This window comes from Vibrio sp. M260121, assembly GCF_036533715.1.
Taxonomy (GTDB): Bacteria; Pseudomonadota; Gammaproteobacteria; order Enterobacterales; family Vibrionaceae; genus Vibrio.
In genome coordinates, this window is sequence record NZ_JATABF010000008.1 from 1 (window position 1) to 57,671 (window position 57,671).

At 46.0% G+C, this 57,671-nt stretch carries 50 protein-coding genes (1 of these 50 running past the window's edge); 21 read left to right on the top strand and 29 right to left on the bottom strand.

Annotated elements, in window-relative coordinates:
- The first annotated feature begins 260 nt into the window (after window positions 1-260).
- Entirely contained in the window at window positions 261-938 is a 678-nt protein-coding gene (locus QTO06_RS06660; RefSeq protein WP_331407260.1) for a GntR family transcriptional regulator, read from the top strand.
- A 92-nt stretch (window positions 939-1,030) separates the two neighbouring features.
- Here the strand turns inward: QTO06_RS06660 and QTO06_RS06665 are convergent, their stop codons facing one another.
- The 9 genes from QTO06_RS06665 to QTO06_RS06705 form a co-directional block, all read right to left on the bottom strand.
- Window positions 1,031-2,911: a sensor domain-containing diguanylate cyclase gene (locus QTO06_RS06665; protein ID WP_331407261.1), complete on the bottom strand. Its 1,881-nt coding sequence runs from the start codon at window positions 2,909-2,911 to the stop codon at window positions 1,031-1,033.
- 112 nt (window positions 2,912-3,023) lie between these two features.
- On the bottom strand, window positions 3,024-3,518 hold the full coding sequence (gene ilvN / locus QTO06_RS06670; protein ID WP_282065055.1) for an acetolactate synthase small subunit: 495 nt from the start codon (window positions 3,516-3,518) through the stop codon (window positions 3,024-3,026).
- 1 nt (window position 3,519) lies between these two features.
- Window positions 3,520-5,244 (bottom strand): acetolactate synthase 3 large subunit, encoded by a 1,725-nt coding sequence (locus QTO06_RS06675; protein ID WP_331407262.1) that lies wholly within the window; start codon window positions 5,242-5,244, stop codon window positions 3,520-3,522.
- Window positions 5,245-5,692: 448 nt separating this feature from the next.
- The gene (locus QTO06_RS06680; protein ID WP_331407263.1) at window positions 5,693-7,501 is read right to left on the bottom strand and encodes an AMP-dependent synthetase/ligase; all 1,809 of its coding nucleotides are present in this window, start codon (window positions 7,499-7,501) and stop codon (window positions 5,693-5,695) included.
- Between the two features lie 299 nt (window positions 7,502-7,800).
- The gene (gene calR / locus QTO06_RS06685) at window positions 7,801-8,760 is read right to left on the bottom strand and encodes a LysR family transcriptional regulator CalR (RefSeq protein ID WP_005437396.1); all 960 of its coding nucleotides are present in this window, start codon (window positions 8,758-8,760) and stop codon (window positions 7,801-7,803) included.
- Between the two features lie 532 nt (window positions 8,761-9,292).
- The gene (locus QTO06_RS06690; protein WP_331407264.1) at window positions 9,293-10,339 is read right to left on the bottom strand and encodes an MJ1255/VC2487 family glycosyltransferase; all 1,047 of its coding nucleotides are present in this window, start codon (window positions 10,337-10,339) and stop codon (window positions 9,293-9,295) included.
- Window positions 10,340-10,342: 3 nt separating this feature from the next.
- A complete protein-coding gene (locus tag QTO06_RS06695) occupies window positions 10,343-10,891 on the bottom strand; it encodes a phosphatase PAP2 family protein (protein WP_005528618.1) in 549 nt (182 codons plus the stop codon).
- A 210-nt stretch (window positions 10,892-11,101) separates the two neighbouring features.
- Window positions 11,102-11,893 (bottom strand): SH3 domain-containing protein, encoded by a 792-nt coding sequence (locus QTO06_RS06700; protein ID WP_045370086.1) that lies wholly within the window; start codon window positions 11,891-11,893, stop codon window positions 11,102-11,104.
- A 241-nt stretch (window positions 11,894-12,134) separates the two neighbouring features.
- Window positions 12,135-15,257 (bottom strand): thrombospondin type 3 repeat-containing protein, encoded by a 3,123-nt coding sequence (locus QTO06_RS06705; RefSeq protein ID WP_331407265.1) that lies wholly within the window; start codon window positions 15,255-15,257, stop codon window positions 12,135-12,137.
- Between the two features lie 581 nt (window positions 15,258-15,838).
- Between QTO06_RS06705 and leuA the strand changes: the two genes are divergently transcribed.
- The 5 genes from leuA (at window position 15,839) to QTO06_RS06730 (ending at window position 21,679) form a co-directional block, all read left to right on the top strand.
- Window positions 15,839-17,386, top strand: coding sequence for a 2-isopropylmalate synthase (gene leuA, locus QTO06_RS06710; RefSeq protein WP_010445640.1), 1,548 nt, complete (start codon window positions 15,839-15,841; stop codon window positions 17,384-17,386).
- A gap of 85 nt (window positions 17,387-17,471) precedes the next feature.
- A complete protein-coding gene (leuB, locus tag QTO06_RS06715; RefSeq protein ID WP_208444328.1) occupies window positions 17,472-18,563 on the top strand; it encodes a 3-isopropylmalate dehydrogenase in 1,092 nt (363 codons plus the stop codon).
- A gap of 185 nt (window positions 18,564-18,748) precedes the next feature.
- Window positions 18,749-20,149, top strand: a complete 1,401-nt coding sequence (gene leuC, locus QTO06_RS06720) for a 3-isopropylmalate dehydratase large subunit (RefSeq protein WP_331407266.1) — start codon at window positions 18,749-18,751, stop codon at window positions 20,147-20,149.
- An 11-nt stretch (window positions 20,150-20,160) separates the two neighbouring features.
- A complete protein-coding gene (gene leuD / locus QTO06_RS06725; RefSeq protein ID WP_009707791.1) occupies window positions 20,161-20,763 on the top strand; it encodes a 3-isopropylmalate dehydratase small subunit in 603 nt (200 codons plus the stop codon).
- Window positions 20,764-20,896: 133 nt separating this feature from the next.
- The gene (locus tag QTO06_RS06730) at window positions 20,897-21,679 is read left to right on the top strand and encodes a DUF547 domain-containing protein (protein WP_331407267.1); all 783 of its coding nucleotides are present in this window, start codon (window positions 20,897-20,899) and stop codon (window positions 21,677-21,679) included.
- A 137-nt stretch (window positions 21,680-21,816) separates the two neighbouring features.
- Here the strand turns inward: QTO06_RS06730 and djlA are convergent, their stop codons facing one another.
- The gene (gene djlA / locus QTO06_RS06735; protein WP_331407268.1) at window positions 21,817-22,677 is read right to left on the bottom strand and encodes a co-chaperone DjlA; all 861 of its coding nucleotides are present in this window, start codon (window positions 22,675-22,677) and stop codon (window positions 21,817-21,819) included.
- A gap of 269 nt (window positions 22,678-22,946) precedes the next feature.
- On the opposite strand from djlA, the gene lptD reads away from it, so the two are divergent.
- From lptD to apaH, 6 genes are all read left to right on the top strand, one after another.
- Window positions 22,947-25,292 (top strand): LPS assembly protein LptD, encoded by a 2,346-nt coding sequence (gene lptD, locus QTO06_RS06740; RefSeq protein WP_331407269.1) that lies wholly within the window; start codon window positions 22,947-22,949, stop codon window positions 25,290-25,292.
- Between the two features lie 60 nt (window positions 25,293-25,352).
- Window positions 25,353-26,636 carry a peptidylprolyl isomerase SurA gene (gene surA / locus QTO06_RS06745; protein ID WP_005528603.1) on the top strand — a complete coding sequence of 428 codons (1,284 nt, stop codon included), beginning with the start codon at window positions 25,353-25,355 and terminating at the stop codon, window positions 26,634-26,636.
- Window positions 26,626-27,624: a 4-hydroxythreonine-4-phosphate dehydrogenase PdxA gene (gene pdxA, locus QTO06_RS06750; protein ID WP_050909122.1), complete on the top strand. Its 999-nt coding sequence runs from the start codon at window positions 26,626-26,628 to the stop codon at window positions 27,622-27,624. Before surA ends, pdxA begins: the two co-directional genes overlap by 11 nt.
- A complete protein-coding gene (gene rsmA, locus QTO06_RS06755; protein ID WP_005528601.1) occupies window positions 27,621-28,430 on the top strand; it encodes a 16S rRNA (adenine(1518)-N(6)/adenine(1519)-N(6))-dimethyltransferase RsmA in 810 nt (269 codons plus the stop codon). Before pdxA ends, rsmA begins: the two co-directional genes overlap by 4 nt.
- A 76-nt stretch (window positions 28,431-28,506) precedes the next feature.
- Window positions 28,507-28,887 (top strand): Co2+/Mg2+ efflux protein ApaG, encoded by a 381-nt coding sequence (gene apaG, locus QTO06_RS06760; RefSeq protein ID WP_331407270.1) that lies wholly within the window; start codon window positions 28,507-28,509, stop codon window positions 28,885-28,887.
- Between the two features lie 12 nt (window positions 28,888-28,899).
- Window positions 28,900-29,706: a bis(5'-nucleosyl)-tetraphosphatase (symmetrical) ApaH gene (gene apaH, locus QTO06_RS06765; protein WP_331407271.1), complete on the top strand. Its 807-nt coding sequence runs from the start codon at window positions 28,900-28,902 to the stop codon at window positions 29,704-29,706.
- Between the two features lie 72 nt (window positions 29,707-29,778).
- Here the strand turns inward: apaH and folA are convergent, their stop codons facing one another.
- The 6 genes from folA to rplU all read right to left on the bottom strand — a co-directional run bounded on the left by folA (window position 29,779) and on the right by rplU (window position 33,634).
- Entirely contained in the window at window positions 29,779-30,258 is a 480-nt protein-coding gene (gene folA, locus QTO06_RS06770; protein ID WP_331407272.1) for a type 3 dihydrofolate reductase, read from the bottom strand.
- A 9-nt stretch (window positions 30,259-30,267) separates the two neighbouring features.
- Window positions 30,268-30,741 (bottom strand): threonine/serine exporter family protein, encoded by a 474-nt coding sequence (locus tag QTO06_RS06775; protein WP_331407273.1) that lies wholly within the window; start codon window positions 30,739-30,741, stop codon window positions 30,268-30,270.
- Window positions 30,741-31,541, bottom strand: a complete 801-nt coding sequence (locus QTO06_RS06780; RefSeq protein ID WP_005437378.1) for a threonine/serine exporter family protein — start codon at window positions 31,539-31,541, stop codon at window positions 30,741-30,743. Before QTO06_RS06780 ends, QTO06_RS06775 begins: the two co-directional genes overlap by 1 nt.
- A 116-nt stretch (window positions 31,542-31,657) precedes the next feature.
- Window positions 31,658-32,833, bottom strand: coding sequence for an Obg family GTPase CgtA (cgtA, locus tag QTO06_RS06785; protein ID WP_005437377.1), 1,176 nt, complete (start codon window positions 32,831-32,833; stop codon window positions 31,658-31,660).
- 211 nt (window positions 32,834-33,044) lie between these two features.
- Complete coding sequence (gene rpmA / locus QTO06_RS06790) at window positions 33,045-33,302, bottom strand: 50S ribosomal protein L27 (protein WP_005383095.1); 258 nt, start codon at window positions 33,300-33,302, stop codon at window positions 33,045-33,047.
- A gap of 20 nt (window positions 33,303-33,322) precedes the next feature.
- Window positions 33,323-33,634: a 50S ribosomal protein L21 gene (rplU, locus tag QTO06_RS06795; protein ID WP_005437376.1), complete on the bottom strand. Its 312-nt coding sequence runs from the start codon at window positions 33,632-33,634 to the stop codon at window positions 33,323-33,325.
- Between the two features lie 257 nt (window positions 33,635-33,891).
- Here rplU and ispB point away from each other — a divergent pair, with 257 nt between their 5' ends.
- A complete protein-coding gene (ispB, locus tag QTO06_RS06800) occupies window positions 33,892-34,863 on the top strand; it encodes an octaprenyl diphosphate synthase (RefSeq protein WP_045482144.1) in 972 nt (323 codons plus the stop codon).
- 85 nt (window positions 34,864-34,948) lie between these two features.
- Here the strand turns inward: ispB and QTO06_RS06805 are convergent, their stop codons facing one another.
- A complete protein-coding gene (locus tag QTO06_RS06805) occupies window positions 34,949-35,140 on the bottom strand; it encodes a hypothetical protein (RefSeq protein WP_331407274.1) in 192 nt (63 codons plus the stop codon).
- Between the two features lie 133 nt (window positions 35,141-35,273).
- Window positions 35,274-36,209, bottom strand: coding sequence for a malate dehydrogenase (mdh, locus tag QTO06_RS06810; RefSeq protein ID WP_020196545.1), 936 nt, complete (start codon window positions 36,207-36,209; stop codon window positions 35,274-35,276).
- Between the two features lie 358 nt (window positions 36,210-36,567).
- On the opposite strand from mdh, the gene argR reads away from it, so the two are divergent.
- From argR to QTO06_RS06830, 4 genes are all read left to right on the top strand, one after another.
- Complete coding sequence (gene argR, locus QTO06_RS06815; protein ID WP_005430583.1) at window positions 36,568-37,038, top strand: transcriptional regulator ArgR; 471 nt, start codon at window positions 36,568-36,570, stop codon at window positions 37,036-37,038.
- A gap of 383 nt (window positions 37,039-37,421) precedes the next feature.
- Window positions 37,422-38,390 carry a TAXI family TRAP transporter solute-binding subunit gene (locus tag QTO06_RS06820; protein WP_005437372.1) on the top strand — a complete coding sequence of 323 codons (969 nt, stop codon included), beginning with the start codon at window positions 37,422-37,424 and terminating at the stop codon, window positions 38,388-38,390.
- 295 nt (window positions 38,391-38,685) lie between these two features.
- Entirely contained in the window at window positions 38,686-41,265 is a 2,580-nt protein-coding gene (locus QTO06_RS06825; RefSeq protein ID WP_331407275.1) for a TRAP transporter permease, read from the top strand.
- Between the two features lie 44 nt (window positions 41,266-41,309).
- Window positions 41,310-41,747, top strand: coding sequence for a universal stress protein (locus QTO06_RS06830; RefSeq protein WP_005430588.1), 438 nt, complete (start codon window positions 41,310-41,312; stop codon window positions 41,745-41,747).
- Window positions 41,748-41,822: 75 nt separating this feature from the next.
- Here the strand turns inward: QTO06_RS06830 and thiQ are convergent, their stop codons facing one another.
- From thiQ to mpl, 5 genes are all read right to left on the bottom strand, one after another.
- Complete coding sequence (gene thiQ, locus QTO06_RS06835) at window positions 41,823-42,527, bottom strand: thiamine ABC transporter ATP-binding protein (protein WP_331407276.1); 705 nt, start codon at window positions 42,525-42,527, stop codon at window positions 41,823-41,825.
- A complete protein-coding gene (gene thiP / locus QTO06_RS06840) occupies window positions 42,527-44,113 on the bottom strand; it encodes a thiamine/thiamine pyrophosphate ABC transporter permease ThiP (RefSeq protein ID WP_331407277.1) in 1,587 nt (528 codons plus the stop codon). Before thiP ends, thiQ begins: the two co-directional genes overlap by 1 nt.
- Before the next feature lie 14 nt (window positions 44,114-44,127).
- A complete protein-coding gene (thiB, locus tag QTO06_RS06845) occupies window positions 44,128-45,120 on the bottom strand; it encodes a thiamine ABC transporter substrate binding subunit (RefSeq protein WP_331407278.1) in 993 nt (330 codons plus the stop codon).
- Window positions 45,121-45,370: 250 nt separating this feature from the next.
- Window positions 45,371-46,009 carry a flavin prenyltransferase UbiX gene (locus tag QTO06_RS06850; RefSeq protein WP_012126903.1) on the bottom strand — a complete coding sequence of 213 codons (639 nt, stop codon included), beginning with the start codon at window positions 46,007-46,009 and terminating at the stop codon, window positions 45,371-45,373.
- Complete coding sequence (gene mpl, locus QTO06_RS06855) at window positions 46,009-47,367, bottom strand: UDP-N-acetylmuramate:L-alanyl-gamma-D-glutamyl-meso-diaminopimelate ligase (protein WP_331407279.1); 1,359 nt, start codon at window positions 47,365-47,367, stop codon at window positions 46,009-46,011. The genes QTO06_RS06850 and mpl overlap by 1 nt, the downstream gene beginning before the upstream one ends.
- Before the next feature lie 314 nt (window positions 47,368-47,681).
- Here mpl and fbp point away from each other — a divergent pair, with 314 nt between their 5' ends.
- Both fbp and ppa read left to right on the top strand, forming a co-directional pair.
- Window positions 47,682-48,698, top strand: coding sequence for a class 1 fructose-bisphosphatase (gene fbp / locus QTO06_RS06860; protein ID WP_005430527.1), 1,017 nt, complete (start codon window positions 47,682-47,684; stop codon window positions 48,696-48,698).
- 125 nt (window positions 48,699-48,823) lie between these two features.
- A complete protein-coding gene (gene ppa, locus QTO06_RS06865; RefSeq protein ID WP_045402442.1) occupies window positions 48,824-49,354 on the top strand; it encodes an inorganic diphosphatase in 531 nt (176 codons plus the stop codon).
- 80 nt (window positions 49,355-49,434) lie between these two features.
- Here the strand turns inward: ppa and QTO06_RS06870 are convergent, their stop codons facing one another.
- The 5 genes from QTO06_RS06870 to tamA all read right to left on the bottom strand — a co-directional run bounded on the left by QTO06_RS06870 (window position 49,435) and on the right by tamA (window position 56,176).
- The gene (locus QTO06_RS06870) at window positions 49,435-49,794 is read right to left on the bottom strand and encodes a DUF2799 domain-containing protein (protein ID WP_103413624.1); all 360 of its coding nucleotides are present in this window, start codon (window positions 49,792-49,794) and stop codon (window positions 49,435-49,437) included.
- A 16-nt stretch (window positions 49,795-49,810) separates the two neighbouring features.
- Window positions 49,811-50,149, bottom strand: coding sequence for a DUF2799 domain-containing protein (locus QTO06_RS06875; protein ID WP_038890882.1), 339 nt, complete (start codon window positions 50,147-50,149; stop codon window positions 49,811-49,813).
- Window positions 50,150-50,213: 64 nt separating this feature from the next.
- A complete protein-coding gene (locus QTO06_RS06880; RefSeq protein ID WP_005430563.1) occupies window positions 50,214-50,561 on the bottom strand; it encodes a gamma-glutamylcyclotransferase family protein in 348 nt (115 codons plus the stop codon).
- Between the two features lie 33 nt (window positions 50,562-50,594).
- The gene (tamB, locus tag QTO06_RS06885) at window positions 50,595-54,467 is read right to left on the bottom strand and encodes an autotransporter assembly complex protein TamB (protein WP_331407280.1); all 3,873 of its coding nucleotides are present in this window, start codon (window positions 54,465-54,467) and stop codon (window positions 50,595-50,597) included.
- Complete coding sequence (gene tamA, locus QTO06_RS06890; RefSeq protein ID WP_005430575.1) at window positions 54,464-56,176, bottom strand: autotransporter assembly complex protein TamA; 1,713 nt, start codon at window positions 56,174-56,176, stop codon at window positions 54,464-54,466. Before tamA ends, tamB begins: the two co-directional genes overlap by 4 nt.
- A gap of 161 nt (window positions 56,177-56,337) precedes the next feature.
- On the opposite strand from tamA, the gene msrA reads away from it, so the two are divergent.
- On the top strand, window positions 56,338-56,976 hold the full coding sequence (gene msrA, locus QTO06_RS06895; RefSeq protein WP_331407281.1) for a peptide-methionine (S)-S-oxide reductase MsrA: 639 nt from the start codon (window positions 56,338-56,340) through the stop codon (window positions 56,974-56,976).
- 49 nt (window positions 56,977-57,025) lie between these two features.
- Here msrA and QTO06_RS06900 read toward each other — a convergent pair whose 3' ends face one another.
- Window positions 57,026-57,226: a DUF1107 domain-containing protein gene (locus tag QTO06_RS06900; protein ID WP_005528565.1), complete on the bottom strand. Its 201-nt coding sequence runs from the start codon at window positions 57,224-57,226 to the stop codon at window positions 57,026-57,028.
- Between the two features lie 216 nt (window positions 57,227-57,442).
- On the opposite strand from QTO06_RS06900, the gene QTO06_RS06905 reads away from it, so the two are divergent.
- Window positions 57,443-57,671, top strand: the 5' end (the start) of a protein-coding gene (locus tag QTO06_RS06905) for a YtfJ family protein (RefSeq protein WP_005430577.1). Its footprint extends 323 nt past the window's final position; the window shows 229 of its 552 coding nt (coding positions 1-229); the start codon lies at window positions 57,443-57,445; its stop codon lies off the right edge, out of view.

The window sequence follows — 57,671 nt, forward strand, 5'->3', positions numbered from 1 at the left end:
CTTGATTGGGTTTATAACTGTTGATGATGTCGAGGGCTTGAGAAACGTGCATAAAAAATCCGATAAACAGGGTCTATCGGATTTTTACATACAGGTAGGATCATTCAACTGATCTGCCGATTAAAGTCTTAACTGATCGGCATTAGGGCTTCGGCCCTCTTTTTTTATATATTTAATCTTGCCCTCATAATCAGTACGCTGTATTATCAATCACAACCGAATTACGTACTGTTTAGTTGTCGTCACGATAATAAAATTTCATGAGGTTGCTTGTGTCTAGTCCTACCCTAACCGATAAAGTTGCAAAAATGATCTGCCAGGACATCCTGACAGGTGCTCTAAAACCAGGCCAAAAGCTTGTCGTTGCTGACCTGAAAGAGAAATACAACGTTGGTGCATCACCTATCCGCGAAGCCCTTGTGCAACTGTCTTGGAGCAAGTATGTCAAACTTGAGCCACAAAAAGGCTGTTGGGTGGCACCCGTGTGCAAAAAAGAATTGAACGATCTATACGAAAGCCTTCGTGTGGTTTCTTCTGTATTGCTTAAGAAGGCAATCTTGGCGGGTGATGAAAGCTGGGAGTTGGATGTACTGACTTCTTACCACAAGCTATCTCGTCTGAGCTTTGATGAAACTTTCTGCTGGCAAGAGTGGGAAGAGCGCCATCACCAGTTCCATGTTTCTCTGCTTGAAGGTTCGGATTCAAAGAACATGTTTGAGTTCTTTAGTGACCTGATTAACCAGATCAAGCGTTACCGTTACTTTGCAATGCAAACGTTAAACTCAGAAAAAGACGCACTGTTCAACATTGATGAACACGAGATGATCATGAAGCTTGTTCTTGCGAAGAACAGCGAAGAAGCAATGGACTTACTTGATAAGCACTTGTTGAGCTCAATGCAACGCATCGAAACAGCGCTAGAACTAGAAACCGCTTAATTCGGTTCTGCAGCGAATAGAAAAAAATCGGGGTTATCCCGATTTTTTGTTTTGTAGAAAAGCTTCAGCCTATCTGCTTATCGCAACAACCTCTAAGCAATGTCATCGAAACTGTGACAGATCGACACTCGGTTACGCCCTGCACTCTTTGATTCGTACAGGGCGATATCCGCACACTTATAGCTGCGAGTTCGGTCAGCGGTGAGATCGCTATAACCTACACTCACTGTCACTGCTTTTTCACTGTTTAACTCTACGGCAACACGCAAGCGATTCAAAACCACTTCCGCCTCTTGCGTAGTAGTGTGCGGCATGATCACCGCGAACTCCTCTCCACCAACTCGAGCCACGAAGTCGGTGCTTCTCACCCCACGAAGTAAAGTTTCAGCCACCGTACAAATGACTTTGTCGCCTTCATCATGCCCCAGTTCATCGTTGATACGCTTAAAATGGTCAATATCAAACAGCGCTAAACAAGTGGTTGGCGTATTCGGATAACGCTCTAGCATATTGGCATGCTGAGCCAACTGCTCTTCAAACTTGCGTCGGTTCCAAAGATTGGTTAATCCGTCACGTTCACTTAAGTTACGCAACTTTTCTTCCAGTTCTTTACGCTCTGAGATATCCACTAACGAGGTTATGTAATAACTGACTTTACCCGACTTCGCCATGATGGCCTGAATGCGCATGATAGCGGTAAATACGTGGTTGAGCTTAGTGCGACAACGCACTTCCCCTTCCCATACTTGCTCGATACCAAGCTTATTCCAAATCGCCAGAATCTCTTCGATGTCTTCAGGAGTGAAGATTAGGTTATGTGCATTCCAACCACGCAATCGCGAAGACGTATAGCCCATCATGTTTTCAAACTCTTGGTTCACCATCATGATTCGATGTGACGTGTCTGAAATCATCACCGCCGTCATGCCATCCAATGCGGCGCGGGCAAGTTTAGATTCAATGCTATGACGACGATAATGCAGTGCCAGCGAAGTGATAGGCAGAGCAAACACCAACATTAAACTCAGCACAAAGAAGGCTTCTTGGACTAAGTCATCAATATCTCGGTCAGCTCGCTCCAACAATTGTTCTTGAGAGAGGTCAATGAGTAAGTGAAGAGGCTCACCCGGCACAAATTCAATCGTGTTGAAAGCAATCAGGTGTTTACCATCATACTTATAGCCCATCTTCTGTGTGCCTATGTTTTGCCAGATATCAGGATGGAGCAAACCAAAGTTAAATCGAGCGCGATCAGGGATAATATCGCCGTAAAGCTTATCGCTGTGAGAGCTTGCTGCGTAATAACCCGATTGGTTAATCAGCTCGATGTTGAAATCTCTGACTGGGGAGTAATTCAAACGAGAGGAAAGGTATTTTACGTCGATATTGAGTATCAAATAGCCTTCACGAATATCATCCATAGCTACTGGCATCATAATGCGAACAGAAGGGCTGTACGGATAAACGAGATTGCCGTTCTCTTGCTCGAGTTCAATTCCCCAAGAACCGATTTGGTCATTTTTTAAATTCTGAGCATATTGGAAATACTCGCGATCGGACTTGTCTTGCAGAGTACGAGCGGCAGCAGCAGTGCCAGTTTTGAAGTCGTAGTTGATTCTGACATTCTCTTGCCCATTGACGTTAAGAAATCGAATCTGTCGATACCATTTCTGGTTAACCGCAACAGAACTCCACATCTCTTCTAAAATGGCGAGATTCTTGGGATTTGGGTGGCGCAGGTAGTCGTAAAGGCTTTGGCTATGGCCGAGCAGGTCACTGATGGAAGAGATTTGGTCTTGAACGTTGTTGTATTCACGCTCTGAGTAAGCCAGTTGGTGAAGGGCTTCTTTCGCTGTGTTTTCTACATTAGCCGCTAACAGAGTCTGGTATTTCTGGTAGTAGTAGATAGAGATGAGCGCGCTAAAAAATAGCGTGGTTGCCAGCAAAGCGCTGACTAACTTCCTTACTTTCACGCGTTCTACTACCCAATTTGTTTACGAAAGCAGCAATTATATCATTAATTGTTATTTTCTAAACAAAAAGCCATCGAACAACAATGGCTTTTCTTAAATGCATTCAGTGTAACTACGGTTTGAGACAACGCTCTCCACGAGCAATACCAACCACACCACTACGAGCTACTTCCACGACTTCGGTAACTTCAGAGATAGCTTGGATAAACGCATCCAGCTTTTCACTCGTACCTGCAAGTTGAACCGTATACTGAGCAGCCGTGACATCAACAATCTGGCCACGAAAGATATCCGCCGTGCGTTTTACTTCTGCACGCGCAAAACCGCTCGCTTTAACTTTCACCATCATCAACTCACGTTCGATGTGATCAAACTCCGTCACTTCTTGCACTTTCAGTACATCAATCAGTTTGTGTAGTTGCTTTTGGATCTGCTCAAGCTGCATTTCATCCGAGTTCGTCGTGATGTTTAAGCGCGATAGCGTCTCATCATCGGTTGGTGAAACGTTCAGAGACTCGATGTTGTAACCACGCTGAGAAAACAGACCAACAACTCGAGACAACGCACCAGGTTGGTTTTCCATTAACAAAGAAATAATGTGTCTCATATTAAGTACGCTCCGTTTTGCTTAGCCACATCTTGTCCATACCCTCGCCTTTGATCTGCATTGGGTATACGTGTTCGGTTTCGTCTACGTTGATGTCAACAAACACCAGACGATCTTTCATGTCTAACGCTTTTTGTAGACCCGCTTCAAGCTGATCTGGCGTTTCAATACGAATACCGACGTGACCATAAGCTTCTGCAATCGCTGCAAAATCAGGAACAGAACTCATGTATGAGTTAGAGTGACGGCCTTGGTAAATAATGTCTTGCCACTGTTTTACCATGCCTAGGAATCGGTTGTTCAAGTTGATGATCTTCACTGGAATGTCGTATTGCATTGCTGTCGACAGTTCTTGGATGTTCATCTGAATACTGCCGTCACCAGTCACCACCACCACTTCTTCTTCTGGCATCGCAAACTTCACGCCCATACCAGCAGGCAGACCAAAGCCCATCGTGCCTAGACCACCAGAGTTAATCCAACGGCGTGGCTTATTAAATGGGTAGTAAAGCGCAGCGAACATTTGGTGCTGACCTACATCCGACGCCACATAAGCATCACCGTTGGTCAGTTTATGCAGTGTTTCAATAACCTGTTGAGGCTTGATACGTTCAGGCGACGTTTCGTATGCAAGGCAGTGACGTTCACGCCAAACTTGAATGTCGTCCCACCATTGACCAATTGCTTCTTGGTCATTGCTACTGCTTTGCTCATTCAGCAAGCCAACCATGGTCGCTAGCACTTTATCGGCTGAGCCTACAATAGGCAGATCCACTTTCACGTTTTTAGAGATTGAAGATGGATCGATGTCGATGTGCATGACTTTCGCGTTAGGACAGTACTTCTCGAGGTTGTTGGTTGTACGGTCATCAAAACGAACACCAATACCGAAGATAAGGTCGGCTTCATGCATCGCCATATTGGCTTCGTATGTGCCGTGCATACCGAGCATACCTAGAGAGTTTTTGTGTGTGCCCGGGAATGCCCCTAGGCCCATCAAAGTACTCACTACTGGTAGATTCAATTCGTCTGATAGCGCTTGAATATGCTCGTGGGCACCAGAAATAACGGCACCGCCACCGATATACAAAACTGGCTTCTTCGCCTCAAGCAAGGCTTTAAGTGCTTTCTTGATTTGGCCTTTGTGGCCAGACGTGGTTGGCTTGTAGGAACGCATTGAGATGCTTTCCGGATATTCGTAAGGGAGCTTAATTTGCGGGTTAAGGATATCCTTTGGCAAATCAATCACAACCGGACCTGGTCGGCCAGTCGTTGAGATATAAAACGCTTTTTTGATCGTCTCTGGAATGTCTTCCGCTTTCTTAACTAAGAAGCTGTGTTTCACCACTGGGCGAGATACCCCCACGATGTCACACTCTTGGAATGCATCATTACCGATGAGATTGTTTGGTACGTTACCAGAGATAACGATCATTGGGATTGAGTCCATGTACGCCGTAGCAATACCTGTGATGGTGTTGGTTGCACCAGGACCCGAACATACTAGTACCACACCCGGCTTACCCGTTGCTCGAGCATAACCATCTGCCATATGCGTAGCAGCTTGCTCGTGTCTTACTAATACGTGTTTGATTTGGTCTGTTTTGGCATGCAAGGCATCGTAGATATCTAAAACGGAACCACCTGGGTAACCAAAGATTTGTTCTACGCTCTCTTCGATCAGAGATTGCACAACCATCTCTGCGCCTGACAACATTGCTGTCATAATTGCTCTCCTTACCAGTTTTCCTCACCGTAAGGCCAACGGTTTGGTCTGGTTTTACATAGTCTAGGTCTTATTCGTAGCCTAATAGAAATACTTCCACTTTTTCAGCTATGTCTTGCGTCTGTCATAACAAAACGCAAGGTAACACAACAAATGTAACGTTTTATTATCAACGGGTCTAATGAGAGTTGAATCAAATTTTAAACAAGATGCTGTAAATCAGAACAAAGGTAGGGTTTGACGCTATCAAGAGCGTTCAATTTGGAATCAATAAAAGAAAGAGGAGTAAAATAAAGTGAATAATTTCACTCAAAACAGCCACTTTGAGTGATTATTTCTCTTTATCAAGGGGAAAGAAGTGTGAAAGACAGTCATAAAAAATCCCCAGCAGCACAATATTAGGCAACTGGGGATAATTTCACCAATCTGAAATCTAAGTCAGCTTACGTTACTTTTTATCTGACTTTTCGTTGTACATTTCTTCGATTTCATCTTGGTATTTGTCATTAATGACTTTACGACGAAGTTTTTGCGTTGGGGTCAACTCGCCATCATCCATCGAGAACGCTTTTGGTAACAGTTTGAATTTCTTAACTTGTTCAAACTTAGCCAGTTCTTTTTGCAGGTCATTAACGCGCTTTTCAAGCATCTCAACGATTTGGTGGTGTTTGATCAATTCCACACGATCGTGATACTTGATGTTCAGCTCTTTCGCGTACTCTTCTAGCGAGTCATAACACGGAACAATAAGCGCTGATACAAACTTACGTGTATCGGCAATAACCGCAATTTGCTCGATGAAGTGGTCCTTCCCGATCGCACCTTCGACAACTTGAGGCGCAATGTACTTACCGTTTGAGGTCTTCATCAGCTCTTTAATACGGTCAGTAATGAACAGGTTACCATTTTCATCAATGTAACCAGCATCACCCGTCTTCAAGAAGCCGTGCTCGTCGAATGTCTTCTCGGTTTCTTCTGGCATTTTGTAGTAGCCACGCATCACCATTGGGCCACGCACCAAGATCTCGTTGTTTTCACCGATCTTAACTTGTGCACCAGGCATCGCCATACCGATGGAGCTTGGGTCAAAACACTGGTCATCCCAACACGAAACCGTTGCCGTGGTTTCTGTCATACCGTAACCAAGCTTCACGTTGATGCCAATCGCATGGAAGAAACGACCGATGGTCTCATCCAACTTCGCACCACCACATGGCATGAAGTTAATGCGACCACCGAGCAGTGCACGTAGCTTGCTCAGAACCAGTTTATCCGCCAGAGCGTATGACTTACGCAGCATCAACGAAGGTTTACGACCTTCTTGGTGACAAGCCGCCATCTTCGCGCCCATGTTAACGGCCCAAGTGAACATGATCTTACGGTGAACAGGTGCTCGTGATACTTTCTCATGAATTGCTGAGAAGATTTTTTCGTAGAAGCGAGGTACCGCACTCATTACTGTAGGGCGTACTTCACTCAGAGCATCACGTACTTGCATGGTGTCTTGTAGGTAGCAGTTCGTCGCGCCTTTGTAGAGCACGTAGAACGTCCAAGCACGCTCAAATACATGTGATAACGGAAGGAAACACAAAGACACGTCATCTTCAGTCAAACTTAAACGCTCATCGTGGCCTTCAAGCTGAGCCGAAATGTTCGCGTAATCCAACATAACGCCTTTTGGCTGCCCAGTTGTACCAGAGGTATAAATCAACGTGAGAAGGTCTTCTTCTTGCGCCTGCTCTAAACGAGAAGTGAACTCAAGCTGCTGACTATCATCACCTTTGGCAATGAAATCATCCCACGTCATTGCAAACGCGTGTTCGCCAAGTTCAATGTCATCCGACATCGCAACGATCAGTTCTAGCTGCTGGCATTCGTCAAAGATGCTAACGGCTGCGTCAAATTGAGGTTGCTCACCGACAAACAGCACTTTTACGTCTGCGTTATCGATGATGTAAGCAGACTGTGCTGCTGTGTTGGTTGGGTAGATCGGAACGGTTACGCCACGCAATTGCAACGCTGCAAAATCAGCGATAGTCCATTGTGGCATGTTGTTCGAGAAGATACCGATCTTATCTTGAACGCCCAATCCTTGAGCCAAAAGTGCAAGCGACAAAGCATCCACTTGCTGACCAAATTGCTCCCAAGTAATACCTTGCCATGCGTCGCCTACTTTATGTTTAAGCGCAACACGAGTACCACCCTTCGCAATTTGTTCACGAATACGTTTAACGATATGAAAATCTAACTTGGCCATTCTTTACATTACCTTTTGGCTTACAGGCGTAAGCTATTTGAGCGCACAAGTGTAACCTCGACGCTTAAAAACGCAACTGACCATTATCAAACTTATCATTATTAAGAGAGCACTATCACTAATGAGAGCATAGCTCATGTTTAACTGATGAAGGTTTAATCAACTTAAGTCGCTGTTTCAGCTGTTATTTAGCCGATATAAAAAGACCCCGAGAGACGGCAATCTCTCGGGGCCAAGGAATTGTAAAAATTGATGATTACAAATCCAGTCTGACCAGTTAGTCAGGCTAAAATTTAGGCTTATTTAAGCGCTACAACTTCACCACAAGTGATCATTAGTTGATCACGTAGCCAGATGTGGCCTTTGTCTTTCTCACTTGATTCGTGCCAGCTTAGGTAGCCGCTGATTTCTTTGTTTTCAAATGGGAAATCTAGGATTTGTAGCTGATCGCTGTTTACTGCGTTTTCAGCCATCCAACGTGGTGCGATAGTCACAAGCTCAGACTGGCTTACTACGTATAGTAGGTTGCTTAGGCTTGAACCTTCGTATGCCGCTTGGCAATCAAGTTCACGGTAAGCTTGCTCAGAGAAGCTACGTTGACCATGTACACGTGATAGTTTCGCGTGTTTCTCGTTGATCAGTTGCTCTGCAGATACACCACCTTGAATACGAGGGTGTGTCTTAGATGCAATCACAACTAGCTCATCTTTGAAGATTTCAGTGCTTGAGAAACCTTGGTCATCGAAACGAGCGTAGTCGATTACGAAGTCGATTTCTTGGTAGCGCATGCGCTCAGAAAGAAGACGATCAAATTCCGCATCTAGGTGAAGCTGTACGCTTGGCGCTTGCTCATTGACGTTAGCCATGATGCGAGGTGCAAAACGCATGTCACATGGGCTACAAATCGCTAGCTTAAATAGACGAGTTGAAGACTCAGGTTGGAACACTGAACTTGGTAGTTCGTTGCGAATAAGCTGTAGTGCTTGGCGGATTGGGCCAAACAGTTGACGAGCGCGTTGAGTTGGCTGAATACCACGACCCTGACGCATGAATAGCTCATCATTAAACATTACTTTTAGACGAGCAACCGCGTTACTTACCGCTGGTTGAGACATGCCTAGGTTGTGTGCTGCACGAGTGATGTTTTGCTCTTGCATCACAGCATCAAATACAGTCAATAGGTTTAAATCTACACCACGCAATGTGCTTTCCATACGGTAGCTAGCAATTGCGCTCATCGCGTCTTTTTTATCTAACATGGAGTGCGCCTCTTATGTAATCATCAACTTGGTTCAATGAATTCTTAACGAATAGAATCCCTTTGCGCACAAACGACCGTGGCTGGATTCAAATCATTTTTGAAGGAATAGAAAACCGAATTTGTATTATATTTATCGCCCGGATGTTTCCGGCTTGAACTGTACTATCAACTAATCAATCAAGATTTCGCAACTAGATTGATATTTAATCATTAAATTTTAGCCAATTAGGTATTTAATCGATATTTATCATAACGTTAAGAAAAACATAAAAAAGTATAAAACAATTAAATCAGAGATTTCTGACAACCTATTTAGCAGGTTAATGACAATCTACAGGGGTTACACAATCCATTTGCGGAAATTATTGTTTCCATTTCACTTCAAAAACCAGCATCAATAGTTCGGTTCGCAAAATGCACAAATCAGTTAAAGAGGCAGCGAAATTACCGTGAATAGAAATGATCATAGGGGCATAAAAATGCAGCCAATCAGGTCATGAATGACTGCGAGTGTTCAGTACCAAAAGCGGCTAAAGACTGGATACATAGCTAGGAAAATCGACCTGCTCCCAGAGCTGCTCAGAGAGCTTTTCAGATGTATCCCAAGCCCCTTGCAGTACCCAACTGGCAATCGCTTTTGCTACATCGGGATACTTCACACTTTCTGCTTGTTGTTCCTTTAGCCACTGACGCACTATCGAGATATCGAGATTGTCCATCGAAGTCGCCAGCCCAAGGTCCTCCAAAGTGGCGACATTACTCTGCTGTTCGAATTGCCCAGCTAACGGTTTAAGCAAAAGTTTCTTACCTAACGAAAGTGCCTCTGATGGCAGTTCAAAACCACCATTGGCAATCACACCACTGCAACGCTGCAGATGATGCTGGAAATTGGTATGACATAAAGGTCTCAACTCGATGTTTTCAATTCGCTCACACTCAATCACGTTAGGGTGGTAACAGACGAAAGACTGTTGATTAAAATGAAACAGCAAATCACTGATGTCTTCAATTGACTCAAACGGCAGGTACACCAGAACAAAATCTTCACTGCCTGAGGCATGGTCAAGTGTATGAACAATAGGAGGAAGGATAGGCTGATCAAAGTGATACCAATGCAAGCCTAAGTGATGTCGCGAAGGAGCAAAGTGTTCGATCACGGATTTATCAAACCAACTCGCTCCTTTCAATGGAACTGGGTAGCGAAAAGCATTCTGATGACTGATACCAATACATGGTTTGTTTTGCTTACGTGCCGCCCAAGCAGAGACTGGCTCAAAGTCGTTAATAACCAGATCATAAGAAGAGAGATCAAGATGCTGTACTTCTTTGAAAAACTGAATCAGATTGTTGTTCAGCGCCGTTTTGGTGTAGTTCACTGAGCCCTTTTCTGTGATAAAAGTGAAACCACGCCTTGTCTGGTAATCACCAAATGCTTCCATCGAGAAGTATTTGTCTGGTTCACGGCCTGAGAAGAGAAAGTCCACCTGCACCTCGTGTGCTTTAAATGCCTCACTCATTGCTCGTGCCCGAGCAATATGGCCGTTTCCCGTACCTTGGACACCGTAAAGGATTTTCATCAATTAGCCTCCCACTATGGCTAGCGCAATAGAACCACAAAGGCTGCCTAACAGCGCGCCGATGATAATATCTGTGAAAAAATGCACTCCAAGCAGAATGCGCGAAATACCAATTAGCCCAGCCCAAACAAAAGCAAACGTGCCCAGTTCGGGATAAAAATGATTGATGAGCGTCGCCATCACGAAACCTGCAGCCGTGTGGCCTGAGGGGAGACTGTAGCGATCAGAGGGGGTTATAAACGCAGGAAGCAATGCGCTAAGTTCTTCAGGACGACGGCGTTTAAAACTGTTTTTTAACGCCCAGTAGATTGGCAGCTCTATAGCAAACGCAATGAGTCCAGCGAGCAAGAACCATTGCCCTTGCTGCTTATCAAGAAACCACGCTAGCAGGCCCAGAACCAAGTAGAGATGCCCATCTCCACTGTGTGATACGCCTTTACTGATATTAGCGACTTGTTGATTGAAGCGGTGCTGCAAACACACACTGGAGAATGCCAAATCGAATTTAGCAATACTTGCTATTGGTTGGGTTATTGTCTCTAAAGCTCGCATGTAACTGTCCTTTACTTTGACAACGACTTTGTATGAAAAGTAGGCGTTGAAAGTGACAACTACATGACGGGAACTTGGACAATTAATGACAACGGCCAAGGATAGGGAGAAGAGAAGAAAAAGGGGACAAAATAGCTTTATTGAAAAGCTCGGCGATAACTGAATTATCGACCGAACTTTTCACCCTAGGGTGTTATCTATGATTTGTCGTTAGGACGGGTTGGCATTCGCCACTGGCACATCGATATACCAGACTTTGCGTTGCTTTCGACAAGCTCTCAGCGCGCCCTTCGTGATGTGACCATCTTTGGTCAACTCGTAGCTCAGGTCACGGCAAGTGTAACTACCGAACAACTCATTATCTTTGGATTTCTCTGCCGATGGAGCCTCACTACTTAGCAAAGGGTTCGGCTTGATGGAAAGAATATCGCGATTTACGACGTTGCTGCGCGCATAGTCTTTGTGTACATAACCGCGGATCATGCCTTTTTGTTCAACCAAGAGCCAAGGTTCACCTTCCACTTTCGCTAAGGCATTAAACACTTCCCCTTTGCTTAACTCCCCCAACTTCTCTCCTTGTAAGTTCGGTTCAGCGCGCAAGTTGAGTGTGGTTTTAGAACGATAGGACACATCCATAAATTCAAGTGTACTGGAGGTATCCACCCCCTCGACAACCGGGCGACTCACTTCAGCCTCTTTCCATTGATTTGGCTGCACGCGAATCTTCCACCAGGTGTAAGTGTCGGGATCTTTGCCTTTAAACTTATCACGGTTATCTGATTCCAATGCCACCAGCATCTGGTTCAAAAACGACTCTCGACCATCTTCACTCAAATACTGATCCATCTGATGATTGATCGCCATAACACTTTTTGCATGGTCATCTTTCATCACAGAAGAAGTCGTTTGTGTCGGTGCTCCAAACTGCAACAGCTGGCAACCAGACAAAGAGATCACCGCTAAAGCCAGAGCAGAACGTCCAAATTGTTTTGCCAAATTCATTAATCCCTAACCTGTTTGTACTAAAACTCTACAAATGCAACCGCTCTACTATAAAACGCTCTGATAGAAAGATACCAACCAATTGATCCCTTTGTGTGATAGCTCGCAAAGCATGCGGTATAAAACCGTCCTCTCCAGCGCTCTTCTCATCATTAAGACACCAGCCCCACGGCTTTGGTAGCATTTAACAAGCCAATGAGATCAAAAAAAGCGGCGACCAAAGTAACCGCTTTCCGACTCGTTAGTGATTGGTTGAAGTTCGGTTCCAAACCTCGGTTGACCAAGTATTGTTGCTTCGCTCTCTCTGCACAATACCCTTACTATCGTAGCTATCGACCTGTCGTTGCCACTCGGTCATATCGTCTAGTTTTGTGCCTGATTCATCGAAGTATTCCGATGTACTGTAGCTAAACTGCTGACATACCTCAGCTTGATACTGCTGTCCGTCCACATCGTAATTGATCGTTTTCTTACCTGCGTAGGTTTGGCTGTACATCACCTTACCAGAGCGCCAATCCACCAACTGATCACCATCGACGTCACTGCCGTACTGGGTAGAGGGATCGTGGATAGAAAACTGACTGTAAGTCACATTCGGAATTCGATAGTAAGCATTCTCACTCCAGCCTAGGGTTTCAGTTGTTCTAGAACCCCACTTGATATCAACATCGCTGTTTGGTTCATAGCCTTCAATACCCAGCCAATCCCCATTCTGCGCAATATGATAATGCTCAGTGAACCATGGTGAGCCATCTAGTAGCGTCGCAAACAATTGCTCTAAACGAACGCTCATATCGTGCCACTGGTAATTTTCATTCGCTAACAGGTGCCACTCATAGTTCGCTTCCTGTTCCACATACTCACTAAACTCATTGAAACGCGAACGGGTCATGCGGTAGGAGTTAACATCACCGGTTTGAGCAACATACTCCCCTCCTTCTAGCGATGCTAAACACTGCTCGAATGTCACAAACTCACCTTCAGGAACTCGGGAGAGCATTGGGTCTTTACCATAAGCTTTATTATCGATTGTGAAGCCTTCTAGCTGCTTGACGTAGTTGCTCCAGCCCCAAACAGGTGTCACTTTTTCCTCGTCTGCATACTCCATATACGAACGTTCACTTTTCACTACCAGATTTTGGCTAGCGGTGTAGTTTGTCGCTGTCTCTGAAATATATACTGGTGCAGGCTCGTTGCTACCATCATTGTCTACAAAGGCATAGTTGCCCTCATGCCCTGAAACACACACTTCAACGAGAGTGCCATCCACATTTAAAATGTCTTTTCCTTGGTAGAACAACGTGGTGGCGTTTTGATTAAAGGTTGGAGACTCGGCATCGGTGTTCCATTTATGGATACGAGTGTAATCAACAACAAGTGGGGTATTGAGTGTCACGTCGTGGTCTTGCTGAATCGTAGGGACAAAACCCCACCAGCGATAGTAGGTATCATGAAAGCCGTAAGACATACCACTTACCGCATCGGTATACTCTAACTCTGCAATCGGATCCCATTCGCTGACAGCACCACCTAAATCAGGCGTCACTTGGGTAACATGGAAGGTTCGATCCGATAGCAATCCATTAGGTAACCCTGATTGCTGGCCAAGTAAGATTTCTGTTTGAGAAAACTGTTGGGTATCGCCATTGTTCATTTCACGCGTAATGGAATAAAGCTTACTGTCTCTCGTTTCATCGACCGGAACTGTGGCAAACTGACCTTCCGGTAAAGAGGCAATACACTGCGCTAGAGTGTTGGGGACATTTAGAGCCTCGAGAGGCTGATTGTCTTCGTTATCTAAGTAACCGTCTCCATCATCATCATTGTCTGCATTGTTGCCAATACCATCCCCATCGGTATCAAGCGTTTCCGTCGGGTCGTTTGGCAAGGCATCAGCATTATCGCCTACACCATCTTTATCACTGTCTTTAGATTCTGACGCATCATTTGGGAAAGCATCGCTGTTGTCGCCGACACCGTCTTTATCGCTGTCTTTAGACTCTGTAGCATCACTTGGAAACGCATCGCTGTTGTCACCGACGCCATCTTTATCGCTGTCTTTAGACTCTGTAGCATCACTTGGGAACGCATCGCTGTTGTCGCCGACGCCATCTTTATCGCTATCTTTAGATTCTGATGCATCAGTTGGGAAAGCATCACTATTGTTGCCGACACCGTCTTTATCGCTGTCTTTAGACTCTGTAGCATCACTTGGGAAGACATCACTGTTGTCGCCAACACCATCTTTGTCGCTGTCTTTGGATTCAGATGCATCATTTGGGAAAACATCGCTATTGTCGCCAACACCGTCTTTATCGCTGTCTTTGGACTCTAATGGATCATTTGGAAATGCATCGCTGTTGTCACCAATGCCATCCTTATCACTGTCTTCCGATTCCGATGCATCAGTCGGGAAGACATCACTGTTATCTCCGACACCATCTTTATCGCTGTCTTTTGTTTCTGAGGGATCGTTAGGGAAAGCATCAGCATTATCACCAACGGTGTCTTTATCTGTGTCCTTGCTCTCACTTGGGTCGAGAGGGAAAAGATCTTGGTTATCCCCTACCTGATCGCCGTCACTGTCGTACCATTCAGCATCATCATTAGGAAAAGCATCAAGCGCATCAATAATAAGATCGCCATCACTGTCATGAGTGGAAACCAGCGTCAACTCATTCGTTTCAGGATCTTTAATGACGATATGATCATCAGCAGCATTCTCAACCAAAAGGTTCACTTGCTCAGAATCTGCGATAATGTTTTGGGCTTGTTCAAGCTCTTGAACAGAATCAGGCATCGCGCCAGAAGCGACTAGAGAGACCGCACTTTTTTGTACTTTCTTTGCCTCTTCAGTTTGAGTTGCAATATAGTCAGCAACTACCACGCTTTCACTCACCCCAAGTGCTTTCGCTACTTCACTCACTGCTTGTTGGTAAGCATCCGTTTCGCCAGCCTTAGTGCGCACTTTGGCTTCAATCAACGTCGTTAATGGCGTCACAACCTTACCTTGATAGGCGGTCATAAGTAGATCGTGAGCAAGGGGTTTTCCATGATCTAAATCGATCGCCACACCCGCTTCAGCATAGGTAATGAGCTGATAGTTATTAATGTCATCAATTTGAGTGAGATCCAGAGACACCGCGCCAGTTTCATCGGTGGTACCACTCACTTCCCCATCTTCCAAAATGTAGTTAACGCTGTCTTTTCTCTCTAACCACACTTTCGCATTTTGAATGTAACCATCAATCACCTTAACGGTTAACACATTGTCGGTAACTGGTGGCGGATTAGAATCACCACCACAGGCAGATAGAACCAAAGTACTGCTGATCGCCAATGCAACTCGGGATTTATAGAACATAACTCACCATCCTTGATTAATTTGCCCTCCATTTTAAATCTCTCTTTACTAGCTGAAATCTATTCACCCAACTAATAATAAGATCTCAATCGAAAACAATAGAGAAACATCTGGCAACTATAACTTGGCAAAACATATAGTTACATTTGGTATTAAAGAGCAATAACCGTCTATATTAAAAGCTATTGTGAGACTCACGATCCTCACCCTCTGAACGAAATAAAAACGATTCATGCTGCGAATACTGACCAACACCTGAGCCGCCTAAGAAAGTCATTAACAGAAATCCACTCATCCGATATGAATAAAAAATCGACTTTAGGGTTGACGTGCTCCATTGAGTGCGGTACTAATTTGTTAACTTAATTTTGTGGAATGCTTAACAACTATGTCAGCACGTTTTTCTATCCTGCTTAGCCTCCTCCTTATCGTGACCAATTCGCGCGGGTAGGCTGTGGAAGAAAAATAACCACACCAATTTCTAAGAAACCCGCATGCAAATGCGGGTTTTTTTATATCTAAATACCGGAAGTAAACGATTAAATTGCACGAAAAGTGCAGAAATCATGAAGGAAGCAAACATGAACGATCAGGTCATTATATTCGACACCACATTGCGTGATGGCGAACAAGCGTTGTCAGCAAGCTTGACGGTTAAAGAAAAACTGCAGATTGCCTATGCGCTGGAAAGGCTAGGCGTTGATGTTATCGAAGCGGGTTTTCCTGTTTCTTCTCCGGGTGATTTCGAGTCCGTACAAACCATCGCAAAACACATTAAAAACAGCCGAGTTTGTGCCCTTTCGCGTGCCGTTGCGAAAGACATCGATGCTGCCGCTGAAGCGCTAAAAGTCGCGGACGCATTCCGAATCCACACTTTCATCTCGACCTCGACTGTTCATGTTCAAGACAAACTGCGCCGCAGCTACGACGATGTTGTAGAAATGGGCGTGAAAGCCGTAAAACACGCACGTAACTACACCGATGACGTTGAGTTTTCTTGTGAAGATGCTGGTCGCACCCCTATCGATAACCTATGTCGAATGGTTGAAGCGGCTATCGATGCTGGCGCAAGCACCATCAATATCCCAGATACCGTTGGCTACACAGTACCAAGTGAATTTGGCGGCATCATTGAGACCCTATTCAACCGCGTACCAAACATCGACAAAGCGATCATCTCTGTTCACTGTCACGATGACTTGGGTATGTCTGTTGCCAACTCTATCGCAGCCGTGCAAGCGGGTGCTCGTCAGGTAGAAGGGACTATCAACGGCATCGGTGAGCGTGCGGGTAACTGTTCCCTTGAAGAAATCGCGATGATCCTAAAAACCCGCCAAGAATTTATGGGCGTGCACACCGGTCTAAAACACGACGAAATCCACCGTACCAGCAAGTTGGTCAGCCAGCTTTGTAACATGCCAATCCAGAGCAACAAAGCTATCGTTGGTGCTAACGCGTTCAGCCACTCTTCAGGCATTCACCAAGATGGCATGCTAAAGAACAAGAACACTTACGAGATCATGACGCCTGAGTCGATTGGCCTAAAGAACCAAGCATTGAATCTAACCAGTCGCAGTGGCCGCGCTGCGGTTAAGAGTCACATGGACGCAATGGGCTACAAAGAAGAAGAGTACAACCTAGATGCGTTGTACGAGGACTTCTTGAAGCTTGCTGACCGCAAAGGTCAGGTGTTCGACTACGATCTAGAAGCGCTAATGCACTTCTCGAACTTGCGCGAAGAAGACGACTTCTACAAGCTGAACTACCTAAGCGTGCAATCTGGCAGCGTAATGGCAACCACCAGCGTCAAAATGCAATGTGGCGATGAAGAAATGTGTGAAGCTGCCGTCGGTAATGGCCCAGTTGATGCGCTATACCAATGTATCTACCGCGTGACCGGTTACGAGATCGTCCTAGACAAGTTCGACCTAACGGCAAAAGGCGAAGGTGAAGATGGCCTGGGCCAAGCAGATATCATCGCCAACTACAAAGGTCGTAAGTACCACGGTACCGGCGTTTCTACCGATATCGTAGAAGCATCTGGCCAAGCGCTATTACACGTTATCAATAGCATTCATCGTGCCGATAAGATTGAAGAGATGAAGCAAAAGAGAATTGCGACGGTTTAATCATTAATTCAAGGAGCTTGAGTCCCGCAACGCAGGCTCCAACCAAATTCGTTTTAGACAAGCTCAAAAAATTTAAAGGATTAACATGACAGACAAATCATACAAAATTGCCGTTTTACCAGGCGACGGCATCGGCCCAGAAGTAATGGCGCAAGCACATAAAGTGTTGGATGCAATCGAAAAGAAGCACGGCATTGCGTTTGAGCGTGACGAGCACGATGTAGGTGGTATCGCGATCGATAATCACGGTTGCCCACTTCCAGAAAGCACCGTGAAAGCGTGTGAAGAGTCTGATGCAGTCCTATTCGGCTCAGTTGGCGGTCCTAAGTGGGAACACTTGCCACCAAATGACCAACCTGAACGCGGTGCCCTACTACCACTACGCAAGCACTTCCAACTGTTCTGTAATCTACGCCCAGCACAAATTCACTCAGGCCTTGAAGCTTTCTCACCACTACGCGCAGACATCTCAGGTCGCGGCTTTGATATCGTTGTTGTTCGTGAACTAACAGGCGGTATCTATTTCGGCCAACCAAAAGGTCGTGAAGGTGAAGGTCCAACAGAGAAAGCGTTCGACACTGAGGTGTACCACCGTTACGAAATCGAACGTATTGCAAAAATCGCTTTTGAGTCTGCTCGCCTACGTCGTAAGAAAGTGTGCTCTATCGACAAAGCGAACGTTCTACAAAGCTCTATCCTATGGCGTGAAGTGGTCGAAGAAATCGCAAAAGACTACCCAGATGTTGAGTTGTCACACATGTACATTGATAACGCAACCATGCAGCTTATCAAAGATCCTGCACAGTTCGACGTAATGCTATGTTCAAACATCTTCGGCGACATCATTTCTGATGAGTGCGCGATGATCACTGGCTCTATGGGTATGCTGCCATCAGCAAGCCTAAACGAAAGCAAATTCGGTCTGTACGAGCCAGCAGGCGGCAGTGCACCAGATATCGCAGGTAAGAACATCGCTAACCCAGTGGCGCAAATCCTATCTGCTGCACTGATGCTGCGTTACAGCCTAGGTGAAGAAACGGCGGCACAAGACATTGAAGCAGCAGTGTCAAAAGCACTATCAGCGGGTGAGCTAACGGGCGATCTTGCTGGTGACAACCCTGCACTTACAACATCTGAGATGGGCGATAAGATCGCTGAATACATCTTAAACTCATAATACAAAACAGATTCATAATAAATACTAAATCCTCGGTCAACCAATGGCTTTCCTCTAAGTCATTGGTGCAATAGCAAGGCAGCAAGCCCATTTATATTAAGGCGTTTAGTTCGCTAAATAACTGGATAAATGGGTGTCGCTAACGCAGTTATTGCGGCAAAGGCGACGAGGAAAGGAAGCAAACAATGGGCAAAACATTATACGAAAAAGTCTACGACGCACACGTTGCCGTCGCAGCAGAAGGGGAAAACCCAATCTTGTACATCGACCGTCACTTGGTACATGAAGTGACATCTCCGCAGGCTTTCGACGGTTTGCGTGAAAAAGGTCGTAAAGTGCGTCAGGTCAGCAAAACTTTTGCCACCATGGACCACAACGTTTCTACAACAACCAAAGACATCAACGCATCCGGTGAGATGGCACGTATCCAGATGGAAACGCTATCGAAAAACTGTGAAGAGTTTGGTGTTACGCTTTACGACATCAACCACAAATACCAAGGTATTGTCCACGTTATGGGCCCAGAGCTTGGTATTACCCTACCGGGTATGACGATTGTTTGTGGTGACTCGCACACGGCTACACACGGTGCATTCGGCTCTCTTGCTTTTGGTATTGGTACATCTGAAGTTGAGCACGTATTAGCAACTCAAACGCTAAAACAAGCGCGCACTAAAACGATGAAGATCGAAGTGAAAGGCAAAGTGGCTCCGGGCATCACCGCTAAAGATATCGTGCTAGCGATCATCGGTGAAACCACAGCTGCTGGCGGTACAGGTTACGTGGTTGAATTCTGTGGTGAAGCGATCACCGACCTTTCAATGGAAGGCCGCATGACCGTATGCAACATGGCGATTGAGCTAGGTGCGAAAGCCGGTTTGATTGCACCAGATGAAACCACATTCGAATACATTAAAGGCCGTAAATTCTCACCTCAAGGTGCGGACTTTGATGCAGCAGTAGAATACTGGAAGACATTAAAAACTGACGATGATGCTCAGTTTGATGCGGTCGTGACGCTAAACGCAGCAGATATCAAACCACAAGTCACTTGGGGTACTAACCCTGGCCAAGTTATCGCGGTAGACCAGCCGATCCCAGCACCAGAAAGTTTTGCGGACCCAGTAGAAAAAGCCTCGGCAGAAAAAGCATTGGCTTACATGGGTCTAGAAGCGGGCAAGTCATTGTCTGATTACAACGTCGATAAAGTCTTCGTTGGTTCTTGTACTAACTCACGTATCGAAGACATGCGCGCAGCCGCTGAAGTAGCGAAAGGTCGCAAAGTCGCGTCTCACGTTCAAGCGCTCATCGTTCCTGGCTCTGAGCAAGTAAAAGCGCAGGCAGAAGCGGAAGGCTTGGACGTTATCTTTAAAGAAGCGGGCTTTGAGTGGCGCCTACCAGGTTGTTCAATGTGTCTAGCAATGAACAACGACCGTTTGGGTCCACATGAACGTTGTGCGTCTACTTCCAACCGTAACTTTGAAGGCCGCCAAGGTCGTGATGGCCGTACCCATTTGGTTAGCCCTGCGATGGCAGCGGCGGCAGCAATTGCTGGTCACTTTGTAGATATTCGTGAACTAGACTAAGGAGCACACAAATGTCAGGCTTTAAACAACACACAGGTTTAGTTGTTCCTCTAGATGCAGCGAACGTTGATACTGATGCCATCATTCCAAAACAGTTCCTGCAAAAGGTCTCTCGCCTAGGTTTTGGTAAGCACCTATTCCATGACTGGCGCTTCCTAGACGATGCTGGCGAACAACCGAACCCAGAGTTCGTGATGAACGCTCCTCGCTACCAAGGCGCTTCTATCTTGCTAGCGCGTGAAAACTTCGGTTGTGGTTCTTCTCGTGAGCACGCACCGTGGGCACTAGCGGATTACGGCATCAAAGCGATGATCGCACCAAGCTTTGCCGATATTTTTTACGGCAACTCCATCAACAACCAGATGGTACCTGTTCGCCTTACAGAACAAGAAGTGGATGAAATATTCCAATTTGTTGAGGCTAACGAAGGCGCTGAAGTGGAAGTGGACTTAGAAGCTAATGTCGTTCGTGCTAATGGCAAAGAGTACAGCTTTGAAATCGACTCATTCCGTCGTCACTGCCTGCTAAACGGTTTGGACAATATCGGTCTTACCCTTCAACACGAAGACAAGATTGCCGAGTACGAGGCGAATATCCCAAGCTTCTTGAGCTAATTCAAATCGTAATTGAAGCAAATACAAGGTTGGCATTGGCCAGCCTTTTTTCTTTTATTTTCATTACCTCAGAAAGAAACTACTTCTTCTACAGGTCTACACTATCAACAAGGTTTAACCCAAAGGTTCAATTATGAAGCGTATATTATTGATATTGTGTGCCCTCGTCTCTTTCTCCGCTTTTTCTGCGCCGAAATCCGATTTGTGGCCGTATTGGAAGCAATCGAATCAAGCCAACAAAACACAAATTTCTCACCAAGAATGGCAACAACTATTAGACCGCTATTTGGTTGAGCAGGATGAAAACACGTTATTTCGCTATAACCAAGTTTCAGCAACGGATAAAGCGAAGTTAAAACAGTACATCCAACGCTTAGCCAAACTCGATCCCCTACAATACAATCAAGCAGAGCAATACGCGTATTGGGTTAACCTTTATAACGCCATCACCGTTGACCTAATTTTGGATAACTACCCTGTTAAATCCATTACGAAACTAGGCGGGCTATTTAGCTTTGGACCTTGGGGAGACGAAGTTGTGGTGGTGAATGGTAAAGATTTGACTTTAAACGACATTGAACATCGTATTTTGCGTCCAATTTGGCAAGATCCGAGAACACACTATGCAGTGAATTGTGCAAGCTTGGGATGTCCAAATTTACAAACTCAAGCTTTCACCGCTGAAAACACGCAGGCGCTACTCGACTCTGCAGCCAAAACATTTATTAACAGTAGTAAAGGTGTATCAATTAAAGGTAATTCAGCGCAGCTTTCTTCCATTTATGACTGGTTTGCTGAAGATTTTGGCGGTGAGGAACAAGTATTTAATCACATTGCTCAATATGCACCGCAATACCAAGGCTTTTCTGGAAAAGTAAAATACGAATACGATTGGAATCTAAATCAAGCCAATTAATGGGGACTGGTAGGTCTATGCGCTTTTGGATCATGCTAACCCGAAAGCTCGAAACCATCACCAAACCAAAGACCAGACAGAAACTAAAAAAGGGCACTAGGTGCCCTTTTTTATTGAGATTTGATGAGAATACGCGCTTATTTAAAGCCCTTCACCTTTTTGATCAGATCGTACGCGTTTTGAATTTCCTGCGACTTTTCTTTCGCGACGTTCATCATCTCTGGTGGTAGACCTTTTGCCATCAATTTATCTGGGTGATGCTCGTTCATCAATTTACGGTAAGCACGCTTCACTGTTTTGCCGTCTGCATCTGAAGACACATCCAGAATTTTATAAGCATCCGCCAGTTGATCCGCTTGCGAAGCTTGTTGCCAACCTGAACCTGATGACTGGTACTGGCCTTGATGTTGTCCTTGGAATCCACCCTGACTTTGGAAACGGAACGCCGCTTCTTGCATGTGCAGACGACGCTCTAGTTGCTCCGAAGAAAACCCGAGGCCACGTGCAATTTTATGTAGTACATTTCGCTCACTTGGATGAATCGAACCGTCAGCAAAGGCTGCCGAGATCTGCAGCTCTAAGAAGAACTGCAATAAATCGAAACGACCGCCTGAAGATATCTTTACACGTACCAACACATCATCTAGAGGGAAGCCACTTTCTTTCCCTTCACGAAACGCGTCTTGTGCTGCGCGGCGCTGGTCGCCATGAAGACTCATGCGGTCCATCATCGCTGATGCTAATTGAATCTCTTCTTTAGTCACTTGACCTTTGGCTTTTGCTAGGTGGCCCATTACCGCAAACGCCGCTTTGAAGAACTCTTCTTGCCTCTGTGCTTGGCTAGGCCCTTTACCGAAACCTCCTGTAGAAAATCCAGCTTGGCTTAAACGACGCGCTTTATCGAATTGGTGACCGATAAATAGGCCAAACAATAAACCGAATGGGCCACCGAGTAACAAGCCAAAAAAGGCACCCAAAATTTTGCCAAAAATATGCATTATGTGTTCTCTATCAATGAATTTTTATCGACGACGGCGGTCTTATAGTGCCGGACGCAACGATTTCCTTTATGATAATGGAATTAGTTTTTTTATGATCAGGCTATTTCGCCTGCTTATCTTTGCAGCTATTTTATATCGGCATTATGCCACAGCGAATCCATGCTCTGGGATAATTGCAAACTATAGTTGATTCATTTGGCTATAACGCGAGGGTACAACAAGCCCTATAGCCATCGAGTAGCAGTGACACAGGAAAGTTCAATTCAATGCAACATTTCTCCCGCACATGTTTAGCGGCCTCTATCAGCACCGCCTTGTTTGTACCTACCACTCAAGCTGAAGCGAATATCAATGATAGTGTGCAGGAAATGCCCACCACAGATCAATGTTTGGTCGAAACAAGTGGTGAGGAGGACGCGCTTAACTCTGAAGTCGTCGTACAAGCAGACCGCTTACAAGCCATCAATGGCGACAAAGCTCAGTACTCTGGCAACGTTGAAGTCACGCAAGGCCCGAAGAAAATCACCGCGGATAGCGTAACACTTCACCAGCAAGACAACGTGGTTGTGGCCGAAGGTAACGTGACCTTCAACGATGGTAAAGTGAAAGCACGCTCTGACCGTGTGACCAACGACATCAACCAAGATACCTTCTCACTCGAAAACACCGATTATCAGTTCCTTTGCCAACAAGGTCGAGGTACAGCGGCATACATCGCGCGTACTGGTCAGTCAGTGTATGAGTTAGAAGATGGTTCGATTACCTCTTGTCCTCAGGGCGATAACGCTTGGCGCTTAGTTGCATCAGGCATCGATGTCGACCAAGACGAAGAGACAGCAACCCTGCACCACCCGCGTTTCGAAATATTGGATGTGCCAGTTTTCTACGTACCGTATATGACCATGCCAATTGGCGACACGCGTAAAACGGGTTTCCTATTCCCGTCTATGTCGTATGGCTCTAGTGATGGCATGGAGGTTGAGCTTCCATTTTACTGGAATATCGCGCCACAGTACGACATGACGATTACACCTATGTACATGCAAAAGCGTGGTAATAAGCTGGATACTGATTTTCGCTACCTAACCGATGGTTGGGGTGACGGTGAGATCAAAGGCGAGTACATGGGCAGCGACAAAAAGTACTTTGATGAGTCGCGCTGGGGTTACCAATTTAAACACGACGGTATTATCAACAAACAATGGGTGGTCAGCCTTGATTACTCCAAAGTGAGTGATATCGACTACTTCCGAGATCTAGATTCCGACATTGGTAACCGTGAAGATGGCCAACTGCTCCAAGAAGGTGAAGTGAAATATCGCTCAAACTTCTGGGATGCATCATTACGTGTCCGTGACTTCCAAATCCTACTAGAAGAAGACAACCAGCCATACCGTCTTCTACCTGAACTTGAGTTGAACTACTACACGCCACTGTGGGGTAACTACGTAAACTTCGATGTGAAGAGCCAACTTAGCCGCTTCGATACCGATGATACTGCGAAGCCAGATGCAACCCGTGTTCACGTCGAGCCAGGCATTACTATTCCTCTATCGAGCTCTTGGGCAACTTGGACTACAGAAGCTCGCGTCTTGTCAACATACTACTCGCAAGACATAGAAGGACTGACTGATCCAGACCTACGTAATACACTGGATGAAAACGTGTCACGTGTCATTCCAGAATTCCGTACCCATGCGCGTATGTACCTCGAGCGTGATACAAGTTGGATTGAAGGCTATACCCAAACACTTGAGCCACAGTTGCAATACTTGTATGTGCCAGATGAAGACCAAAGTAACATTTACAACTACGACACCACCTTGCTGCAAACCGACTACTACGGTCTATTCCGCAGCCGTAAATACAGTGGTATCGACAAGATCGCTTCTGCAAACCAGTTAAGCTACGGTGCAAGTACTCGTTTCTTCGATGATGATTACAAAGAGCGATTGAACGTTTCGTTTGGTCAGCTCTACTACTTCGACAAGAAGACTAAGCTCAGCAATAACCCAAGCATGCCCGATGAAACGTCAAACTACTCGTCATGGGCAATTGAAACCGATTTCAACTACAACGATTACCTGTTCTACCACGGTGGTCTCCAGTACGACATCGACTTGAGCTCAATGCAACTGGCAAACAGCACCTTGGAATACCAATTTAACGGCGGTTTTATTCAAGGTAACTACCGCTACGTAACGCGTGAGTACATCGAAGATACGATCATTGTCGAAAACCTAGATACGATCACTCGTAAAGGCATTTCACAAGCGGGTATCGTAGCGGCATACGAGTTCAACCCGAGCTGGTCTGCAAGCGGTCAGTACTACTACGACCTAAATGAAAATATTGATATGGAATGGCTAGCCAGCTTGCGCTACCAATCAGATTGTTGGTACTTCGGTCTAACCTACTCAAACCAACTATTGGGCTGGGATGAAAAAGCGATCGGTAGCGATGGTTCATCACCGAAATACGAAAATAACATCAGTGTTAACTTCGGTATTCAGGGGTTTGCAACCAACCAACGTGCAGATACCGCCGCGAAAGAACTTGATGGCTCAGACAATGCGATCAAATACGGTCGACCATTCTATTTGAACAATTAATCAAATTAAGCGTCTTACCTATAACAAGACGCTTAATCACTATTACTGACGGAATTTTTAATGAAAATTTGGAAATCACTCTTATTCACCACCCTACTTTCTTGTGGTGTAACAGCAGCGCCAGTAGAGCTTGATAAGGTTGCAGTCATCGTAAACGATGGTGTGATTCTGCAAAGCGACATCGATACCGCGATGAAAACGCTTCAAGCAAACGCTCGCCAAAGTGGCAAGAGTCTACCTTCAGCAAGCGTGCTGAAAGACCAAGTGGTAGAAAAGCTTATTATCGACACGCTTCAAGGCCAAGAAGCTGAGCGCATCGGTGTACGTATCGATGATAACCGCCTTAATCAAGCGATTGCAGAGATTGCTCGCAACAACAACCAAAGCGTGGAACAGTTGGCAGCCTCTGTACAAGCAGAAGGTCTAAGCTACTCTGAATTCCGCGAACAGATTCGTAAAGAAATTGCCGCTTCTGAAGCGCGTAATGCACTGGTTCGTCGTCGTATCAACATTCTTCCTGCTGAGGTAGATAGCCTTGCAGACCAGTTGGCGAAAGAAACTAACGCAACCGTTCAATACAAGATTGGCCATATCCAACTTCGTTTCTCTGACGACAAAGACAAGTCAGAAGTCGAAGCAGAAGCTAATGCATTGGTTAAGAAACTCAAAGACGGTGCAGATTTCTCTGAAATGGCGTACACCTACTCAAAAGGCCCGAAGGCACTACAAGGTGGTGATTGGGGTTGGATGCGTAAAGAAGAAATGCCGACCATCTTTGCTGACCAAATCAAGATGCAGAACAAAGGCAGTATCATTGGCCCATTCCGCAGCGGTATCGGTTTCCACATCCTAAAAATTGAAGATGTGAAAGGTCTTGAGACGGTAGCGGTCACAGAGGTAAATGCTCGCCATATCCTTATCAAACCAACCGTTATCTTAAGTGACGACGGTGCGAAGAAAGAACTAAACGAGTTCATCCGTCGCATCAAAGCAGGTGAGGCGACCTTTGGCCAATTGGCAACACAATACAGCCAAGACCCAGGTTCAGCCGCTCAAAATGGTGAACTGGGTTACCAAACACCTGACTTATACGTACCAGAATTTAAACACCAAGTAGAAACACTACCAGTAGGCTCAATCAGTGCACCGTTCAAAACCGTACACGGTTGGCACATTGTTGAAGTACTAGACCGCCGTCAAGTTGACCGCACAGACTCAGCAATGAAGAACAAAGCTTACCGCATTCTATTTAACCGTAAGTTTAATGAAGAAGCTGGCGCATGGATGCAAGAGCTACGCGCAAGCGCATTCGTTGAAATCGTGGATGACAATGATGGCAACTAATTCGATTCGTAGAATCGTCGTGACCGCAGGGGAACCTGCGGGCATCGGCCCGGATTTGGTACTGGCCCTATCTAAGGAAGACTGGGCGCACCAAATTGTCGTATGCGCAGACAAAAATGTATTGGCAGAAAGAGCCAATCAACTTGGCATAAACGTTCAACTGTTTGATTACAATCCAGAAGAAGCACCCAAAGCGCAACAAGCTGGCACCTTAATCATAGACCACATCGAAATCGCAGAGACTGCGGTAGCTGGTCAACTTAATGAAGCCAACGGCCACTACGTGTTAAAAACACTAGAAAGAGCCGCTTTGGGCTGTATGAATGATGAATTTGATGCTATTGTCACCGGCCCTGTGCATAAGGGGGTGATAAATCGCTCAGGTGTAGCGTTCAGTGGACATACTGAGTTCTTCGCCGAGAAGTCCAACACACCGTTGGTCGTGATGATGCTAGCCACCGAAGGCCTGCGAGTTGCTCTAGTAACAACGCATATCCCTTTGGCTTACGTATCTAAAGCCGTCACGGAAGAGCGATTAGAAAAAATCATCGATATTCTTCATAAAGATCTTGTAGAAAAATTTGCCATCTCGCAGCCAAACATCTATGTTTGCGGGCTAAATCCACATGCGGGAGAAGATGGCTGTTTGGGTCGCGAAGAGATCGAGACCATCACTCCGACATTGGAAAAGATTCGACAAGAAAAAGGAATCAATCTGATCGGCCCATTGCCGGCAGACACCATTTTCAATGAAAAGTATTTAAACGATGCTGATGCTGTTTTAGGTATGTACCACGATCAAGTGTTGCCAGTATTAAAATACAAAGGCTTTGGTCGTTCAGTAAACATTACGCTTGGTCTACCATTTATAAGAACCTCGGTGGATCACGGTACTGCATTAGAGCTGGCAGGGACAGGTCAAGCGGATACAGGGAGCTTCCGAACAGCGCTCACGCATGCGATAGAATTGGTAGAGAAGAAACAATGAGAAATGATGTCCATTTAGGACACAAAGCGCGTAAACGTTTTGGTCAAAACTTCCTGAACGATCCATACATTATTGACGGTATCGTATCAGCAATTAACCCAAGACCAGGTCAAAACCTTGTTGAGATCGGCCCGGGCCTTGGTGCAATTACCGAACCTGTTGGCCGCGAAGTCGATAAGTTCACGGTTATCGAGTTAGACCGAGATCTAGCAGAGCGTCTACGCAACCACCCAGAATTGGCTGACAAGCTTACAATTCATGAAGGCGATGCAATGCGCTTTGACTTCACTCAGTTGGTGAAGCCAAACAACAAGCTACGTATCTTCGGTAACTTGCCATACAACATCTCTACACCATTGATGTTCCACTTATTTGAATTCCATAAAGACATTCAAGACATGCACTTTATGCTTCAAAAAGAAGTGGTAAATCGTTTGGCAGCAGGTCCTGGAAGCAAAGCTTACGGCCGCCTAACGGTTATGGCTCAATACTACTGTAAAGTTGTGCCTGTACTAGAAGTACCGCCAACGGCGTTTGTTCCGCCACCAAAAGTAGACTCTGCTGTTGTTCGTCTTGTGCCTTACGAAGAACTGCCACATCCTGCAAAAGATTTGCGTTTGCTGGAGCGAGTATGTCGTGAAGGCTTTAACCAACGCCGCAAAACAGTACGTAACTGTTACAAAGCACTGATCAGTGCAGAAGTGTTGGAAGAGCTAGGTGTAAACCCAAGCATGCGTCCAGAGAACCTGACGCTACAACAATTCGTCGCCATGGCGAACTGGCTCGCGGATAACCCGCAGCACTAAGAACTCAAACGATAAGCCAAACCCCTGCCGGTTTGGCTTATTATTATTGGGATATTACGTTTCTCGAGGAGTGCACATGGACGTCATTCAACCTTGCATCAAAATCCAAGTTCATACCAAATACATTGAAGAACAGTCCAACCCAGAACTGCAGCGATACGTCTTCGCTTATATCATCACAATAAAAAACCTCAGCCAACAAACTGTCCAACTAGTTAGCCGTCGCTGGTTAATCACCGATTCAAACGGTAAGCAAATGACGGTAGAAGGTGAAGGTGTTGTTGGTCAACAGCCGTTTATTCCAGGTAATGACGAATACACATACAGCAGCGGAACTGCGCTTGAAACACCGGTTGGCGTTATGCAAGGACACTACATTCTGCTGGATGAAAAGGGCAATGAATTTATCACCGAGATCGACCCGTTCCGTTTGGCGATACCAAACGTGTTAAATTAATCAGGAGACTCAGTGGCTACCTATATTGTTGGTGATATCCAAGGCTGTTTTGATGAACTGCAACAACTGCTAGAGCAAGTCAATTTTTCTGCGCCACATGACCAACTTTGGTTGGCTGGCGACCTTGTCGCTCGAGGGCCTAAGTCTCTAGAGACATTGCGTTTTGTTAAGTCTCTTGGTGACAGCGCAAAAGTCGTTTTGGGTAACCATGACTTGCACCTAATGGCCGTTTCTCAAGGGCTAAAAAAGGTCAAAGACAAGGATAAGACCGCGCCAATCTTCTCTGCTCCAGACAAAGAAGAACTGCTGACTTGGCTATCACAACAGCCACTGTTGGCAGAACACGATGACTTTGTCATGTGTCATGCAGGCATCTCTCCACTATGGGATCTTGATACTGCTAGAAGCTGTGCACGTGAAGTGGAAGCGATCATTCGAGGTAAACAATTGCCTTGGCTGCTAGAAAATATGTACAGCAATCAGCCTGATCTCTGGGATGAATCCCTTTCAGGACTCGACCGCTATCGCTACACCATCAATGCATTTACTCGCATGCGTTTTTGCTTCCCTGATGGTCGCTTAGATATGGATTGCAAACTACCGCCGCAAGAGGTCTCGGAAGATGAGCTCGTGCCGTGGTTCAAACTGCCACAACGAGTGCCTTTAGAAAAAGCGGTGTTGTTTGGCCACTGGGCTGCACTGCAAGGTCATATAGATGAAAGCATCATTGGTCTTGATACTGGCTGCGTTTGGGGAGGCTCGCTCACCATGATTCGTTGGGAAGACAAGCAAGTTTTCACTCAACAAGCACTCAGTTAACAGCCCTGATTGCCGGACTAGAAAACAAAAAGCACCGCATTTGCGGTGCTTTTCTTATTCGGCTCAATTTGATTATTTTTCTAAAATCGTAAAACGCATGTTGTAAGCGTTTTTCTCATCCGCTTGATACGCTTCAGAGTATGTTTCTTTAAACTCATTCCCCCAATCTGGGAACTGAGTATCGCCCTCAATTTCGGCTTCAATATGCGTGACATACAGTTTGTTAGCCATCGGTAAACACGCGGCATATATCGCCCCACCACCAATGATCATCACTTCTTCTACTTCACCAGCAACCTCAAGTGCTTGCTCAATTGATGTGACCGTCGTAACACCTTTAATGGAAAGTGAAGCATCACGGCTGATGACAATGTTCAAACGACCAGGCAAAGGACGCCCAATAGACTCATAGGTCTTACGCCCCATCACAACTGGCTTGCCCATGGTGCAACGCTTAAACCATGCAAAATCGGCAGGAAGGTGCCAAGGCATCTGGTTGTCTTTACCGATGATTCGGTTGTCTGCCATCGCGGCAATCATGCTGATGATCATATTGGATCCTTATACTATGGGTCTGCGGCGATAGAATAACAGCCCCGGAACCGCCAAGCCAACCGCTAAGCCAGCAATAATAAACATCGCCTTAAGAAAGTTCTCCATACATGTCGCAATAAGCTCAGGTGAATAACCTAAGTGGTTTATCTCTACCATGGCGATCATGGCCTTATATGCGAATACGCCCGGAACCATAGGAATCAAAGCAGCCACAGTGAAGACTTTAGGGTGAGCAAGAAAACGATGGGACCAATGCACACCGATCAAACCGACTAACGTCGCTGCAAAAAACGTTGCCCATTCAATTGGCAAGCCAAAGTGCATCATTAGGTAGCGACTGCCATGACCAATTGCACCACCTACCGCGCAGTACTTGAGTGCTTTTTGCGGCACATTAAACACCATTGCAAAACCAACGGCAGGAATAGCGGCGAAGAACATATCATTCAACAGCCCTAACATGAGTTCAAATACGCTCATTAGCTCATCCACCCCCAAATCCCCGTTACTTCCATTGCCGCAACAATACCGAGGCAAGTTGCTAAGGTTAATAAGCTCGCCATGGTAAATCGCGCAATGCCCATATTGATATGACCTTTCAGCATATCAGCAACCGAGTTAATCAGTGGGAAACCAGGTACTAGCATCAACACCGATGATGCCATCGCAACAGTTGGCAGGTTGCCAATGTCAAAAATCACCGCTTGAGCAGAGATTAGGGTGGTCACAAACGCTGTGACAGCGAAGTTGAGAAGAGGGTTAAAGTGGCGGTGGCCAATTTCTTGTCGAACGGTCATACCGCCTGCAGAAGCAAGAAACGTCATGACAAATACACCTAAGTCTCCACCCGCTAAATGGCTGAAAGCCGCGCAAGAAAGGCCGATCATGAACACGACCAACCAACGGTTATAACGCTCTGGGCTAATGGTGTTGAGTTTCTTCTGCGCCATTCTCACATCGAGTAAGCCGCGCTCCATCATGATACAAATGCGTTGGATCTGGGTGATCACTCGCATGTTGATCCCGCGATCGGCACAACTTCTGGTCGTTGTAATGCAATGATCGTCTTTTACTGTCGTGACAACCAAAGCATTCGCAGATAATGCCACTGCCACTTCGCTGACACCACAGGCAATACCGATGCGCTGCATGATGTCACTCACAAGCGTACTTTCTGCTCCGTGGGCTAATAGCATTTGCCCAGCTTGGGCAACAAGCCGAGAAATGGCCCTTTGATTGGATGCCGTCGTTGCACAAGACGGTATAACTTCCGATGTCATAAATACTTCCTAAGTCCGTTAAGCTCATTATTGTGCCGCAAATCACATCGTCTAAACATGATTTAGATACAAAAAAAGCCGCAATAAACATTGCGGCTTAATGAATTAGCTAGCGATTAGTCGCGGACGTAAACAACGTGACCGTCGTCTTCTTCATCGTCCCAATCATCCCAATCGTCGTCATCTTCTTCAGTGATAACGTCTTTACCAGCGATTGCGTCTTTATGGTAATCATCCCACATGAAGTTTACTTTATCTTCTTCAGCAACTTCTTCCTCTTCACGAGGTAGGTTTTCCATAAAGTCTGCTAACTTGTAGCAAAGCTCTTTTGTACCGTTACGGTTGATCGCTGAGATCTTAAAGAACTCGTCTTCCCAACCTAGCGCGTCCAAGATCTCTTGGATCTTTTCATTCGCTTCTTCTTCTGGCATCAGATCCGTTTTGTTGAAGACTAGCCAACGAGGTTTACCTGCTAGTTTCTCACTGTACTGCTCCAGTTCATCAATGATGGTTAGGGCATTTTGAATTGGATCTGACTGATCGATAGGCATGATATCAATCATGTGTAGCAGTACGCGGCAACGCTCTAGGTGCTTAAGGAAGCGAATACCTAGACCAGCACCGTCAGCTGCGCCTTCGATTAGACCAGGGATGTCTGCAACCACAAAGCTCTTCTCAGGAACCACACTCACAACACCCAAGCTTGGGATTAGCGTTGTAAATGGGTAATCTGCTACTTTTGGTTTTGCTGCTGATACTGCGCGGATAAAGGTTGATTTACCTGCGTTAGGTAGACCAAGCATACCAACGTCAGCCAATAGCAATAACTCTAGACGGATTTCACGGATTTCACCTTTAGTACCTAGCGTTCTCTGACGAGGCGCACGGTTTACTGAAGATTTAAAACGCGTGTTACCAAGACCGTGCCAGCCGCCTTTCGCGACCATCACTTTCTTACCGTGTTCTGCTACTTCTGCAACGATTTCGTTAGTGTGGATATCAACTGCGCGAGTACCTACTGGAACGCGAAGTGTGATGTCTTTACCACGTTTACCAGTACAGTTACCACCGCGACCGTTTTCACCGCGTTCTGCTTCGTAAAAGCGTTGGAAACGGTAATCGATCAGGGTATTTAGGTTTTCATCGGCTTGGATGTATACATCACCACCATCACCACCGTCGCCACCATCTGGGCCACCTTTAGTGATGAATTTTTCACGCCAGAAACTTACAACGCCGCTACCGCCGTCACCAGCCTGAACTTTAACTACCGCTTCATCTACGAACTTCATCTTTTACTCCGACTACTTCGTGCGTGGATTAAATCTGATTTGCCATCAAACAATTTTAGCAGATGACAGATCTAAGCTCCCAGATTCCAACCCCTCAGGGATAAAACGAGAAACTTGAATATGTCGACTGCTACAAATAAAAAACCCCGCCGAATCGGCAGGGCTTTTGAATTCAGCTATAAAGCTTTAGTAATTAACCTAAAAGGTAAAATTACTCAGCTTCGATGCTTACAAACTTACGGTTCTTAGGACCTTTAACCTCGAACTTCACCTTACCTTCAGTAAGAGCGAATAGAGTGTGGTCTTTACCGATACCTACGTTGTTACCAGCGTGGAACTTAGTACCACGTTGACGAACGATGATGTTACCTGCAAGAACAGATTCACCACCGAAACGTTTAACACCTAGACGTTTGCTTTCTGAATCGCGGCCGTTACGAGTAGAACCACCAGCTTTTTTGTGTGCCATTGTTAAACTCTCCTAATAGATTAAGCGTTGATACCAGTGATCTTCACTTCAGTGAACCACTGACGGTGACCCTGTTGCTTACGAGAGTGCTTACGACGACGGAACTTAACGATTTTAACTTTATCGCCACGACCGTGTTGTACTACTTCAGCAACAACTTTGCCGCCCTCTACAAGAGGTGCGCCAACTTGGATTTCTTCGCCGTTAGCAACAAGAAGAACTTTATCAAATTCAACAGTTGCGCCCGTTTCAACGTCTAATTTCTCTAAACGAAGAGTTTGACCTTCGCTTACACGGTGTTGTTTACCACCAGATTGGAAAACAGCGTACATATTTTACTCCGCTTTTTCCGCACAGCCTTTTCATGAGGGTGTGCGCTAAACTAATCATCAATAGGGCGCAGATTCTACAGAAGAGATGCCCCTATGACAAGCCATATTTTGAAAAAATTGGCGAAAAGCTAATCGCCAAAGAAAAGTGCGGCAATCATGCCCTTTAGTAATGTATTAATCAACGTTTTTTAGTGTATTATTCGACAATTATATAAATCGAATAAGCCTTGCAGGGTCTAACTTCAGCCGGATATACGATGGATTTTAAAACTATCCAAGCGCTTACTGCCGATGACATGGCAAAAGTGAATGAAACAATTCAAGCCCAACTAAATTCTGATGTCTCTTTAATCAACCAACTCGGTTTCTATATCGTGAGTGGTGGAGGCAAACGCTTAAGACCACTTCTGGCGATATTGTCAGCACGTGCTCTTGGTTACCAAGGTAACGGCCATACAATGGCAGCTGCGTTTATCGAGTTCATCCATACGGCAACTTTGTTGCACGATGATGTGGTAGACGAATCAGACATGCGCCGCGGTAAAGCGACAGCAAACGCTGCGTTTGGTAATGCCGCTAGCGTGTTAGTTGGGGACTTTATTTATACTCGCTCATTCCAAATGATGACTGAGCTAGGATCAATGAAGATCCTTAAACTGATGAGCGACGCAGTTAATGTGATCGCAGAGGGTGAGGTTCAGCAGTTGATGAACTGTAATGATCCTGACACGACAGAAGAAAGCTACATGCAGGTCATCTACTCTAAGACCGCACGTTTGTTTGAATCCGCTACACAGATTGGTGCGATTCTTAACGATGCGCCGGAAGAAGTAGAAGTGGCATTCCAGAACTACGGTAAATATTTGGGCACAGCATTCCAACTGATCGACGACGTGATGGATTACACGTCTGACGGTGAGGATATGGGTAAGAATGTTGGTGATGATTTGGCTGAAGGCAAACCAACGCTTCCTCTACTTCATGCAATGCGCAATACCACGCCAGAGAATGCGCAGATGATTCGTGAAGCGATTGAGAAGGCTAATGGCATGGATCGACTAGAAGATATTCTAGCGGTAATGCAGGAAGCTGGTTCGCTGGAATACACCACGCAAAAAGCGATGGATGAAGCAGATAAAGCGATTGCAGAGCTCGCAATCCTTCCTGAATCTGACTACAAGCAAGCGCTGGTTACCCTAGCTCACATGGCGGTGAAGCGAACTAGCTAAGGCTGAATAGAAAGACCCTAAAGTAAAAAGGAAGAGCTGAGCTCTTCCTTTTTGTTGTCTGTGGTTTGTTGGATGGGTGTTAAACCTAATAGTACTGATCACAATTACCATGTAGTTGAGGGTTGTCTTCGATCTCGTCAAAGCTTACCGCCAATTGCTCTTCCGAGCCCTGCTTAGCCAACAATACCGTTTCTGCTTCTTGGTCAACCACTAAGATGGTTCCCACCCCTTGCTGACACTCTACAACCATACCTTTACGGATTCGATTTGCTTCCATCACCCTCTCCTTCACAAAGTTACCCGATTCAAACTCTGTTACGCGAGATAAGGTGAAAAGATCAAAAAAGCCGATCATCAGATCGGCTTTCAATTTAAATTGTCTTCTTTATATAACCTATATAAAAAGACGCTTATTTAGCAAATTCAACACCAATGTTGATATCACCATTTAGTGTTTCTAACATGCCATCTAATGCTGACTTCTCGTAGTCGCTTAGCGCACCGTAGCTTAGAACTTCTTCTACGCCGTCTTTACCTAGCTTCACAGGTTGTGCGAAGTATGGTGCATGTTCGCTGCCACCGTCTACATAAGCACACTCCACGACGCCTTCTTCACCTTGAAGAGCACGTACTAGCGCTAAGCCAAAGCGACATGCAGCTTGGCCCATAGATAGAGTTGCGCTACCGCCACCCGCTTTCGCTTCTACTACTTCTGTACCCGCATTCTGGATACGTTTCGTTAGCGCTTCAACTTCTTCAGCAGTGAACTCAACACCTTCTACTTGAGATAGAAGAGGAAGAATAGTCACACCAGAGTGACCACCGATAACAGGAACGCGAACGTCACCTGGATCTTTGTCTTTTAGTTCAGCCACGAAGGTTTCTGAGCGGATAACGTCCAGCGTTGTAACACCAAACAGTTTGCGCTTGTCGTAAACGCCAGCTTTTTTCAACACTTCAGCAGCGATTGGCACTGTTGTATTCACTGGGTTAGTGATGATACCAACACATGCTGTTGGACATACAACTGCGATCTTTTCCGCTAGCGACTTAACAATGCCAGCGTTTACGTTGAACAGATCCGCGCGATCCATACCAGGTTTACGAGCTACACCAGCTGAAATTAGAACGACATCCGCACCTTCAAGTGCAGGTGTTGGATCTTCGCCAGCGTAACCTTTAATAGAAACCGGAGTTGGGATGTGGCTTAGATCTGCAGCCACACCAGGAGTTACTGGAGCAATATCGTATAGGGCTAAATCTGAACCTGCAGGAAGACGGTTCTTAAGTAGAAGGGCCAGAGCTTGACCGATGCCGCCAGCGGCACCAATAACGGCTACTTTCATGTAGTTCTCCTTGAGAGTATTTCTCTTATAAACGTATTCGTAGGGTATTTTGTAACCAGCTGAAATAAAGCTATCGGAATCACAACTTGATTACAATCAATTAACGCCAGCTTTGCGACCTCGCGCAACTCGCTGTTACCGTGCTACAAACAAAGGCTTGATTATTCGTTTATTCTGTTGAAATGACAAGAAATTCAGTGCAATAAATAGGTCAACAATTTCATACTTAAAGAACCCTATCCTGTTTAAGGTTTACAGTGATGGAATTAACATAATGTCGTGACTTTTTGGCACTGCATGAATATCTATGCGAGAATATGCAAAATTGCTGACCCTTGATAAGAGAATCATAACGACTATGCGCAATTCAGAAAAACAAGATAACTTAGTTCGCGCTTTTAAAGCCTTATTAAAAGAAGAGAGCTTTGGCTCACAGGGTGAGATCGTTGATGCACTAAAACAACAAGGTTTTGAAAGCATCAACCAATCCAAAGTTTCTCGCATGTTGACTAAGTTTGGTGCCGTACGTACACGTAACGCAAAAATGGAAATGGTTTACTGCCTACCAGCAGAGTTAGGCGTACCAACAGTTAGCAGCTCTTTGCGTGAACTGGTGTTAGATATCGACCATAACGCAGCTCTTGTCGTTATCCACACCGGCCCAGGTGCCGCTCAATTGATTGCTCGCCTACTGGACTCATTAGGCAAATCAGAAGGCATCTTGGGTGTGGTTGCTGGTGATGACACCATCTTCATTACCCCGACAATGCCAGTTTCTACAGAACAATTGTTCAAATCTGTGTGTGAGCTTTTCGAGTACACAGGCTAAGTAACTGTTTGTGGGCTATGAAATTAGTTGAGTTTTGTAGCCCATGAAAAATGTAAATTTTTTTGATTTTTTAGCTTATTTTTTACCCATCTATTTGTGATTTACATCACGCTATTGGTTTTTTTAATACCCTCGCCAACATGCAAGATAAGTAATTGTTCTAAAAAGAATTAGTCTACGAATTCATCCCCACACACCAATTCACGCTTTAGACTTATTCGCTATAGTTTTTAACAATCGGATAATTTTCTGCCAATTTTTTGTTATGATTCGCTCGCTTTTTCAAACGATTGGATTGGAAAAGATGCCGTTTCCAAATAGGAAACTCCTGAAGTAATTTATGGTTATTTCCGGGTTAATAATGAATATAAGGAAGGAAATTCATGGCATTTAACAAACTTCTAAAAGTAGGCGCTATCGCTGCAGCAGTTATGGGCGCAGGCGCAGTTAACGCTCAAGAGTTTATTACTATCGGTACTGGCTCTGTTACAGGTGTTTACTACCCTACTGGTGGTGCTATTTGTAAATTGGTGAACAAAGGTCGTAAAGATCACAACATCCGTTGTTCAGTGGAATCGACTGGCGGCTCAATTTACAACGTCAACACAATCCGTGCTGGCGAGCTAGACTTTGGTATCGTGCAATCGGATTGGCAGTACCATGGCTACAACGGTACGAGTAAGTTTGCTGAACAAGGCCCGTACAAAAAACTACGTGCAATGTTCTCTCTTCATACCGAACCTTTTAACATCATCGCACGTGCAGATTCTGGCATCGAAAACGTTCAAGACCTTAAAGGTAAGCGTGTAAACATCGGTAACCCTGGTTCTGGTGACCGCGCGACAATGGGCGTAGTGATGGACGCAATGGGCTGGACTAACGACAGCTTTAAACTTGCATCAGAACTAAAAGGTTCAGAACGTTCTCAAGCACTATGTGATAACAAGATCGACGCGTTTATCTACATGGTTGGTCACCCGAACGGTTCAATCAAAGAAGCAACAACCTCTTGTGATGCGAAGCTAGTTCCAGCGACTGGTCCAGAAATCGAGAAGATCGTTGCTGATAACCCTTACTACGCATTCAGCACAGTCCCTGCTGGCATGTACCGTGGTACAGACAAAGACGTAAACAGCTTTGGTGTTGCGGCAACAATGGTAACGACATCTGATGTTTCAGATGACGTAGCTTACAACGTTGCAAAAGCGGTATTCGAAAACTTCGATACCTTTAAGCGTCTACACCCTGCATTTGCAAACCTGAAGAAAGAAGACATGGTGAAAGCTGGCCTTTCAATCCCTCTTCACCCAGGTGCAGAGAAATACTACAAAGAAGTAGGTCTGCTTAAGTAAGCAACTACTAACTTCAAGCTCAGACAGAAAAGGATGGTTTTCTGTCTGATTGAGTATGCTGGTCGAGCACCTTCAACCAGCATACTTTGTTCAATTTTGCCGATTTCTCTCGGAAGTCGCGCTCACACACCTAAGAAAAAGAAAACGCACTTTTCCATACCTATGAATCAATTGGTTGAAGGATTGTAGCGATTCACTCGAAAGCAAACTTCGCTCTATTCACTACACTGTTATAGCGAAGCGGGGTTCTCGATACACAATACAGACAGGACCATCAATAATAAGGAAAAAGTACATGGCGACGAACAACACTCCGTCACAAGATGTGCAAGAAATGGTGGCTCAGGCAGACACAGGTGCGCGTAGCCCAATGGGCTTGCAAGGTAGAATCTTATGGTTCGTACCACTGTGCTGGTCGCTATTTCAATTATGGTATGCCTCTCCGCTACCATTTATTTTTAATTTTGGCGTACTCAACGATACTGAAGCGCGAGCAATTCATTTAACTTTTGCCACTTTCCTCGCTTTCACTGCTTACCCAGCAATGAAGAACTCTCCGCGTGACCATATCCCATTAATCGACTGGGCATTGGCATTAGCGGGTAGCTTTGCTGCAGCTTATATTTATATTTTCTATACCGAACTGGCCGGGCGCTCTGGTGCACCGACAACCGTTGACATCGTAGTCTCAGTAACGGGTATGGCTCTATTGCTTGAAGCAACGCGTCGTGCACTGGGTCCACCGTTGATGGTCGTTGCCGCAGTATTTCTGACCTACACCTTTGCTGGTCCATATATGCCAGATGTTATTGCTCATAAAGGTGCAAGCTTAAACAAAGCAATGTCACACTTATGGCTAACCACAGAAGGCGTATTCGGTGTTGCACTTGGCGTATCAACATCTTTCGTATTCTTGTTCGTACTGTTTGGTGCCATGCTAGAGCGCGCAGGTGCTGGTGCTTACTTCATCAAAGTTGCTTTCTCACTGCTTGGTCACATGAAGGGCGGTCCTGCAAAAGCGGCTGTCGTTGCATCCGGCCTATCTGGTCTGGTTTCGGGCTCATCCATCGCAAACGTAGTAACCACAGGTACCTTTACAATTCCACTGATGAAGCGAGTAGGCTTCCCGGGCACAAAGGCAGGTGCGGTTGAAGTTGCTGCGTCGACGAACGGCCAGCTAACGCCGCCTATCATGGGCGCTGCAGCCTTCCTAATGGTTGAATATGTTGGTATCTCTTACGTTGAGGTAATCAAAGCAGCCCTACTTCCTGCACTTATTTCCTACATTGCTCTGATTTACATCGTTCACCTTGAAGCATGTAAAGCGGGTATGACCGGCCTTCCTCGTCGCCACAACCCAACCATGCTACAAAGCCTATTGTCATTTACTGGCACTATCCTTGGCTTGTGCGTCATCAGCGCCTTGGTTTACTACGGTGTGGGTTGGACTAAAGACGTATTTGGCGATGCTGCAACAACCATCGTAACCGTCGCCCTATTAATTGCTTACGTCGGTCTGGTGAAGGTTTCAGCAAACCACGCCAAAGACGGCGCAATTGAAATTGATGCAGAACTCACAGAGGTTCCAGATCCAGGCCCAACGATTAAATCTGGTCTGCACTATCTGCTACCAATCGTTGTGCTGGTTTGGTGTTTGACTGTAGAACGCTTCTCACCGGGTCTGTCAGCATTCTGGGCAACCGTGTTCATGATCTTTATCTTGCTAACGCAGCGCCCACTGATTGCTTTGCTATCAAAACAAGGTGACTTGGTTGAGCAGACCAAAGACGGTTTTGTTGATCTCGCAGAGAGTTTGGTATCTGGTGCGCGCAACATGATCGGTATCGGCGTGGCAACCGCTGCAGCAGGTACGGTAGTTGGTGTGGTCACCTTGACTGGTATCGGCTTGGTTATGACAGACTTCGTCGAGTTCATCTCTGGCGGTAGCATCATCCTTATGTTGCTGTTTACGGCAGTAATCAGCTTGATCCTGGGTATGGGTCTGCCAACGACGGCAAACTATATCGTGGTATCAACGCTAATGGCACCGGTTATCGTAACTCTGGGTGCGGCTCATGGCCTGATCATCCCACTGATTGCGGTGCACTTATTTGTGTTCTATTTCGGTATCCTTGCAGATGATACGCCTCCTGTAGGTTTAGCTGCCTTTGCCGCTGCCGCAATTGCTAAGTCAGATCCAATTCGTACGGGTATTCAAGGCTTTACCTACGATATTCGAACCGCAATTCTGCCATTCATGTTCGTCTTCAACACTCAACTCTTATTGATGGGCATTGATTCATGGTGGCACCTAGCGTTAACCGTGATCTCTTCCATTATTGCGATGTTGATCTTCTCCGCGGCAACACAAGGTTGGTGGTTCACTCGTAACAAGTGGTGGGAAACGATCCTACTATTAGTATTAACCTTCTCGTTCTTCCGTCCTGGTTTTTGGTGGGACATGCTCTACCCAGCGAAAGTTCTTTCCCCTGGTGTTGAGATAGCTCAAATCACAGAAGGGTTAAATGTAGGAGAATCCATAGAGTTACGTGTCGCTGGAGAAAACCTTGAAGGTGACTACGTTGAAAAAACGGTACGTCTTCCGTTCGAAGATAAAGCAAAAACTGCAGAAGAGCGCATCTCTTCTATGGGCCTAATGCTGACCGAGAACGACGGCAAAATGATCGTAGACATGGTTGAATTTGGCAGCCCGGCAGAATCTTCAGGAATCGACTTCGATTGGGAGATCAAATGGGTAGTTCAAGATGCTGAACGACCAATGAAAGAATGGGTATTTGTGCCTTGTTTGATGATTTTGCTGGTACTTGCCCTGAACCAAAAACGTCGTGCTCGTAAGGAACAGCTGAGCGCATAACCGATTTGGCCCCGAGGATAAGGGGTCTTAATGAGAGACATTGAATGTACAAACAAATTCTTGTTCCGGTTGATCTAAATGACCAAGGCTTTTCTGACCGTGCCGTTGAATTAGCGGTATGGCAGGCAAAGCAAGCCAATGCTGAAGTTCACTTGTTAACTGTTTTGCCTGGTATTCATATGTCGATGGTCGCAACTTACTTCCCGAAAGATGCGGCGGCGAAAATGAAGCAAGACGTAAAACAGCAACTCAAAGCCTTTGCAGACCAACATATTGATGACGAAGTGATCTACAAAGTCCACGTTGCAGAAGGCAAGGCGTATGCAACCATCCTTGATTACGCAGAACGTTTAGGTGCTGACCTTATCATTATGCCAAGCCATAAACGCTCAAAGATCAACAAAGTGATGCTGGGCTCTGTGGCAAGTAAAGTGGTAGAGAACTCACCAATCAACGTTATGGTAGTGAAGCCTCAAGGCTAATACGCTCATTCAAACACCCAAAACCAAAAAAGGTTGATGCTTGCATCAACCTTTTATTTTTCTATCTCAGGGGAATCACCCAGCCGCTTTAACAAAAGCCTTCAATGCTATACTGTTATGTTGAGCGTTAAGCTCACCAATCTCTCCTGCTGCTTCAACCTGACCACCAGCCACAAAAGCAAAATGAGTAGCAATCGCTCTGGCGTCACTTAAGTGGTGCGTCACCATCAAAACGGTGATGCCACGCTCAGCAGAAAGTTGTTTAACCAGTGTCAGCATCTCTTCTCTCAATACTGGGTCAAGTGCAGAAAAAGGCTCATCGAGTAACCACATTGGGTGCGGCTGAACAAAACAACGCGCAAGTGCCACACGCTGACGCTGACCACCAGAAAGATGTTCAGGTAAACGGTCCAGATACTCAGCAACCCCGACTTGCTTCGCCGCTTGCTCAACAAGCAGTTTTTGGTCTGCCGTGAGCTTTAGCCCCGGATGTAAGCCCAAACCAATATTGTCCCTTACTGACAGGTGAGCAAACAGGTTATGCTCTTGGAACAGCATTGAAAACGGACGCTGATACGGCTCTTTACGCACGATAGACTCACCATCAACCAAAATATCGCCTTGGTCTGGATTGATGAAACCAGCCACTAACGCCAATAGGGTAGATTTGCCCGCCCCACTCGGCCCCATCAGTGAAACGATTTGTCCACGCTGAATAGCTAACTCAAAACGAAACAGTTCACGTTGATAGGTGTACTCCACATCATCCAACACTAACATTACGCTCTCTCCTTCGTTTTCAACACTTTCTCAATCACCGCAAAACAGCCGACGCTGAGTAACAGCAAAGTAACCGATACCACGGCAGCGGCATCCATTTGATAACTGCCGAGCAGTTGGAATAGGTACAGCGGTAAAGTTCTAAACTCTTGCCCGCCAAACAAGGCAATCGCACTTAAGTCACCAATCGCAAACATAAAACTAATAGCAAAAGAATGGGCAAACGGCTTGCGCAGCGCTTGCCATTCCACGACTTTAAATCGTTGCCAACCACGCATGCCTAAGCTGGCACACACGTACTGATACTGCTGCTCAATGTGCAACATAGGTTGAGATAAAGTCTTAATGACATATGGCAATGCCATCAAGCCATTAACTAAGATGACCACAAAAAACGCCAAGCTGAATACATCGGTAAACGATCGCAGTAATAGGAACAATCCGGTGCTAATCACCAATCCCGGCGTTACTAAGATAATGGTTCCGATCAGTTCAATTTGATCGGCGCGAGTATTTTTATACTGCAATCGCCAACGTCGACTGGTCAGCAAAATCGATACGCCTGCTGCAACGGTAAGAGAGCTCGCCAGTACCGCAACTTTGAGTGAATTAAACAGTGCAGACCAAAAACGCTCGTCAGTCAGTACCGACCAAACTTGCTGGTTGATTCCACTGAACACCACCATCATAAGTGGTGGTATTACTAGTAAAAAGGCACCTATGATCCAAAAGCTATCCCAAGCTTTTGACCACCCATGATCCTTCGTTAAATATTGCTGTACCAATGTGCTGCCAGCGCTTATTGAGACTGGCTTTGTCAACTTCTGCACGCCAATCGCTAACAAGCCACATAGTAGCATTTGCCACAGCGCCAAAAGCGCCCCAGCCTGCAGATCAAAATCAAACTTAATCGCCTGATAAATGGCAAGTTCAATAGTGGTCGATTTCGGTCCGCCGCCTAATGCCATCACGGTAGCGAAACTGGTAAAGCAAAGCATAAACACCAAGCCGCTTACGTGTGGTAGTTGTTGTCTTAAGCGAGGCCATTCCACCCAGCGGAATTTGTCCCAATGGCTCATTCCAAGGTGCGCACACAGTTTATGTTGCTCTGCGGGGATCGACTCTAATGCCTGCAAAAGGAGCCGCGCTGCATAAGGCATATTGAAGAACACATGCGCAAGTAAAATACCGTTCAGGCCATAGATGGAAAACGGCAGCTCCGCATCGATGCTTTTCAACCATTGAGCTAATAAGCCGCTATTACCATAAATCGCCAATAAGCCAAATACACCGACTAACACAGGCAGAACTAAGGTAGACGCAAACAACTTTAATAGTAGAGACTTACCATAGAACTCACGTCGAGAAAGCGCATGCGCAACGGGAATAGCCAAGCCAACACTCAATAGTGTAGAGAGAAAAGCTTGGTAGAAGCTGAACTTGGTAACGTGCTGATAGTATGGGTCTCCCCACACCATAGACACATCAAGAGAAGGCGCTTGAACAATCAAAGCACCTAGGGCAGAAACAACAAAGGTCGCAATAATCATCGCGACCCCTAACCCGATTTTCGGAACAGAATTCAAAAGTAGAACCTATATTAGAACGTCAATGCGCTTTGCCACTCGCGAATCCAAGTCTTGCGCATTTTCGCTACTTCATCTGCACTAAAGCTAAGTGGCTTGCTTGGTACGCTTAAGGTTTCAAAGCCTTTTGGTAATTCAACGTCAGTCACTGGGTACATCCAGTTACCTGTTGGCATCGCAGATTGGAACTCATCACTCAAGATGAAATCCATGAATTCATCCGCAAGTTCCGCACTCTTTGAACCTTTGACCTTAGCCGCCACTTCCACTTGCATGTAGTGGCCTTCGGTAAAGTCTGCGCTAGCGTATTTCGCATCACCTTCTGCAATCAAATGGTACGCTGGAGAAGTCGTGTAAGACAGCACGAGGTCGGACTCACCGTTCAAGAACATCGAGTAAGCTTCTGACCAACCTTTGGTAACCGTAACTGTTTTCGTTGCCAGTTGCTTCCATGCTTGAGTCGCATCATCGCCGTAGATGGACTTCATCCACAACATCAAGCCTTGACCCGGCGTCGAAGTTCGAGGGTCTTGGTAAATCACTTTCAGATCATCACGCTCTTCCACCAGCTCTTTCATACTTTTTGGAGGATTCGCCAACTTCTCCTTGTTGTATACAAACGCAAAGTAGCCGTAATCGTACGGTACGAAAGTCTTATCGTCCCAACCATTAGGTAGCGTAGTCTTTGAGGTATCAACATTATGCTCAGCCAGCAGCCCGGTCTTTTTCGCTTCCGCCATCAGGTTGTTATCCAAACCTAACACGATATCCGCTTTGCTATTATTTCCCTCTAAACGAAGGCGGTTAAGAATAGAAACGCCGTCGTCCAGCGCGACGAAGTTAACATCGCACCCGCATTTGGCTTCGAACGCTTTTTCGACCTTAGGACCTGGTCCCCAATCGGCAGCGAAAGAGTCATACGTATAGACAGTTAGGGTGTTTTCAGCGGCAAACGCCGAAGTAGAAGTGATGGCTGCAAGGGCAATCAGACTAAGAGTGGTTTTCACTGCTCGCTCTCCATTTGCATTATTGACATGAATTGAGCGGCACAGGTTTGAGGCGGTATTTAGGACTTCCAATATCCAGACTCAATTCCTACGCCAGCATTATCTGGTTCAGGTAATACGGGTCCCTGTTTGCTCAACAACGTTAAGCGATTAGGTCTCAGCGCCCAATGGTATTGATAAGCTCAATGCCAAGTGGGTTTGCTCCCCGATGAGTTGGATGGATTGTAAAGGTCTTTTATTGATTACACAATCAACGTTGGTCATAACCCCAACGTGGCACTAAACCTTGCTCAATGCCAAGGTGATCCAGAATTCTCGCCACCATAAAATCCACTAAGTCTTCGATAGTTTTAGGTTGATGATAGAAGCCCGGCGCTGCAGGCATAATGGTGACACCCATTTGCGAAAGCTTGTGCATGTTTTCAAGATGCAACGTCGAGAATGGCGTTTCACGCACTACAAGCAGCAACTGTCCGCGCTCTTTCATTACCACATCAGCAGCACGCTCAATCAAGTTATCCGACATGCCGTGTGCAATGGCCGCAACACTACCTGCAGAACATGGACACACCACCATTTGCTTAGGCGCCGCAGAGCCAGAAGCCACCGGCGAAAACCAGTCGTCTTTGCCACAAACGGTGATGTTATCTGGATTGCAATTAAGGTGCTCAACCAGCGCTTTTTGCGCCGCTTCAGGGCCACTTGGGAGTTTCAGGTCATGTTCGGTCGCCATTACCACGCGGGCAGCCGAAGAGATCAACACGTAGACGTGGTAATCCGCTGCCACTAAACATTCAAGAAGACGAAGTCCATACGGGGCACCAGAGGCGCCCGTTAATGCGAGTGTGATGGCTTTTTTAGGGGTTACTTTTTGCTGCATAGATGTCATTAAGCTTTTTGTTTCAGTTGTTCCAGAAGCTTGCCGTGAATACCACCAAAGCCACCGTTACTCATCACGAGGATTTGGTCACCTGGCTGCGCTTGCTCTACGATTTTTGCGACGAAGCTGTCCATCTCTGCACCAACAAACGCAGGCTGTTTACACTGGTCTGCAATATCCTGTACCGACCAATCAATGTTATCCGGTTGGAAGAGGAACACTTCATCGGCACTGTGCAATGAAGCCGCTAAAGTATTCTTGTGCACACCACGTTTCATGGTCGCAGAGCGTGGCTCTAAAACGGCAAGGATACGTTTTTCACCAACCTTGTTACGTAAACCGCCCAATGTCAGTTCAATCGCCGTTGGATGATGAGCAAAATCATCGTAAACCGTCACGCCTTGCTCTTCTCCTTTGAGCTCCAAGCGACGTTTGGTGTTAATAAAGCGACCGAGAGCCTGACAAGCCAGTTCTGGTGCCACACCGACATGACGTGCAGCTGCGATGGCCATCAAAGCGTTATCCACGTTGTGGTCACCAACAAGCTCCCAATCTACGATGCCTACTTTCTCGCCTTGCAGCGACACTTCAAATTTAGAACCATCAACAACCAGTTTGTGTGCTTGCCAATCACCATCCACACCAGAGAACTGCTTTTCAGTCCAACAACCGCGCTCGATCACGTCTTGCAACGACTGATCTTGCTTCGGTGCAAGGATCAAACCGTTCCCCGGAACAGTACGCACTAAGTGGTGGAATTGACGTTTAATCGCTTCAAGATCGTCGAAGATGTCTGCATGATCAAATTCAAGGTTGTTCATGATCAATGTACGTGGATGGTAGTGAACAAACTTAGATCGTTTATCGAAAAAAGCACTGTCGTATTCGTCCGCTTCAACGACGAAAAACATACTTTCACCCAAGCGTGCCGACACACCAAAGTTACCCAACACACCACCGACAAGGAAACCAGGCTGGTAGCCACAGTCTTCCAAGATCCAAGCCAGCATGCTTGAAGTGGTGGTTTTACCATGGGTACCTGATACCGCCAGAACCCAGCGATCGTGCAATAAGAACTCTTGTAACCATTGTGGACCAGAGGTGTAACGCATATTGGTATTCAGCACATGCTCAACACATGGGTTACCACGGCTCATCGCGTTACCAATCACCACAAGGTCGGGTTGTGGTTCAAGCTGAGAAGGGTCAAAGCCTTCAATAATTTCAATACCTTGAGACTCCAACAGGGTGCTCATTGGTGGATAAACGTTGGCATCCGAACCCGTCACTTTATGACCTAGCTGACGCGCTAAAATTGCCGCACCGCCCATAAACGTGCCGCAGATACCCAAGATATGAATGTGCATAAACTTAACCTTGTAATGCGTTCTTTAATCCTTTCATTATCGTGATAACCACCAGAAAAGCGAGTGCCTTTCGCCGTGTTCTTGCAGTCTTTTTCACAAATCTGACAGGGCTTAAGGCTGACTGACCAAGCATTAACCAAGCGGTTCGTGTCTTATGCAATAAGACAAATAAATTGAGATCTCAGTCGGTTACTTCATTACCATTAATAAGATCTGCGACTTAAACTTACATCTAGCGCAATCGTTTAACATCCATAAAGAGATGCCCCCGTTGCGCGACACCCCCAACGAAATGAAAAATGTAAGGATAAACCATGTCAGGACTGCGCACCCTAGGCGAGTTCATTGTTGAGAAACAAGCGGATTTCCCCCACGCTAGCGGTGATCTTTCATCTCTATTAGCTTCTATTCGTTTAGCTGCAAAAATCGTAAACCGCGAAATCAATGCGGCAGGTCTTGGTGATATCACTGGCGCTGTAGGTACAGAGAACGTACAAGGCGAAGATCAGCAAAAGCTTGATGTATACGCGAACGACAAGTTCAAAGCAGCGCTCGAAGCACGCGACCAAGTGTGTGGTGTAGCCAGTGAAGAAGAAGATGAAGCGGTTGCGTTCAATAAAGAACTTAACCAAAACGCAAAATACGTTGTGCTAATGGACCCACTCGATGGCTCATCAAACATCGATGTGAACGTGTCTGTTGGTACGATTTTCTCTATTTATCGTCGAGTTTCTCCTATTGGAACCCCACCAACAGAAGAAGACTTCCTACAACCAGGTCACAAACAAGTGGCAGCGGGCTACGTGATTTACGGCTCATCGACCATGCTGGTTTACACCACAGGTAATGGCGTAAACGGCTTCACTTACGACCCATCGATTGGCAGCTTCTGTCTATCTCATGAAAACATGATGATCCCAGAAGATGGCAAAATCTACTCAATCAACGAAGGCAACTACATCCGCTTCCCGCAGGGCGTGAAGAAGTACATCAAGTACTGTCAGGAGAATGTGCCTGAAGATGGTCGCCCATACACTTCTCGCTACATTGGCTCATTGGTTGCTGACTTCCACCGTAACCTGCTAAAAGGCGGCATTTACTTGTACCCAAGCACGCAAAGCCACCCTCAAGGCAAACTGCGCTTGTTGTACGAGTGCAACCCGATGGCATTCTTAATTGAGCAAGCTGGCGGTTTGGCGTCTGACGGTGTAAACCGCATTATGGATTTGAAACCTACCGAACTGCACCAGCGCGTGCCTTTCTTTGTGGGTTCAAAGAACATGGTCAACAAAGTCGAAGAGTTTCTTGAACTGAATCGCGAAGAAGACTAATTTCAGACCTTTGTCCAACGCGGCGGGTGTTTACCTACCGCGTTTTTGTCGTTAAAGTGAACTGCGTAAATGTTAGCCAGATTAAGCCTTTCCACGCTTAATCCTCAATGAAAAGGAATATTCAAATGAGCTTAAATAACGTACCAGCAGGTAAATCACTGCCTGAAGATATCTACGTCGTCATCGAAATCCCTGCCAACGCGGATCCAATCAAATACGAAGTAGATAAAGACACTGGTGCTGTATTTGTCGACCGTTTCATGTCTGCGCCAATGTTCTACCCATGTAACTATGGCTACGTGAACGATACTCTTTCTCTAGATGGCGACCCAGTGGACGTACTGGTTCCGACCCCTTACCCATTAATGCCAGGTTCTGTGATTCGTTGTCGCCCAGTTGGCGTACTGAAAATGACGGACGAATCGGGTGAAGATGCAAAAGTGTTTGCTGTACCGCACTCAAAAATCTCAAAAGAGTACGAAGGCATTCAAGATGTCGGTGACATCCCTGAATTGTTGAAAGCACAGATCACACAATTCTTCGAACGCTACAAAGAACTTGAAGCGGGCAAATGGGTCAAGGTCGATGGCTGGGATGACGTTGCTGCAGCAAAAGCGGAAATCCTAGAGTCTTACGAGCGTGCTCAAAACAAATAATCGTAAGTAACAAATAACAAAAGAGCTGCCGATTGGCAGCTCTTTTTCGTTTTCATAACTTGGTTTAATCAACAACCGGTTTAATAGCCACCCGCCGTCGACAATCTGCCTGATTCATAATCGTTGTGGAAAAATGGGTCTAAATCATCGCAGATGCCATAGTAAGGAGCGCCTTGTACGCCGAGAATATAAGCGCTTTGCTGACAATACTCTTCCTTACCCTCCTGGTAGCCAGTTTGGTAGGCCATGATGAGTTCAGGAGTGGCACGGTTAGTATCATCTAACTTGGCAATACGGTCTTCGGACAACTCAAGCGAGCCGTTTAGTGCTGTTTGTTTGCCGAAAGCTTGCCAGTCTGTCGCGTTAACAGAGCTGGGGAGTGTGGTTTGCGCACAAGCGTTGAGAAGTAGAAGCATAGCGCCAATCGCGAATAGTCTCATTATTACTCCTCACTCATTAGTAGCGTTTGCTGCCTTTAGATGTACGCCCTAGCTCGTATTCTCGACGGAATCGATCATCTAAATCGTCGCAAATGCCTCGGTAATAACGCCTGCTTTCACCAAGTGTGAAAGCATCTTGTGCACAGTAATTTGCTCGACCGCTTTCATAGCCATTACTGTACGCCATATATAAATCGTCACCTTTGTTGAGCTCTTGCATGGAGAGTTTTGATTCACCTGCTTCCGCTCGCTGCATACCGTATTGTTGCCACTGCATGCTGTCGTTACTGCTCGGTGGTGTACTGTTTGAACAACCAACAAGAAGCAGCAGTATGATTGGAGATAGATATTTCATCGCAGACCTCCCAAGTCTTTGTTGTATATATCGTCAATGCATACGTTACTGCTCTCAGTATAGTTCACACCCTTTGGCACCAATCGCCAGAAGCAATCTCTTCTGTGAGTTGCTCAGTATCTTGGTATAAGTAGATCCAAGCTTGGCCAAATGGTGTCGCTATACTCTCTCTACGGTACTCCACCGGCACATCTTCAAGCTTATCTAACTCGCTGAGTGTATCGTTATCAATTAAATACACTTCGCCTTGTATCGCTTTTTGCCCAGTCGACAACGCGGGATAACGACCTAGATCGTACAAAGCAAATTGGGCATCAGTCTCATGATGCCCGAGAAACTCAGCGGTTTTCAAAAAGTGATGATTGCACTCTCCTTTGCGTAAGGTGCCATACACAAATACCAAATGCTGCATAACCACTCCTTAGTTATGTTTTAAAGGCTAAGCTTAGTTGAATTCAAACTGGTAGAGCAGATCAACCGCACTATCGACGCCCGATACCGCCTCTAGGTACAGGTCTTTCATCAAACGGTAACGAACAGTGAACTCACCCAACGAGGTAAAGATACCTACGCCGTACTTCACTTGCAGGCCTGGCAAGATATAACCACTTACCGTCACCTGAGAGTCATCTCCCGAACCAGCTGTATCCAACTGCAAATCTTGTACACCAAAGGCTTCGCCGATTTCACCTACTACCTTGCCGCTCTTCGCCAAGCTTAGGCCGATCAACGTTGTAGTCATGGCGTTACCACCCGACTCCGCATCGATATCTTGACCGCGCAATAGGTAAGACAGCGCGTTCGCTTGTGGCATCGCCGGATCCGAGAAAATTTCTACGGTCGGGTCACTTGCTGGGCCAGTTACTCGAACACCGGCTGTCACATCGTCTTGCGTGTTGTCTGGGTTACGAATCGCTTTGATTGATACGTAAGGCTGATCCGCAGGGCCATTCATCATGATCTTACCTTCTTCGATCACCAAGTCTTGGCCGAATGAGCGGTAAGAACCGTCGACGATATTCACTTCACCAACAATGAATGGACCTTTGTCTTTTTGTGTCACATTCAAGTTACCTTGCAAGTCACCTTTTAGACCGAATGCAGACAATTGGAAGTCATCGCCAATCTTGATGTTGATGTCAGTTTCTACGTTAAACGGCAGCGCTTGTTCGCCATCGACAGGCTGCATATCTTTATTCAAGATAACCGTATCGCTCGACACGCCAACCGCACTTGGTGGCAACTCATCCACTAAGATACGACCCCATGGAAGATTGATGTTGCCTTCAACCTTGGCCAGTTGAGGCGTCACATCAATCGTCATGTCTGGCTCGACTTTGATTCGCACCATTGGCGGCATATCAACTTTTAGCTCTTTAGCAAATACACGAGCTTTGGTGTGCCAGTTTTCCAGATCACGCCAATCCGCATCACCGTTAATTTCCAGCTTTCCATCGGGTGTAATAATGCCTGCATCTAAATCTGCTTGATGCCCTCTGAAGTTAATCGCGACTTTGCCCGAGTTGATATCAATTGGCGTCACATCACCTTGCAACTTCATCTGGTCAATCAAGAACTGACCATTCACTTTCGGATGCATCACATCACCCGACAGAGCCAGATCCGTATTCATGTTCGCTTTGAATAGGCTGTACTCACCGATAAGTGGCGCTAAGAAGTCTAAATGGAACGTCGACAGCGACACTTTACCGTCAATAGTTGGGCTCTCTGACGAGACATCATTTAACGACACCTTACCGGATAAATCGCCGTTGTCTGTAACATCAAATAACCACTCAGCATTCAGTTTATCTTGGGCTAACTTAGCTTTTAGGCTGACACTGTCCCAGCCGACCTTAATTGGCTGTTCTAGCGCTTGCTCAACCTGACCTTTCGGCATCTCCACATTTACCGTCACTTCCGGTTTCATGTCTGGTGCCCATTTTGCGTCAGCATTCGCGTTCACCGAGCCTTGAAGCTTGGTCTCTGCTGGCAAGAACTGTTTAATTTGGTCAAAGTCAAAGTTAGTGATGGCTAACTTCGCTTCACCGCTCTTACCAACACTGATGTCTTCCGTTAGACACACTTTTGAGTTTGCTTGCAACCAACAATGTGCCTGTACATTCGCAATCTGCTTATCGATGTTAACCTTAACTGCCGTTGATTTTTGTAGCGCCCAAGGGCCTTGAGGAGTACTTAGCGTTAAGCGACGCAATGCACCATCCCAGATCATTTCTGGCTTTTGCTTGAAGCTACCTTCGATCTCTAAACTACTTGAAACAACGTCTGAAACCACATCCAACGTGAGTTGATGCAGCTTCTCATCTCCTGTCACTTCAAGGTCCGCACTATCGATTTTGATGTCATCGTAAGTGATATTTTTCGCAATTAGGCTGACATCAGCTTTCGGCGCAGGCAGTGGAGTCACATCGCCTTTCAGCGTAATGGTTTCTACCTTCGCTTGTTGTTGCCAATTCACTTGGTTAAGCGCGAGATCTAAGTTGATGTCTGGCTGTTTCAGGCTACCACGAAGTGCGATATTACCATTCATCTTACCGCCAAGGTCCGGTACGCTTTTCGCGAAATCGGGGAAGTTAACTTCAACATCCATCAAGATCTGTTTGTCGATCTTACCTTTTGCTCTCAATGAGTTGGGGCCATGGGACAAAGCTAAACCTTGTGTATTGAGCTGAATATCCTCGCCTTTACCCGTCTTGTCAGATGCCTTTAGCTGACCTTCAATATTCAGCGGGTAGCCACGCAGAATACCGTCGATGTCCAGTTTAGGCAGACTCACTTGCCATCCACCTTGATCGGTTAGTGAGCCTGAAGTCGATAGACTACCGCTGATATCACCTTCAGCTTCTGGCCATTGTAAACCTGGCTGAATGTTCTTCAGGTTTAGATCGGCTTGCCAGTTGATTGGCGCAGCCCAGTTGGCCATCACCTTACCCGCCAACTCACCGCCTAGTGTTTTGACAACAATGCTGTCCAAATCAATCTGTTCTAGGGTACCTTTACCGTTTAACACCACATCCACAGCAGGAATATCTTTACCCGACGCCTTGGTTTCTAACGCAACGGTGTAGCCCTCTAGTGAGCCTTTAGCGACTAGGCTAGGAACAGAAAGTTGGTAATCACTCTTACCATTCAATGGCCATTGCGCCGCAACATCTTTCAGCTTGATATCAAATGGCAACTCAGGTTTAAGCGGTTGAATTTGACCTTCAATCGTCGCTTTCACCAAATCAGACAGCGTCGCCTGCAATAATAAATCGCCAACCGAGCCAGACGCAGAAAGCGATAGTTTCTGCCCCTTTACGTCCGCTTGTTTAACCAGAGCATCAATCTGCGCTTGAATTGGGTAATCGGCCGATAATGTCACTTGCGTACTTAGCTGGCCTTCGACTTCTGGCATATCAAGCTCTAGCGTTTTGACATCGACGTTATCACCACCAGCCGTTGCCTCTAGCCCTAAGTGGTGAACAATCACAGGTGTGTTACCCGCTAATTTAAAGTCATGAATATCGAGACGTTTTGCTTCAACGGTCAGTGGAATCCATACCTCAGGCAGCACAATCCCTTCTGGCTTCGTTTCAGCTGTAGGTTTAGCTTCCTCTGCAGCTGGAGTTTTCGCCTCTTTAGGCTGGCTTTCTGTTGCCTTTAGTGTCGCTTTAGCTTGCTCGCTCTTGGCCTTTGGTTCCGAATCTGCTGCTTGTGATGGCTTCTCTTCTGTGGCTTCGTCACTTGGTGCAAGTGCCACATTGATAGCTTTCAATGCCGTTGGAGCAATCACCAAGCGGTCACCTTGCATCGACAATGCGGTAGAGAATTCTTGCCAATCAACCTTGTTACCTAAGATGTTCAGGTTAATGTCGTTAAAGCTGACTTTATTGACGAAGATTGGCACTGGTGTGCTGATGGAGCGCAGCGGTAGTGTTTCTTCTTCCGGCTCATCACTTGCCGGTGGCAACTCTGGCATTTGGAAGTTAACACCCTGCAGCGCGAGCTCATCCACACACACTTTAGGGTCAAAGAAACAACGGAAGTTCATCGCTAACGTTAAGCTTTCCACCTTAGCATCAACATGGAGAGGCTCATCCACAAAGCTGACGTTATGCAGCGCAAAACGTGGGAATAGTGAGCCTTGAATTTGCTCGACTTTAAGTTGCGGTAACGCTTTTTCTGCCCCCCAAAGTGCCAACTTTAGACCTGGGTGGGTAAATAGAATGGTGCCGACTAAAATCGCCAGCAACACAATAAGAGTCAGTAGACCGATTGAGAACCATTTCGTCCACTTCAGTGTTGTTTTCATCATAGCTCTGGCCCCAAAGAGAAGTGGATACGGAATTCTGGATCTGGCTCGGCGTCTAGGCCCCAAGCAAAGTCAAAGCTCACCGGACCGACCGGTGATGCCCAGCGGATACCGACACCCGCACCCGATTTCCATTCAGGGGTTTTATTAAATGCGTCACCAATGTCGTAGAATACCGCCCCCCACCAGTTGCCATGCACACGATACTGGTACTCTAACGTACTGGTTACCATGTATTTCGCACCGGTCAATGCGCCACTCGAGTCTGTTGGTGAGATCGATTCGTAGCCGTAACCACGAATGTTGTTGTCACCACCAGCGAAAAAACGCAGCGATGGCGAGAGTTTTTCAAATTCATCAGTGACGTTGGCGCCGCCTTCAAGGCGGAATAAACCACGGTGGTTTTGTCCGATACCACGAATCCAAGATGTGCGACCTAACAAACGAAGTACGCGAGTTTCAGACAACAACGCCGGGTCACCGTATTCAACCGTCACACTCTGTTTATCGCCCCACATTGGCATGTTACCGCCACGAGTCCGTGTGCGAGAAAACGAGGCACCAGGTAAAACAAACTGCACACCATCTTCTTGCAAACCTTGCGAGAAGTTTTCGTACAAGTGACGAACATACAACGTTTTGTGCCAACCACCATCGGTGATCCAGTGGCGTTCTACCGCAAGATTCGATTCCAAACTCTCCGTATCGCGGTTATCGAGATGCTTCAAACCGAACTGAAGTTGGTAGTATTCGTGCAATACGTCATCAAGTGGGATCTTGTAGCCAGCCGTGATGGTCTGCTCTGGTTTAGACAGAGAAAGCGCGGTATCAAAGCTGTGGCCTCGCGCACTCACCCATGGTTTTTTCCATTTCAGCGTACCACGCACACCAGTATCGGTAGAGTAACCAATACCCGTTTCAATTTGGTTTTTCGCAGCAGGAGCAAGTGAGACTTTGATTGGTAGGTCTCGACCATCATCTAACTTGGTGAGATCAGGCTCAACAAATACCGATGAGAACCAATCCGTATTCGAAAGGTTCTGGTTATATTCACCCACTTCAGAGACCAAGTAAGGCTCACCGGTTTTAAATGGGCGCAAAGAATCAACGCGATCTTCCCAGATCTGACTACCTAAAATTTCAACCGTACCAAAGTGATAACGGATACCACTGTCATAGTGCAGACGAACGTTAGCTTCATTAAGCTCTGGCACCACCTCTAAACGGCTCAATTTAAAGTCACCGTTAAAGTAGCCACGCTGCAACGCTAAGTTACGAATGCCCGATTTTAGAGCGTCGTATTCCCCTTGGTTTAGGATTCGACCTTCTTTCAAACGTGATTTTTTGATCAGGTTCGTGAATTCTTCATCTTCCCCCGCCTCACCTGAAATCACTACGTCCATTTCTTTGATTCTGACAGGCTCGCCCGGTTTGATGTTGACGATCAATTCATCATTATCTTTCGTAATAGTGTATGAAATTTTCGCATGATAATAACCAAGCGCATTGAGCGCTTCAGTGATACTTTGTTCCAATCGCGCCTGAAAGCGCAACGACGTGGAGTAATCGTCTTCTGGAATGGAAGACAAGTAAGCGTTCACATTATCTTCTAGCGCGCCATCAATGCCCTTTATCTTTAAGGAAACATCGGCGTAAGCGCTATGAGAAAAGGCAAGTAGACTGACAATGATCGGGGTAGCTTTTCTTATCATGCTTTTTAGCTGGATGAGGTTAAATAAACGTAAACAATAATAACGCCAATTGAAGGCTAAGTCTGTAATATTAATAGGTTTACCACGGTCTATGTCATCACAACATCATATTCAGACATAATCATTCGCAAAATTAAGACTCGTATTGAAGGACAAATACCATGCTCAACAAACAGACAATGATCAGTATAGAAGATGCGCTGCCAGGTAGAGAGACATCAATGCAAATCGATGACACGCATTTTGTAAATCAATCGAGTTTAACGGCACCGCCGCAAGCTCACCAACAACAGATTTTATTGGGAATGGGTTGCTTCTGGGGAGCAGAACGATTGTTCTGGCAAATTGAGGGCGTGGTATCCACATCCGTCGGTTACGCAGGGGGTTACACACCAAACCCAACGTACGAAGAAGTGTGCACAGGCAAGACAGGACATACCGAAGTGGTCCGAGTGGTCTTTGATGATCGCGTGATTTCTCTTGAGCATTTGCTTGCCGCATTTTGGGAAAAGCACGACCCAACTCAAGGGATGCGCCAAGGCAACGACTTAGGAACTCAATACCGCTCTGCGATTTACACCTATTCACAAGAACAGCAAGACGCAGCCGAACGTTCAAAGGTCCAGTATCAGCAAGCTCTGCAAGAAGATCAACGCTCAGCCATCACGACAGAAATTGAACCTGCTGGTCCGTATTACTTCGCTGAAACTTACCATCAGCAATACCTAGCGAAAAACCCGAACGGCTACTGTGGTTTAGGTGGCACTGGGGTTTGTTTCCCACCAAGCCTTCAAGGTTAAGCCTAAACTAAAAAGAGCGACGAAAGTCGCTCTTTTACAATTCTTGTCATTACACTGGGAGAGATAAAATTGCTTGATTTACTTCTCTAAATACAGAGAGTTGTTGGGGGTTTTTGATATCAGGCAACAGCACCTTTCCGTTATCAAAACGGAACTGACCAACACCTGCAATTGAAAACTGACCTTTGAATAAAGTCTTAACGAAACGCGCCACCTGACGTGGACGGTAAACAGCAAACTCACGTAGCATAACCACCTCAATATCCTTTTGAGAAAACACCGATTGCTCTTTCCATGGCAACCTTTATGCGCAATTTGCGACAGGGTTCATTCTATCAAATTCCTTTCTCAAAGCAACAAAATTAAAACATCATACGTTAAGGAATTGTTATAAACGGTTCTACATTTTTATTCACTGTAAGTATATACTTGGAAAGTCTCACACCCCCATATGGAACATAACAATATGAAAACTAAGACTCTCCTCCCTTTTTTCCTTGCTCTTGCTCCGGGTCTAGCACTGGCTCACAACTTATCAGTTGGTGAAAGCGTGCCAGCGGCGAAAGTAGACGCCTACGGTGAAATCGTATTGCAAGGTGAAGGCGTGGCTTATCAACCTTGGGCTACGCAACAAATGCTCGGTAAAGTCCGTGTCATTCATGCAATCGCAGGGCGCAGCAGCTCAAAAGCAATGA

Coding starts and splice junctions, on each gene's coding strand:
- QTO06_RS06660 (WP_331407260.1), top strand. CDS start 261: ATGAGGTTGCTTGTGTCTAGTCCTACCCTAACCGATAAAGTTGCAAAA.
- ilvN (WP_282065055.1), bottom strand. CDS start 3,518: ATGAGACACATTATTTCTTTGTTAATGGAAAACCAACCTGGTGCGTTG.
- QTO06_RS06675 (WP_331407262.1), bottom strand. CDS start 5,244: ATGACAGCAATGTTGTCAGGCGCAGAGATGGTTGTGCAATCTCTGATC.
- QTO06_RS06680 (WP_331407263.1), bottom strand. CDS start 7,501: ATGGCCAAGTTAGATTTTCATATCGTTAAACGTATTCGTGAACAAATT.
- calR (WP_005437396.1), bottom strand. CDS start 8,760: ATGTTAGATAAAAAAGACGCGATGAGCGCAATTGCTAGCTACCGTATG.
- QTO06_RS06690 (WP_331407264.1), bottom strand. CDS start 10,339: ATGAAAATCCTTTACGGTGTCCAAGGTACGGGAAACGGCCATATTGCT.
- QTO06_RS06695 (WP_005528618.1), bottom strand. CDS start 10,891: ATGCGAGCTTTAGAGACAATAACCCAACCAATAGCAAGTATTGCTAAA.
- QTO06_RS06700 (WP_045370086.1), bottom strand. CDS start 11,893: ATGAATTTGGCAAAACAATTTGGACGTTCTGCTCTGGCTTTAGCGGTG.
- QTO06_RS06705 (WP_331407265.1), bottom strand. CDS start 15,257: ATGTTCTATAAATCCCGAGTTGCATTGGCGATCAGCAGTACTTTGGTT.
- leuA (WP_010445640.1), top strand. CDS start 15,839: ATGAACGATCAGGTCATTATATTCGACACCACATTGCGTGATGGCGAA.
- leuB (WP_208444328.1), top strand. CDS start 17,472: ATGACAGACAAATCATACAAAATTGCCGTTTTACCAGGCGACGGCATC.
- leuC (WP_331407266.1), top strand. CDS start 18,749: ATGGGCAAAACATTATACGAAAAAGTCTACGACGCACACGTTGCCGTC.
- leuD (WP_009707791.1), top strand. CDS start 20,161: ATGTCAGGCTTTAAACAACACACAGGTTTAGTTGTTCCTCTAGATGCA.
- QTO06_RS06730 (WP_331407267.1), top strand. CDS start 20,897: ATGAAGCGTATATTATTGATATTGTGTGCCCTCGTCTCTTTCTCCGCT.
- djlA (WP_331407268.1), bottom strand. CDS start 22,677: ATGCATATTTTTGGCAAAATTTTGGGTGCCTTTTTTGGCTTGTTACTC.
- lptD (WP_331407269.1), top strand. CDS start 22,947: ATGCAACATTTCTCCCGCACATGTTTAGCGGCCTCTATCAGCACCGCC.
- surA (WP_005528603.1), top strand. CDS start 25,353: ATGAAAATTTGGAAATCACTCTTATTCACCACCCTACTTTCTTGTGGT.
- pdxA (WP_050909122.1), top strand. CDS start 26,626: ATGGCAACTAATTCGATTCGTAGAATCGTCGTGACCGCAGGGGAACCT.
- rsmA (WP_005528601.1), top strand. CDS start 27,621: ATGAGAAATGATGTCCATTTAGGACACAAAGCGCGTAAACGTTTTGGT.
- apaG (WP_331407270.1), top strand. CDS start 28,507: ATGGACGTCATTCAACCTTGCATCAAAATCCAAGTTCATACCAAATAC.
- folA (WP_331407272.1), bottom strand. CDS start 30,258: ATGATCATCAGCATGATTGCCGCGATGGCAGACAACCGAATCATCGGT.
- QTO06_RS06775 (WP_331407273.1), bottom strand. CDS start 30,741: ATGAGCGTATTTGAACTCATGTTAGGGCTGTTGAATGATATGTTCTTC.
- QTO06_RS06780 (WP_005437378.1), bottom strand. CDS start 31,541: ATGACATCGGAAGTTATACCGTCTTGTGCAACGACGGCATCCAATCAA.
- cgtA (WP_005437377.1), bottom strand. CDS start 32,833: ATGAAGTTCGTAGATGAAGCGGTAGTTAAAGTTCAGGCTGGTGACGGC.
- rpmA (WP_005383095.1), bottom strand. CDS start 33,302: ATGGCACACAAAAAAGCTGGTGGTTCTACTCGTAACGGCCGCGATTCA.
- rplU (WP_005437376.1), bottom strand. CDS start 33,634: ATGTACGCTGTTTTCCAATCTGGTGGTAAACAACACCGTGTAAGCGAA.
- ispB (WP_045482144.1), top strand. CDS start 33,892: ATGGATTTTAAAACTATCCAAGCGCTTACTGCCGATGACATGGCAAAA.
- QTO06_RS06805 (WP_331407274.1), bottom strand. CDS start 35,140: ATGGAAGCAAATCGAATCCGTAAAGGTATGGTTGTAGAGTGTCAGCAA.
- mdh (WP_020196545.1), bottom strand. CDS start 36,209: ATGAAAGTAGCCGTTATTGGTGCCGCTGGCGGCATCGGTCAAGCTCTG.
- argR (WP_005430583.1), top strand. CDS start 36,568: ATGCGCAATTCAGAAAAACAAGATAACTTAGTTCGCGCTTTTAAAGCC.
- QTO06_RS06820 (WP_005437372.1), top strand. CDS start 37,422: ATGGCATTTAACAAACTTCTAAAAGTAGGCGCTATCGCTGCAGCAGTT.
- QTO06_RS06825 (WP_331407275.1), top strand. CDS start 38,686: ATGGCGACGAACAACACTCCGTCACAAGATGTGCAAGAAATGGTGGCT.
- QTO06_RS06830 (WP_005430588.1), top strand. CDS start 41,310: ATGTACAAACAAATTCTTGTTCCGGTTGATCTAAATGACCAAGGCTTT.
- thiQ (WP_331407276.1), bottom strand. CDS start 42,527: ATGTTAGTGTTGGATGATGTGGAGTACACCTATCAACGTGAACTGTTT.
- QTO06_RS06850 (WP_012126903.1), bottom strand. CDS start 46,009: ATGACATCTATGCAGCAAAAAGTAACCCCTAAAAAAGCCATCACACTC.
- mpl (WP_331407279.1), bottom strand. CDS start 47,367: ATGCACATTCATATCTTGGGTATCTGCGGCACGTTTATGGGCGGTGCG.
- fbp (WP_005430527.1), top strand. CDS start 47,682: ATGTCAGGACTGCGCACCCTAGGCGAGTTCATTGTTGAGAAACAAGCG.
- ppa (WP_045402442.1), top strand. CDS start 48,824: ATGAGCTTAAATAACGTACCAGCAGGTAAATCACTGCCTGAAGATATC.
- QTO06_RS06870 (WP_103413624.1), bottom strand. CDS start 49,794: ATGAGACTATTCGCGATTGGCGCTATGCTTCTACTTCTCAACGCTTGT.
- QTO06_RS06875 (WP_038890882.1), bottom strand. CDS start 50,149: ATGAAATATCTATCTCCAATCATACTGCTGCTTCTTGTTGGTTGTTCA.
- QTO06_RS06880 (WP_005430563.1), bottom strand. CDS start 50,561: ATGCAGCATTTGGTATTTGTGTATGGCACCTTACGCAAAGGAGAGTGC.
- tamB (WP_331407280.1), bottom strand. CDS start 54,467: ATGATGAAAACAACACTGAAGTGGACGAAATGGTTCTCAATCGGTCTA.
- tamA (WP_005430575.1), bottom strand. CDS start 56,176: ATGATAAGAAAAGCTACCCCGATCATTGTCAGTCTACTTGCCTTTTCT.
- msrA (WP_331407281.1), top strand. CDS start 56,338: ATGCTCAACAAACAGACAATGATCAGTATAGAAGATGCGCTGCCAGGT.
- QTO06_RS06900 (WP_005528565.1), bottom strand. CDS start 57,226: ATGCTACGTGAGTTTGCTGTTTACCGTCCACGTCAGGTGGCGCGTTTC.